The 57,490-nt window shown below is 59.3% G+C and carries 49 protein-coding genes (2 of these 49 running past the window's edge); 32 read left to right on the top strand and 17 right to left on the bottom strand.

Annotated features, from left to right (window positions below; translation table 11 throughout):
• Positions 1-598, bottom strand: partial view of a glycolate oxidase subunit GlcE gene (gene glcE, locus AABC73_RS19530; protein ID WP_341520560.1) — the 5' portion only. 473 nt of this gene lie to the left of the window's left edge; only the first 598 of its 1,071 coding nucleotides appear in the window; the start codon lies at positions 596-598; its stop codon lies off the left edge, out of view.
• Complete coding sequence (gene glcD / locus AABC73_RS19525; protein ID WP_341520559.1) at positions 598-2,097, bottom strand: glycolate oxidase subunit GlcD; 1,500 nt, start codon at positions 2,095-2,097, stop codon at positions 598-600. The genes glcE and glcD overlap by 1 nt, the downstream gene beginning before the upstream one ends.
• 259 nt (positions 2,098-2,356) lie before the next feature.
• On the opposite strand from glcD, the gene glcC reads away from it, so the two are divergent.
• The 3 genes from glcC to hppD all read left to right on the top strand — a co-directional run bounded on the left by glcC (position 2,357) and on the right by hppD (position 5,510).
• Positions 2,357-3,124, top strand: coding sequence for a transcriptional regulator GlcC (gene glcC / locus AABC73_RS19520; RefSeq protein WP_341520558.1), 768 nt, complete (start codon positions 2,357-2,359; stop codon positions 3,122-3,124).
• Positions 3,125-3,656: 532 nt separating this feature from the next.
• Positions 3,657-4,292, top strand: a complete 636-nt coding sequence (maiA, locus tag AABC73_RS19515) for a maleylacetoacetate isomerase (protein WP_341520557.1) — start codon at positions 3,657-3,659, stop codon at positions 4,290-4,292.
• 141 nt (positions 4,293-4,433) lie between these two features.
• Entirely contained in the window at positions 4,434-5,510 is a 1,077-nt protein-coding gene (gene hppD, locus AABC73_RS19510) for a 4-hydroxyphenylpyruvate dioxygenase (protein ID WP_341520556.1), read from the top strand.
• Here hppD and AABC73_RS19505 read toward each other — a convergent pair.
• Positions 5,482-6,306: an IclR family transcriptional regulator gene (locus AABC73_RS19505; protein ID WP_341520555.1), complete on the bottom strand. Its 825-nt coding sequence runs from the start codon at positions 6,304-6,306 to the stop codon at positions 5,482-5,484. The two genes, hppD and AABC73_RS19505, sit on opposite strands and share 29 nt — an antisense overlap.
• Positions 6,307-6,432: 126 nt before the next feature.
• Between AABC73_RS19505 and hmgA the strand changes: the two genes are divergently transcribed.
• Positions 6,433-7,740, top strand: a complete 1,308-nt coding sequence (hmgA, locus tag AABC73_RS19500) for a homogentisate 1,2-dioxygenase (protein ID WP_341520554.1) — start codon at positions 6,433-6,435, stop codon at positions 7,738-7,740.
• A complete protein-coding gene (gene fahA, locus AABC73_RS19495) occupies positions 7,737-9,035 on the top strand; it encodes a fumarylacetoacetase (protein WP_341520553.1) in 1,299 nt (432 codons plus the stop codon). The genes hmgA and fahA overlap by 4 nt, the downstream gene beginning before the upstream one ends.
• Before the next feature lie 92 nt (positions 9,036-9,127).
• On the opposite strand, the gene AABC73_RS19490 is transcribed toward fahA, so the two are convergent.
• Genes AABC73_RS19490 through AABC73_RS19480 form a run of 3 tightly spaced genes read right to left on the bottom strand, consistent with a single transcriptional unit; the run spans position 9,128 to position 12,808 of the window.
• A complete protein-coding gene (locus AABC73_RS19490) occupies positions 9,128-10,594 on the bottom strand; it encodes a D-aminoacylase (protein ID WP_341520552.1) in 1,467 nt (488 codons plus the stop codon).
• A 3-nt stretch (positions 10,595-10,597) separates the two neighbouring features.
• Positions 10,598-11,458, bottom strand: a complete 861-nt coding sequence (locus AABC73_RS19485) for a MurR/RpiR family transcriptional regulator (RefSeq protein ID WP_331150061.1) — start codon at positions 11,456-11,458, stop codon at positions 10,598-10,600.
• Entirely contained in the window at positions 11,459-12,808 is a 1,350-nt protein-coding gene (locus AABC73_RS19480; protein WP_341520551.1) for a gluconate:H+ symporter, read from the bottom strand.
• Positions 12,809-12,836: 28 nt separating this feature from the next.
• Between AABC73_RS19480 and AABC73_RS19475 the strand changes: the two genes are divergently transcribed.
• Positions 12,837-13,034: a hypothetical protein gene (locus AABC73_RS19475; protein WP_341520550.1), complete on the top strand. Its 198-nt coding sequence runs from the start codon at positions 12,837-12,839 to the stop codon at positions 13,032-13,034.
• Positions 13,035-13,282: 248 nt separating this feature from the next.
• Here AABC73_RS19475 and AABC73_RS19470 read toward each other — a convergent pair whose 3' ends face one another.
• A complete protein-coding gene (locus tag AABC73_RS19470; protein ID WP_341520549.1) occupies positions 13,283-14,263 on the bottom strand; it encodes a GlxA family transcriptional regulator in 981 nt (326 codons plus the stop codon).
• Positions 14,264-14,394: 131 nt separating this feature from the next.
• Between AABC73_RS19470 and AABC73_RS19465 the strand changes: the two genes are divergently transcribed.
• The gene (locus AABC73_RS19465) at positions 14,395-15,075 is read left to right on the top strand and encodes a DJ-1/PfpI family protein (RefSeq protein WP_341520548.1); all 681 of its coding nucleotides are present in this window, start codon (positions 14,395-14,397) and stop codon (positions 15,073-15,075) included.
• Here AABC73_RS19465 and AABC73_RS19460 read toward each other — a convergent pair.
• Positions 15,072-15,707, bottom strand: a complete 636-nt coding sequence (locus tag AABC73_RS19460; protein WP_341520547.1) for a TetR/AcrR family transcriptional regulator — start codon at positions 15,705-15,707, stop codon at positions 15,072-15,074. The two genes, AABC73_RS19465 and AABC73_RS19460, sit on opposite strands and share 4 nt — an antisense overlap.
• A gap of 179 nt (positions 15,708-15,886) precedes the next feature.
• Here AABC73_RS19460 and AABC73_RS19455 point away from each other — a divergent pair, with 179 nt between their 5' ends.
• On the top strand, positions 15,887-16,987 hold the full coding sequence (locus tag AABC73_RS19455) for an MBL fold metallo-hydrolase (RefSeq protein ID WP_341520546.1): 1,101 nt from the start codon (positions 15,887-15,889) through the stop codon (positions 16,985-16,987).
• A 66-nt stretch (positions 16,988-17,053) separates the two neighbouring features.
• Positions 17,054-17,992 (top strand): LysR family transcriptional regulator, encoded by a 939-nt coding sequence (locus AABC73_RS19450; protein WP_341520545.1) that lies wholly within the window; start codon positions 17,054-17,056, stop codon positions 17,990-17,992.
• A gap of 10 nt (positions 17,993-18,002) precedes the next feature.
• Here AABC73_RS19450 and AABC73_RS19445 read toward each other — a convergent pair whose 3' ends face one another.
• Entirely contained in the window at positions 18,003-18,152 is a 150-nt protein-coding gene (locus AABC73_RS19445) for a hypothetical protein (protein WP_341520544.1), read from the bottom strand.
• 204 nt (positions 18,153-18,356) lie between these two features.
• On the opposite strand from AABC73_RS19445, the gene AABC73_RS19440 reads away from it, so the two are divergent.
• From AABC73_RS19440 to AABC73_RS19420, 5 genes are read left to right on the top strand one after another with little or no spacing between them, the layout of a single operon-like run.
• Positions 18,357-20,465 carry a type VI secretion system tip protein VgrG gene (locus AABC73_RS19440; RefSeq protein ID WP_341520543.1) on the top strand — a complete coding sequence of 703 codons (2,109 nt, stop codon included), beginning with the start codon at positions 18,357-18,359 and terminating at the stop codon, positions 20,463-20,465.
• Positions 20,462-21,061, top strand: a complete 600-nt coding sequence (locus AABC73_RS19435) for a DUF4123 domain-containing protein (protein WP_341520542.1) — start codon at positions 20,462-20,464, stop codon at positions 21,059-21,061. Before AABC73_RS19440 ends, AABC73_RS19435 begins: the two co-directional genes overlap by 4 nt.
• 1 nt (position 21,062) lies before the next feature.
• Entirely contained in the window at positions 21,063-24,785 is a 3,723-nt protein-coding gene (locus AABC73_RS19430; protein ID WP_341520541.1) for a hypothetical protein, read from the top strand.
• Entirely contained in the window at positions 24,782-25,852 is a 1,071-nt protein-coding gene (locus AABC73_RS19425) for a hypothetical protein (RefSeq protein WP_341520540.1), read from the top strand. The genes AABC73_RS19430 and AABC73_RS19425 overlap by 4 nt, the downstream gene beginning before the upstream one ends.
• A 5-nt stretch (positions 25,853-25,857) precedes the next feature.
• Positions 25,858-26,520, top strand: coding sequence for a hypothetical protein (locus tag AABC73_RS19420; protein ID WP_341520539.1), 663 nt, complete (start codon positions 25,858-25,860; stop codon positions 26,518-26,520).
• Between the two features lie 51 nt (positions 26,521-26,571).
• Here the strand turns inward: AABC73_RS19420 and AABC73_RS19415 are convergent, their stop codons facing one another.
• Together AABC73_RS19415 and AABC73_RS19410 are read right to left on the bottom strand one after the other, a co-directional pair.
• On the bottom strand, positions 26,572-27,249 hold the full coding sequence (locus AABC73_RS19415; protein ID WP_020294152.1) for a response regulator: 678 nt from the start codon (positions 27,247-27,249) through the stop codon (positions 26,572-26,574).
• Complete coding sequence (locus tag AABC73_RS19410) at positions 27,224-30,625, bottom strand: ATP-binding protein (RefSeq protein WP_341520538.1); 3,402 nt, start codon at positions 30,623-30,625, stop codon at positions 27,224-27,226. The genes AABC73_RS19415 and AABC73_RS19410 overlap by 26 nt, the downstream gene beginning before the upstream one ends.
• 359 nt (positions 30,626-30,984) lie before the next feature.
• Here AABC73_RS19410 and urtA point away from each other — a divergent pair, with 359 nt between their 5' ends.
• From urtA to AABC73_RS19375, 7 genes are all read left to right on the top strand, one after another.
• Entirely contained in the window at positions 30,985-32,229 is a 1,245-nt protein-coding gene (gene urtA, locus AABC73_RS19405) for an urea ABC transporter substrate-binding protein (RefSeq protein WP_341520537.1), read from the top strand.
• Positions 32,230-32,387: 158 nt separating this feature from the next.
• Positions 32,388-33,305, top strand: coding sequence for an urea ABC transporter permease subunit UrtB (gene urtB, locus AABC73_RS19400; RefSeq protein WP_065834456.1), 918 nt, complete (start codon positions 32,388-32,390; stop codon positions 33,303-33,305).
• Between the two features lie 58 nt (positions 33,306-33,363).
• Positions 33,364-34,533, top strand: coding sequence for an urea ABC transporter permease subunit UrtC (urtC, locus tag AABC73_RS19395; RefSeq protein WP_341524285.1), 1,170 nt, complete (start codon positions 33,364-33,366; stop codon positions 34,531-34,533).
• Positions 34,530-35,291, top strand: a complete 762-nt coding sequence (gene urtD, locus AABC73_RS19390; protein WP_341520536.1) for an urea ABC transporter ATP-binding protein UrtD — start codon at positions 34,530-34,532, stop codon at positions 35,289-35,291. Before urtC ends, urtD begins: the two co-directional genes overlap by 4 nt.
• A gap of 13 nt (positions 35,292-35,304) precedes the next feature.
• The gene (urtE, locus tag AABC73_RS19385; RefSeq protein ID WP_020294146.1) at positions 35,305-35,994 is read left to right on the top strand and encodes an urea ABC transporter ATP-binding subunit UrtE; all 690 of its coding nucleotides are present in this window, start codon (positions 35,305-35,307) and stop codon (positions 35,992-35,994) included.
• 156 nt (positions 35,995-36,150) lie between these two features.
• On the top strand, positions 36,151-37,380 hold the full coding sequence (gene fmdA / locus AABC73_RS19380; protein ID WP_065834459.1) for a formamidase: 1,230 nt from the start codon (positions 36,151-36,153) through the stop codon (positions 37,378-37,380).
• Positions 37,381-37,507: 127 nt separating this feature from the next.
• Positions 37,508-37,855, top strand: a complete 348-nt coding sequence (locus AABC73_RS19375; RefSeq protein WP_341520535.1) for an FmdB family zinc ribbon protein — start codon at positions 37,508-37,510, stop codon at positions 37,853-37,855.
• A gap of 60 nt (positions 37,856-37,915) precedes the next feature.
• Here AABC73_RS19375 and AABC73_RS19370 read toward each other — a convergent pair whose 3' ends face one another.
• Positions 37,916-39,373: a mannose-1-phosphate guanylyltransferase/mannose-6-phosphate isomerase gene (locus AABC73_RS19370; RefSeq protein WP_341520534.1), complete on the bottom strand. Its 1,458-nt coding sequence runs from the start codon at positions 39,371-39,373 to the stop codon at positions 37,916-37,918.
• Positions 39,374-39,788: 415 nt separating this feature from the next.
• Between AABC73_RS19370 and yegS the strand changes: the two genes are divergently transcribed.
• On the top strand, positions 39,789-40,700 hold the full coding sequence (gene yegS / locus AABC73_RS19365) for a lipid kinase YegS (RefSeq protein WP_341520533.1): 912 nt from the start codon (positions 39,789-39,791) through the stop codon (positions 40,698-40,700).
• Here the strand turns inward: yegS and AABC73_RS19360 are convergent.
• Positions 40,688-41,212: a hypothetical protein gene (locus AABC73_RS19360; protein ID WP_341520532.1), complete on the bottom strand. Its 525-nt coding sequence runs from the start codon at positions 41,210-41,212 to the stop codon at positions 40,688-40,690. The two genes, yegS and AABC73_RS19360, sit on opposite strands and share 13 nt — an antisense overlap.
• A 290-nt stretch (positions 41,213-41,502) precedes the next feature.
• Between AABC73_RS19360 and AABC73_RS19355 the strand changes: the two genes are divergently transcribed.
• A complete protein-coding gene (locus AABC73_RS19355; protein WP_020294139.1) occupies positions 41,503-42,432 on the top strand; it encodes a chemotaxis protein CheV in 930 nt (309 codons plus the stop codon).
• A gap of 124 nt (positions 42,433-42,556) precedes the next feature.
• Positions 42,557-43,366: an MOSC domain-containing protein gene (locus tag AABC73_RS19350; RefSeq protein ID WP_341520531.1), complete on the top strand. Its 810-nt coding sequence runs from the start codon at positions 42,557-42,559 to the stop codon at positions 43,364-43,366.
• A 127-nt stretch (positions 43,367-43,493) separates the two neighbouring features.
• On the opposite strand, the gene AABC73_RS19345 is transcribed toward AABC73_RS19350, so the two are convergent.
• A complete protein-coding gene (locus AABC73_RS19345) occupies positions 43,494-45,422 on the bottom strand; it encodes a transglycosylase SLT domain-containing protein (RefSeq protein WP_341520530.1) in 1,929 nt (642 codons plus the stop codon).
• A 215-nt stretch (positions 45,423-45,637) separates the two neighbouring features.
• On the opposite strand from AABC73_RS19345, the gene AABC73_RS19340 reads away from it, so the two are divergent.
• On the top strand, positions 45,638-47,548 hold the full coding sequence (locus AABC73_RS19340) for an ATP-binding cassette domain-containing protein (RefSeq protein ID WP_065834467.1): 1,911 nt from the start codon (positions 45,638-45,640) through the stop codon (positions 47,546-47,548).
• 83 nt (positions 47,549-47,631) lie between these two features.
• On the opposite strand, the gene AABC73_RS19335 is transcribed toward AABC73_RS19340, so the two are convergent.
• Entirely contained in the window at positions 47,632-48,072 is a 441-nt protein-coding gene (locus AABC73_RS19335; protein ID WP_341520529.1) for a universal stress protein, read from the bottom strand.
• 110 nt (positions 48,073-48,182) lie between these two features.
• Between AABC73_RS19335 and AABC73_RS19330 the strand changes: the two genes are divergently transcribed.
• The 7 genes from AABC73_RS19330 (at position 48,183) to AABC73_RS19300 (ending at position 56,579) form a co-directional block, all read left to right on the top strand.
• Positions 48,183-48,620, top strand: coding sequence for a hypothetical protein (locus AABC73_RS19330; protein ID WP_341520528.1), 438 nt, complete (start codon positions 48,183-48,185; stop codon positions 48,618-48,620).
• A 586-nt stretch (positions 48,621-49,206) separates the two neighbouring features.
• Positions 49,207-51,354 carry a fatty acid oxidation complex subunit alpha FadB gene (gene fadB / locus AABC73_RS19325; RefSeq protein ID WP_341520527.1) on the top strand — a complete coding sequence of 716 codons (2,148 nt, stop codon included), beginning with the start codon at positions 49,207-49,209 and terminating at the stop codon, positions 51,352-51,354.
• Between the two features lie 21 nt (positions 51,355-51,375).
• Positions 51,376-52,551 (top strand): acetyl-CoA C-acyltransferase FadA, encoded by a 1,176-nt coding sequence (gene fadA / locus AABC73_RS19320; protein ID WP_065834471.1) that lies wholly within the window; start codon positions 51,376-51,378, stop codon positions 52,549-52,551.
• A gap of 104 nt (positions 52,552-52,655) precedes the next feature.
• The gene (locus AABC73_RS19315) at positions 52,656-52,892 is read left to right on the top strand and encodes a DUF1653 domain-containing protein (protein ID WP_341520526.1); all 237 of its coding nucleotides are present in this window, start codon (positions 52,656-52,658) and stop codon (positions 52,890-52,892) included.
• 114 nt (positions 52,893-53,006) lie between these two features.
• Positions 53,007-55,619 (top strand): type I DNA topoisomerase, encoded by a 2,613-nt coding sequence (topA, locus tag AABC73_RS19310; protein WP_331151206.1) that lies wholly within the window; start codon positions 53,007-53,009, stop codon positions 55,617-55,619.
• A 131-nt stretch (positions 55,620-55,750) separates the two neighbouring features.
• On the top strand, positions 55,751-56,272 hold the full coding sequence (locus AABC73_RS19305) for a DUF6586 family protein (protein WP_331151207.1): 522 nt from the start codon (positions 55,751-55,753) through the stop codon (positions 56,270-56,272).
• 73 nt (positions 56,273-56,345) lie between these two features.
• On the top strand, positions 56,346-56,579 hold the full coding sequence (locus AABC73_RS19300) for a hypothetical protein (protein WP_020294128.1): 234 nt from the start codon (positions 56,346-56,348) through the stop codon (positions 56,577-56,579).
• A 6-nt stretch (positions 56,580-56,585) separates the two neighbouring features.
• Here the strand turns inward: AABC73_RS19300 and sulA are convergent, their stop codons facing one another.
• Both sulA and lexA read right to left on the bottom strand, forming a co-directional pair.
• On the bottom strand, positions 56,586-57,056 hold the full coding sequence (gene sulA, locus AABC73_RS19295) for an SOS-induced cell division inhibitor SulA (protein WP_341520525.1): 471 nt from the start codon (positions 57,054-57,056) through the stop codon (positions 56,586-56,588).
• A gap of 9 nt (positions 57,057-57,065) precedes the next feature.
• Positions 57,066-57,490, bottom strand: the 3' portion of a protein-coding gene (gene lexA, locus AABC73_RS19290) for a transcriptional repressor LexA (RefSeq protein WP_020294126.1). It continues 184 nt past the right edge of the window; only the last 425 of its 609 coding nucleotides appear in the window; its start codon lies off the right edge, out of view; its stop codon occupies positions 57,066-57,068.

The following is a 57,490-nucleotide window of genomic DNA, read 5'->3' as shown; positions in this document are numbered from 1 at the left end:
ATTCGGCCAGGCGGCGTAGGGCATGCTCGCTGTCCATTTCCAGGGCAATGCTGCTGCACAGCCGGGGTTTGGGCAGGACCTTGAGGGAAACCTCGGTGAGCACGCCAAGGCAGCCAAAGCTGCCAGCCATCAAGCGTGACAGGTCATAACCGGCGACGTTTTTCATCACTTCGCCGCCAAAACGCAGATGCTTGCCGAGCCCGGTAATGACCCGCGTGCCGAGCACGAAGTCGCGTACCGAGCCAGACCATGGACGACGCGGCCCGGACAACCCGGCTGCGACCATGCCGCCCACCGTGGCGTCGCCAAAGTCCGGCGGCTCGCAGGGCAGCATTTGCCCGGCGGCGTCCAGCGCGGCGGCCAGTTCGCTCAAGGGCGTACCGGCACGCGCGGTGATCACCAGTTCGGTGGGGTCATAGCTGACGATGCCGCAATGGGCGCGAATATCGAGTATTTCGCCAGCGACGTCACGGCCGAGAAAAGCCTTGCTGCCGCCGCCCTGAATACGCAGGGGCGTAGCGTTTTGCAGCGCCTGATTGACCTGCTCCAGCAGTTGCTCGCTGGCGTCCCGGCCCTGGAAGTTATTGTCGGCAGCCATCAAAAACGCTCCAGTTCAGGGAAGGGCAGCTTGCCCATATGCACATGCATGGCACCGAATTCGGCGCAGCGATGCAGGGTCGGAATGTTCTTGCCGGGATTCAGCATGCCGCCGGGATCGAATGCGGCTTTGACCGCATGAAACAGCGTCAGCTCATCGCTGTTGAATTGCGCGCACATCTGATTGATTTTCTCGCGGCCGACGCCGTGCTCACCGGTGATGCTGCCGCCGACTTTCACGCAGAGTTCTAGGATCTTGCCGCCCAATGCTTCAGCGCGATCCAGCTCGCCGGGTTGGTTGGCATCGAACAGGATCAGCGGGTGCATATTACCGTCGCCCGCATGAAACACGTTGGCGACGCGCAGGCCGTACTCTTCCGACAACGCCGTGATACCGCGCAACACGCCCGGTAATTCCCGACGCGGAATGGTGCCGTCCATGCAGTAATAATCCGGCGAAAGTCGCCCGACTGCCGGGAAGGCATTCTTGCGACCGGCCCAGAAACGCACTCGTTCGGCTTCATCCCTGGCCTGGCGCACTTCGGTGGCGCCAGCGTTAGTCAGCACTTCCCGGACCCGGGCGCAGTCGTCGTGGACATCGGCTTCGACGCCATCCAGTTCACACAACAGGATGGCTTCGGCATCTACCGGATAGCCGGCATGAATGAAATCCTCGGCGGCGCGAATGGCGAGGTTATCCATCATTTCCAGACCGCCAGGAATGATCCCGGCAGCAATGATATCGCCCACGGCGCGACCGGCTCTTTCCACCGAATCGAACGCTGCGAGCAGGACCCGGGCGACCTGAGGTTTTGGCAGTAGCTTGACGGTGACTTCGGTGATGATGCCGAGCATGCCTTCCGAGCCGGTGAACAGCGCCAGCAGGTCGAAACCCGGCGAATCCAGCGCGTCGGAACCCAATGTCATGGGTTCGCCCTCGACCGTGAGGATGTCCACCTTGAGCAGGTTATGCACCGTGAGGCCGTACTTCAGGCAATGCACACCGCCCGCGTTCTCCGCGACGTTGCCGCCGATGGAGCAGGCAATCTGCGACGAAGGGTCTGGCGCGTAATATAGATCGAACGGCGCGGCGGCCTGGGAAATCGCCAGGTTGCGCACGCCCGGTTGTACACGGGCCAGGCGCGCTGCGGGGTCGATGTCGAGAATCTTGTTGAACCGCGCCATGACCAGCAGCACGCCTTTCTCCAGCGGCAAGGCGCCGCCGGAAAGTCCGGTGCCCGCGCCACGAGCGACCACCGGCACGCGGCGCTGGTGGCAGATCTTCAGCAGGGTCTGCACTTCTTCCAGATGACGGGGCAGGGCGACCAGCATCGGCGTAGTGCGATAGGCCGACAGCCCGTCGCACTCGTAAGGGCGCAGTTCTTCGGGACGGTGCAGGATGTCCAGGTCGGGCAATTGACGTTGCAGGTCTTGCAGCAACCCTTGCTTATCGATGACAGGCAGCACGCCGTCAACGCGTTCGTCGTAGAGAATATTCATGATGGGCTTCTGACCCTGAGTTGTTTTTATAGTGGGCTGTTCTTTTTTAAACAGGAAAGTTGAATCAGGCAGTGAACGGCTGACTTGCATCATTGGCCGCGCGGGCTTTACTGTCTATGACAGAAAACAGTGGTCGAACCAGTTTTTTAATCGAATTGATCAAATCTGTTTTATAAAATCTAATAAAAACAATTAGTTGTAGATGTGCGAGCATTTTATCGGTTCGCGTGTATTCACTGGTCATACCAGTAGGTAAAGCATGCAAGGCACTCCAAAGTACAAGGCACCACAGGTCGCGGATGTGGTGTGTGAACGCATAGAGCGGTTGATCGTCGATGGCGTACTCAAGGTCGGGCAGTTATTGCCATCCGAAAGGCGGCTCACTGAAAAGCTGGGTGTGTCGCGCACCGCCTTGCGCGAGGGTCTGAAGCTGCTGCGTGCCCGAGGCATCATCGAAACGGAGCAAGGCAAGGGTTCTTTCGTGGCGCAGATGAACAGCCACCCGCCGACTTCGCCGTTGATGCATTTGTTCGGCTCGCAACCGCGCACGCTGTACGACCTGTTCGAGGTGCGCAGCCTGCTGGAAGGGGAGTCGGCGCGGCTGGCCGCATTGCGCGGCACCGACGCTGATTTTGTCCTGATCACCCGCAGCTACGACGCGCTGGTCGCTGCTCACGGCAGTGATCTGGACGCTTCCGGCCATGCCCGCCTGGATCATGCGTTCCATCTGGCGATCTGCGAGGCGTCGCATAATCCGGTGCTGGTGCAGACCTTGCGTTCACTGACTGACCTGCTGCTCAATACGGTCTTCGCGTCGGTCAACAACCTGTACCACCGCGAACCCCAGAAACGCCAGATCGACCGCCACCACGCCCGGTTGTACAACGCCGTCACCGGTCGTCTGCCAGAGCAGGCCCGCAAGGCGGCTGTCGCGCATATTCAAAGCATCTGCGAGAACCTGCGCGAGATCGAAAACGAGGAACAACGCCTGGTGCGGGCGACGTTACGGCTGGAAGGTTGGGTTTGACGCCTGGTAGGAGGGACTTGTCCCCGAAGAGGCCGGTGCAAGCGCTGTCGAACTTCCCTGGCAGACCCGACGCCTTCCCGGACAAGTCCGGTCCTACCGAATCAACACAACCCGGTAGGAGGGGACTTGTCCCCGAAGAGGCCGGTGCAAGCGCTGAAGATCTTCCTCGGCAGACCCGACGTCTTCCCGGACAAGTCCGGTCCTACCGAGCTATACAACCCGGTAGGAGGGGACTTGTCCCCGAAGAGGCCGGTGCAAGCGCTGCCGGACTTCCCTGGCAGACCCGACGCCTTCCCGGACAAGTCCGGTCCTACCGAGCTATACAACCCGGTAGGAGGGGACTTGTCCCCGAAGAAGCCGGTGCAAGCGCTGCCGAACTTCCTTGGCAGACCCGACGCCTTCCCGGACAAGTCCGGTCCTACCGGGCGGCGGAGTCGACCCTGTCGGCCTCCGCTTGACAGCACCCCGTCAATCGCGCAATTTACGCATTACGTAAACCGATTACGAAATAACAACAATGGTGTATCGCGCCGTGGACCTCTTCACTTATTACCGTTCCACTTCCAGTTACCGGGTACGTATCGCGCTGGCCTTGAAGGGGCTGGACGTCACGGCGATCCCCGTCAACCTGATTCGCGACGGCGGCGAGCATCTCAAGCCGGACTTCAAGGCCATCAATCCACATTGTCGGGTGCCTGTGTTGCGGCTGGAGAACGGCCGGGTGCTGACGCAGTCTTCGGCGATCATCGAATACCTCGAAGACCGCTATCCCGAGCGCCCGCTGTTGGCGGCGGACCTTGAGGTTCGCGCTACCCAGCGTGCGGTTGCGGCGCTGATCGCCTGTGATATCCACCCCCTGCACAATGTTTCGGTGCTCAATCGTTTGCGCGGTCTTGGTCATGACGAGAACGACGTGAATGCCTGGATCGGTCACTGGATCAATCAGGGATTCGCCGCCGTCGAGGCAATGATCGGTGAGCAAAGTTACTGTTTTGGCGAGTCGCCGAGCCTGGCTGATGTGTACGTATTGCCTCAGGTGTATGCCGCCCGACGTTTCAAGGTCGACCTCAGCCCATACCCGCGCATTGTCCGGGTTGAGCAACTGGCCCTGGAACATCGGGCATTCCAACAAGCGCATCCCGATGCGCAATCCGACAAGCCGGAGTAGTCTTGGCCTTATGAAAATTCTCGGCCTGCAACTGATCTTCGGTGATTTCCTCGCTCGCAGTGTGCGCGGAATCCCCTGCGCGCCACCCGCAGGAAAGTGATCTGACAACCAGAATTCCACTTTCCTGCAAGGAGCCAGACCATGGCTGATCTATACGAAAACCCGATGGGCCTGATGGGCTTTGAATTCATTGAATTCGCCTCGCCAACGCCTAATGCCCTTGAACCTGTGTTCCAGATCATGGGTTTCACCAAAGTTGCCACGCACCGTTCCAAGGATGTCACGCTGTTTCGCCAGGGTGGCATCAACATCATCCTCAACAATGAGCCGAACAGCGTCGCGTCGTACTTCGCGGCCGAGCATGGTCCGTCGGTGTGTGGCATGGCGTTCCGGGTCAAGGATTCGCACAAGGCCTACAAACGCGCATTGGAACTGGGCGCGCAACCGGTGGAAATCGCCACCGGCCCGATGGAGCTGAACTTGCCGGCGATCAAGGGCATTGGCGGCGCGCCGTTGTATCTGATCGACCGCTTTGGCGAAGGCACCTCGATCTATGACATCGACTTCAATTTCATCGAAGGCGTGGACCGTAATCCGGTCGGCGCGGGCCTGAAATTCATCGATCACCTGACTCACAACGTGTATCGCGGGCGCATGGCGTACTGGGCGAGCTTCTACGAGAAGCTGTTCAACTTCCGCGAGCTGCGCTACTTCGATATCAAGGGCGAATACACCGGCCTGACCTCCAAGGCCATGACCGCACCGGATGGCATGATCCGCATTCCGCTGAATGAAGAGTCCTCCAAGGGCGCGGGGCAGATCGAAGAGTTCCTGATGCAGTTCAACGGCGAGGGCATTCAGCATGTGGCGTTCTTCACCGACGACCTGATCAAGACCTGGGACGCGCTGAAAGCCCTGGGCATGCGCTTCATGACCGCGCCGCCGGAAACCTACTACGAAATGCTCCAGGGTCGTCTGCCTGATCACGGCGAGCCGGAAGCCGAGCTCAAATCCCGTGGGATTTTGCTGGATGGAACGTCAGACGGCGGCGAGCGGCGTCTGCTGCTGCAGATTTTCTCGGAAACCCTGATGGGGCCAGTGTTCTTTGAATTCATCCAGCGCAAGGGCGACGACGGCTTTGGCGAAGGTAACTTCAAGGCGCTGTTCGAATCCATCGAGCGTGATCAGATCAAACGTGGGGTTTTGACGGCGGATTGATCCCGGATCCCGCTGGAGCGTCCCCACCCATCCTGGCGCTGATCAGCTGCGCAGCCGCCCGCAAGCGCTGCGCGGCATCAGCCTGCACGGCGCCGGTGAACACCGACGCCGAACCGACCATGGTGATCACCCCGGCCAGTTTGTTGCCAAGGGTGAACACCGGGGAGGACACGGCGTTGACGCCGGCCATCAGCAAGCCATGAATCTGATGCACGCCCGTGCTGCGAATGTCCTGCACATGCTGCTCGATCATCTGCCGTTGCCCGGTATTCAAGGCGGCCCATTCCTGTTCGTGCAACCCGGCGGTTTCGCTGGCGTTGAGGAAGGTGTTGAACACCAGCCCGGTGGACGAGCCGAGCAGTGGCAGCACCGAGCCGATCTGGGTCACCAGCGTCACCGCGCCGCTGGAAGGTTCGACATAGACAACCGTCGGCCCCTTGTTGCCCCACACCGCCAGGAAACAGGTTTCGTTGAGTTCGTCCCGCAGGGTCGCCAGATGCGGCGCGGTAATTTTCAAGACATCCAGATGCCCGACCGCCGCCAGCCCGACATACAACGCCTCGCGCCCCAAGCCATAGTGGTTGGTGACAGCGTCCTGTTCGGCAAAACCGCTGGCGATCAATGCCTGCAAATAGCGATGCACCTTGCTGGCGGGCATACCGACGTGCTCGGCAAGCCGCGACAATGAGGTCGACGGTGCCAGTTCAGCCAGTGCCTTGAGGATACCCACGCCGACTTCGGCGGCTTGCACCTTTTGCTGGCGTCCGCCTGCGGGGCTTTCGATTTCAACGGTCATTACACAGGTGCGCCGGTCTGAGAAGGCTGCTTTATAGCTTGACCCGGTTTCAAACTCAAATTACGTTATGCGTAATCGCGTTACGTTTATCCAGTCGCATAACCTGAAAAACAATAAGAGGTCGAGATGTTCACTCATCCACACGCCGATTCTCTGAAGTACCTGACAGGTTTCGGTAACCAGTTCAGCAGTGAAGCGCTGCCCGGCGCCTTGCCGGTCGGCCAGAACTCCCCGCAGAAACATGCTCTGGGCCTGTACGCTGAATTGCTCTCCGGCACTGCGTTCACCGTGCCCCGTGCAGAGGCGCGGCGTACCTGGCTGTATCGCATCAAGCCGTCCGCCAGTCATCCTCGCTATCAGCGGCTGGACCGGCAAATCGCTGCCGGCGAAATGGGGCCGATCACGCCCAACCGCCTGCGCTGGAACGCCTTTGACCTGCCCACGCAGCCGACGGATTTCATCGATGGCCTGCACGTCATGGCCAGCACCGCGTCGGCAGAGCAGGCTGAAGGTGTCAGCATTTACAACTACGTGGCCAATGCTTCGATGCAGCGGGTGTTCTTCAACGCTGACGGCGAATGGTTGATCGTGCCGCAGCTGGGACGCCTGCGCATCGTCACCGAACTGGGTCTGCTGGACGTCGAGCCTCAGGAAATCGTCGTGGTGCCGCGCGGGATGAAATTCAGCGTCCAGCTACTGGATGACAGCGCTCGGGGTTATGTCTGTGAGAACCACGGCAGCGCGCTGCGTTTGCCGGATCTCGGACCCATCGGCAGCAACGGACTGGCTAACACCCGGGATTTCCAGGCGCCGGTTGCCTGGTTCGAAGAGCGCGATGAGCCGACGCTGCTGGTGCAGAAATTCCTTGGCGAACTGTGGGCGACGCAACTGGATCACTCGCCGTTCGACGTGGTGGGCTGGCATGGCAATAACGTGCCATACAAGTATGACCTGCGTCGTTTCAACACCATTGGCACAGTGAGTTTTGACCATCCCGATCCGTCGATTTTTACCGTGCTGACGGCGCCGGGTGCTGTGCATGGCCAAGCCAATATCGATTTCGTGATCTTCCCGCCGCGCTGGATGGTGGCGGAAAACACCTTCCGCCCGCCGTGGTTCCATCGCAATCTGATGAACGAATTCATGGGCCTGATCGACGGTGCCTACGACGCCAAGGCCGAAGGGTTCATGCCGGGCGGTGCTTCGCTGCACAACTGCATGAGCGCCCACGGGCCGGATAACGCCACGGCGGAAAAAGCTGTCGCCGCGCCACTGCAACCGCACAAGATCGAAAACACCATGGCCTTCATGTTCGAGACCGGCAAGGTGTTGCGCCCCAGCCGCTTCGCGCTGGAATGCCCGCAACTGCAACCCGACTACGACGCCTGCTGGACCGGCATGGCCAAGACTTTCAACAGGGAAATGCCGCAATGAATGCTTCTTCAAACACTCGCAGCTGGATCGAGTCCGCCAACGGCCACGCTGATTTCCCGTTGCAGAATCTGCCCTTGGGTGTGTTCAGTCGCCCAGGCTTGGCCCCACGCGGCGGCGTGGCCATTGGTGATTCGATTTTTGATCTGCAGGCCGCCCTCGAAGCGGGTTTTTTCAACGGTGCCGCACGAGCCGCCGCCGAAGCCGCCAGCCGCGATCAGTTGAATGATTTCTTCGCTCTGGGCGCGGGCGCACGTCAGGCGTTGCGTCGTGAGTTGCTACATCTGCTGGATGAAAACAGCCCGCAGCGCGCGCGCCTGCAAGCAGCAATCGATGCGTTGCTGCACCCGATGAGCGAGTGCCAGATGCACCTGCCGGCGCGGGTCGGCGATTACACCGATTTCTACGTTGGCATTCATCACGCCATGAATGTCGGCAAGCTGTTCCGCCCCGACAATCCGCTGCTGCCCAACTATAAATATGTGCCGATTGCCTATCACGGCCGCGCCTCGACGCTGTGTGTCTCGGGCGCGCCCGTCAAGCGGCCCAACGGCCAGACGCTGCCGCCGGGTCAGGACGTGCCGCAGTTTGGTCCCTGCAAACGGCTGGATTATGAGCTGGAAATGGGCGTGTGGATTGGGCCGGGTAATGCCAGCAGCGAGGCAATCGATATCGCCGAGGCGCCGCAACACATTGCCGGTCTATGTCTGCTCAACGACTGGTCGGCGCGGGATATCCAGGCCTGGGAATACCAGCCGCTGGGTCCGTTTCTGTCGAAAAGCTTCGCCACCACAGTGTCGCCCTGGGTGGTGACGGCGGAAGCCCTCGCGCCATTCCGCAGCCCGCAACCCGCACGGCCTGAAGGCGATCCGCAGCCGCTGCCGTACCTGCTTGATACAGCGGATCAGCGGAACGGCGCGCTGGATATCGAACTGGAAGTCCTGCTGCTGACACGCCAGATGAAGGAGCAAGGCTTGCCCGCCGAGCGCCTGGCCCTGAGCAACACGCTGAATATGTACTGGACCCTGGCGCAGATGGTCACCCACCACAGCGTCAACGGCTGCAAGTTGCAGCCCGGTGATCTGTTCGGCACCGGCACGTTGTCCGGTCCGCAGGCCGGTCAGTTCGGCAGCCTGCTGGAAATGACCGAAGGCGGGAAAACTACCGTCACCTTGCCGAGCGGCGAAGTGCGGCGCTTCCTTGAAGACGGCGATGAAGTGATCCTGCGCGCCCGCTGCAAGCGCGAAGGCCAGGTGTCCATCGGGTTCGGTGAATGCCGAGGTGTTGTGGTGGGCTGATGATTCGTTGGAGCGAGGCTTGCCCGCGAATCAGGCGCCTCGCTGTTCCAGTTCCACCGCGTCATCGTTGTTCGCGGGCGAGCCTCCAACAATTATTCGGCCTTCGTGAATCCCGCCACCAACGACCCTTCACGCGGCAGGAATTTGCCCTGCCGTTCGCCCTGAGCCTTGCCATCGGCATAGCCCAGTTGCCCGTTGACCCACACGCCATCGATACCTTCAGCCGCTCGTTGCGGGTCTTTGAAATCCGCGATGTCGCGCACAGTTTCAGGGTCGAACAACACCAGATCAGCCCAATAACCTTCGCGAATCAGCCCGCGCTCATGCAGCCCGAATCGCGCTGCAGAAAGCCCGGTCATCTTGTGTACGGCGGTGTGCAGCGGGAACAGGCCAAGGTCGCGGCTGAAATGCCCGAGCACTCGGGGGAACGCGCCCCATAACCGTGGGTGCGGAAACGGGTCTTCCGGCAAGCCGTCGGAGCCGATCATCGACAGCGGATGACGCAGGATATTTTGTACGTCCTGCTCATCCATGCCGTAGTACACCGCACCTGCGGGTTGTAGTTTGCGGGCCGTGTCCTGCAGCGAAAGATTCCAGTCGGCGGCGATGTCCTGCAAGTCGCGGCCGCCCTGATCCGGATACGGCGTCGACCAGGTAATCGTGATGCGGAAGGCATCGGTGACCTGCTTCAGATCCAGCGTTGAAGAACTGGCGGCATACGGATAACAGTCACAACCCACGGGATGATCCAGCGCGGCTTTTTCCAGGGCCGCCAATAGTTGCGGACTGCGCCCCCAGTTTCCCGCGCCGGCACATTTCAAATGCGAGATCACCACCGGCGCCTTGGCGTGACGGCCAATGGCGAACGCCTCATCCATGGCTTCCAGCACCGGTTCGAATTCACTGCGCAAGTGCGTGGTGTACACCGCGCCGAACGCCGTCAACTCTTCGGCCAACTGCTTGACCTCATCGGTTTCGGCGCAAAAGGCCGAGGCATACGCCAAGCCGGTGGACAGCCCCAGCGCACCGGCTTCCAGGCTATCGCGCAGTTGCTCGCGCATGGCGCTGATTTCTTCGGCGGTGGCGGTGCGCAGCAGATCCGCCATGTGATTGCTGCGCAGCGCCGTGTGGCCGATCAACGCGGCGACGTTCACTGCCGGGCGGGCCTTGTCCACGGCGTTGCGGTAATCAATAAAGCGTGGGTAGACGAATGCGTCGGCCGTGCCCAGCAGGTTCATCGGATCAGGCGGATCGCCCGCCAGTTTCACCGGCGCCGCACTGATCCCGCAATTGCCGACAATCACGGTGGTCACGCCCTGGGTAATCTTGGGCAACATGTCGGGCTTGCGAATCACCACGGTGTCGTCATGGGTATGCACGTCGATGAAGCCTGGTGCCAGTACGCGGCCTGCCGCATTGATTTCTTCGCTGGCGGACACGCCGTCGAGGCTGCCGATGCGCTGGATGCGTCCTTCACGAATAGCCACATCGGCGCGAAAGCCCGGGGTATCGCTGCCATCAATGACCAGCGCATCGCGGATGATCAGGTCGTAAAGCATGATTCAGTCTCCAAGCGGCAAGCCATCTTCGCCGCCGCGGTAGTCATCGAGGGCGAGCTTGATCCGCCGCAGGCGTTCCTGATTTTCTTCAGGGGCGACCAGGGCCAGTTCAGTGGCCAGCACGTCGATGGTCAGCAGCATGCCGTAGCGCGCTGCCGTGGGTTTGTAGATGAAATTGGTTTCGGCGATTTGCAGGGGCAGCAGCACGTCGGCGAGCTGCGCCAAAGGCGAATCGGGCAAGGTAATCGCCAGAATTTTCGTGCCATAGCTGCGCGCCAGCTTCACGGCTTCCAGCAGTTCCGGAGTGCGACCGCTCAGCGAGCAGGCAATCAGACTCTGTTCGGCGCCCAGCGTGGCGGCGATCAAACGCATCATCACCGGATCACGACAGGCGGCGATGGGATAGCCGAGGCGTACCAGTCGGGTTTGCAGTTCTTCGCTGCACAGGCTGGAGCAGCCGCCCATGCCAAACGCGTGGATCATTCGCGCGCCGCTCAACAGGCCAACGGCCGCTGCGAAGCGCGCTTCGTCGAAACCCGCCAGGTGTTGGCGCAACGTCGATTCAATGTCGCTGACGATCTGGCTGAAAAAGGCCGATTGCTCGGGTGCGCGTTCCGGGTTCAGAAACCGGCTGCCAACCCCGGTGGCCTGAGCCAGTTGCAGGCGCAGGTCGCGCAAATCACGGCAACCCACGCTGCGGGCGAACCGCGACAACGTAGCGCTGCTGACTTCGGCCTGCGCCGCCAGTTCTTCCAGGCTGGCACTGGCGGCGAAGGCCACATCGCTGAGAATCAGTTTGGCGATGCGTCCTTCACCGGCGCTGAATGAATCCTGGCGCGCGCGGATCTGGTAAAGAATGTCCACTCAGAGTACCTGCGCCAGAACCAGGGTGAAGGCGAACGCGATCACGGAAATCAGCGTCTCCAGCACCGTCCAGGTCTTGAAGGTTTGCGCCACGGTCATGTTGAAATACTCCTTGATAAGCCAGAAACCACCGTCGTTGACGTGGGAAAAAATCACCGAGCCTGCGCCGGTGGCCAACACCAGCAGTTCCGGGTGCGGATAACCAAGCCCCAGCGCAACGGGGGCGACAATACCTGATGCGGTGGTCATTGCCACCGTTGCCGAGCCGGTGGCGATGCGCATCAAGGCCGCAAACAGCCAGCCCATGAGCAGCGGCGACAGATGGAAATCCTGAGCCAGGCCAACGATTTCGTTGGTCACACCACTGTCGACCAGAATCCGGTTCAAACCGCCACCCGCGCCGACCAACAGCGTAATGCTCGCGGTGGGGGCCAGGCATTCATTAGTGAATTTCAGGATCGAGTCGCGGCTGAAACCCTGAGCGATACCCAGCGTCCAGAAGCTCAGCAATGTCGCCAGCAGCAGGGCGATCACCGAGTTGCCGACGAACAGCAGGAAGCTGTTGAAGGCGCTGCCCGGCGTGCTGATCAGGTTGGCCCAACCGCCCAGCAACATCAACACCACCGGCAGCAGAATCGTGGTCATGGTCAGGCCGAAGCTGGGCAGTTTCGCGCGCGGTTCGCGGTCCAGAAACTGCTTGGCCAGCGGATTATCGTCGGCCAGCTGGATACGCGGCACGATGAATTTGGCGTAGAGCGGCCCGGCGATAATCGCCGTCGGAATGCCGACCAGAATCGCGTAGAACAGCGTTTGCCCCACTGACGCCTGATACGCCAGCACCGCCAGCATCGCGGCGGGATGCGGCGGCACCAAGGCGTGCACCACCGACAAACCGGCCACCATCGGCAAGCCGACCATCAGAATCGACACCCCGACGCGACGCGCCACGGTGAAGGCAATCGGCACCAACAGCACGAAGCCGACTTCGAAGAATAGCGGCAGGCCGACCAGGAATGCGATGCAAACCATCGCCCAGTGGGCATTGCGCTCGCCGAAGCGGTCGATCAGCGTGCGCGCCACCTGCTCGGCACCGCCTGATTCGGCCATCATCTTGCCAAGCATGGTGCCCAACGCCACCACCAGCGCGATGTGCCCAAGGGTTTTGCCGACGCCGCCTTCATAGGCCGAGACCACGCCGGTGGCCGGCATACCGGCGACCAGCGCCAGGCCAATGGATATAAGCGTGATGACAATGAATGGATTAAGACGATAACGCGCGATCAGGACAATCAGGGCGATGATCGCGACAGCAGCGTAAATCAGCAGCGACAGGCCAGAAGAGGGCGGCATACAGCGGTTCCTTGCTCAAGAGGGAGGTTTGAAAAACGCAACTCAGTGGGCGTTAACCCATCAAGGCAGCGGCGTTCCAGAAGATCTCGGCAGAGGTATCGCTAAAGGCTCGCAGGACGGAGCAAAGGTGCAGCAGATGGTGCGATCACAGGTAATCATTATTGTTATCTCTGTTTTCGTTATGAAATTAATTTACACGAAAACTGAAATAAATATCAATAAATGAAAATTAATTTCCTTGAGGCGATGTCAAATCTGCGGGAGCGAACTTGTGTGGGAGATTCTACGTTTGAGGGCCACCCACAGGTGCTGCAGATGTGGCGTCTGCACCGACGCCTTCCCGGATAAAACCGGTCCCACGGGATGACCGCATTCCACCTGTGGGAGCGAGCTTGCTCGCGAAGCTTCTGAAACGAGGCCTCGCCAACAAGTTGGCTCCTACAGCGAGGCGTTGATGCCTACGTACATCCAGCTTCAAACCCTGCTGAACCGCTCGCGATAAGCCTGCGGCGTCACCGCCAGCGCTCGTAGCAGGCTGCGGCGCAGGGTTTCTTCTGTGCCAAAGCCGCAGCGCACGGCGATACGCTTGACGGGCATTGTGCTGTCCGCCAGCAGGCGACGCGCCGCTTCGACACGCAGCTGTTCGACGGCCTTGGCGGGAGTGCTGCCGGTCTGGGCGCGATAGTGGCGGACGAAACTGCGCTCACTCATTCCCGCCTGCGCCGCCAGCGTCGACACTGAAAGGTCGCCGGCCAGATGCTCGTTGACCCAGGCGTGCAGGCTGGCGAACCGTGTATCGCCGCCGCTGGTCTGCAAGGAAAGTGCGTTGCTGAACTGCGATTGGCCGCCCGGACGCTTGAGAAACACCACCAGGTCCCGAGCGACCGCCAGCGCCATGGCATGACCGAGATCTGCTTCCACCAGCGCCAAGGCCAGGTCAATCCCGGCGGTCACCCCGGCAGATGTCCAGAAGTGCTGGTCATTGAGGAAAATCGGATCAGGATCGACCCGCAGGGCCGGAAAACGCCGCGCCAGTTCTTCGCAACTATTCCAGTGAGTGACCACCGCACGACCGTCCAGCAGCCCGGTTGCCGCCAGCAGGAAAGCACCGGTACACACCGATGCCACGCGCCGCGCGCTTTGCGCACGAATTCGCAGCCATTGCACCAGCTGCGGATCGGTTGCGGCCACATGCACGCCGCGACCACCGGCGACGATCAGGGTATGGGTGGGCTCGTCGGCATCCGGCAACGGCCAGGTTTGCAGGCCCAGACCAGCGGAAGACTCTACGCCGTGTTGTGCGACGGCAATCACCTTCAGCCCATAGGCGGGCGGCATGCCTTGCTGAGCCGCCTGGAGATTGGCCGAGGCGAAGACTTGCAAGGGGCCGCAAACGTCCAGCAATTGCACGTTCGGGAACGCGAGGATGTGCACGGTCTTTGGCGAGTCGGTCATGCTGGCACTCATCGAAGAAAATCGGGAGAAAAATTGGCGTGATTGGTGGGTTGTATGGCGTACCCGCCAAATCCAGACGGGCTACTTTAGATGCGTCCACTTCTGATATCAATCTTGAAACGGAGCTACCCATGACCCTTCATATAGGTTTGCTGGTTTTCCCAAGCGTGCAGCAGCTGGACCTGACCGGCCCTTACGAAGTATTCGCGACGCTGCCCGATGTGCGCGTGCATTTGGTGTGGAAAAATCTCGACCCGCTGCTGTCCAGCACCGGCCTGGCGTTGCAACCGACGCAGACCTTTACCGACTGCCCCGCGCTGGATGTGCTGTGTATTCCCGGTGGCAAGGGCATCGATGTGTTGCTGGAAGACGCCGAGACCCTGGCGTTTATCAAGCGGCAGGGCGCGACCGTGAAATACCTGACCTCGGTATGTACCGGCGCGCTGGTGCTGGGGGCTGCGGGATTGTTGCAAGGCAAGCGCGCGACGACGCATTGGGCGTCACATGACTTGCTGGAGAAGTTTGGCGCCATTGCCGTGCATGAGCGAGTGGTGCGCGACGGCAACCTGATGACCGGAGGCGGCGTGACAGCCGGCATCGATTTCGCCCTGACCCTGGCCAGCGAGCTGTTCGATGAGCTGCATGCCCAGACGGTCCAGCTGCAACTTGAATATGCTCCCGCGCCGCCGTTCAACGCCGGTCATCCCGATACCGCGCCAGCTGAAGTGCTCGCCCTTGCGCGGGAGCGCGGCCAGCAAGCGATGGCCCAACGTCGCGCCATCGTCGAGCGGGTCGCAGAAGGTCAGGCTTAAGTCGGCGTAGCGGTGGCGTCGGCCGGGATTTCATACCAGCCGAGAAACAGATCCAAGGCTGATTCGATCACATCCCGTTGCTTGTCGGCGCTCAGTACGGGTTCGTTAAACGTGACCTGAGGCCAGAACGCAAAGGCCTTGAGCAGGGCATGCATCTGGTTGGCGGCAAAGGTCGGGTCGGCAGTTTTCACTCGGCCATCGGCCTGCGCGGCACGAATCCAGGCGCTGAAGGTTTCCTCACGCTCATCCAGACGCGCCAGCCAGGCCTGGGCGCGTTCCGGTGAATGAATGGTCGCGCCCAAGGCTACCCGGGCCAGATCCAGACAATTGCTGTCACTGAGGGTGCGCATTTTGCTCTGCAACATGGCGCGCAGCTGTTGGCGCAGGTCGACGCCGGACCGATACGCCGAGTCAGGCAGCTCGCCGATCCGGTGCCAGAGCCGCTGAAGGATTTCCGCGAATAACTCTTCCTTGCTGGGGAAGTGGTTGTATACCGTGCGTTTTGACACTTCTGCCCGCGCCGCAATGCGATCCATGCTGGTCACTTCGAAACCGTGCTCGCGAAACTCGGCAATGGCTGCCAGGACAATAGCTTCGCGTTTTCGGTCGGTGAGGCGCAGGGGAGCTGTCATAGGTCTCGCTTCAAACAGGCGTTTAGAGAAAATTACACTCAGCAGTTTACTTGTCATCTTGATTCATGCAAGCTTAAAACTACACCGTGTAGTGTAAAGCACTGTTACACATCGTTGTCACCGTCGCCAGTGTTTAATGGCTCGACAGGATTGACGAACTATCCAGGAGTCAGCAAATCATGGCCAAAACCAATCCGACCTCGCCAGCCCAAGCCTTGCCGACCTTGCAGAAGCATGAAGGCCGCTACCGCAACAAGGCGTCCATGACCCGCCTGGGGTTTTTTCGGACGCTGGGAGTGTTCTGGGATGCGGTGTTCAACAAGCCCAAATTCACACGCCCGGCCGGCGAAATTCCGGTCCAGCCGGTGTCGCGCCAGCAATTGCTTGCCGCGCCGGACAACAGTGTGTTTCGGCTGGGTCACTCCACGGTGCTGCTCAAATTGCACGGGGTGTTCTGGCTGACCGATCCGGTGTTCGCCGAACGCGCTTCGCCAGTGCAATGGGCCGGGCCGAAACGTTTTCATCGGCCACCGATCAGCCTTGAAGAATTACCGCCGCTCAAGGCGGTGATCCTTTCCCACAATCATTACGACCACCTGGACCACATGACCATCAAGGCATTGATGGCCAAGACCGAGCATTTCCTCACGCCGCTCGGCGTGGGCGATACCTTGATCGAGTGGGGCGTGCCTGCCGAGAAGGTGCGGCAACTGGATTGGTGGCAGTCGACAGAAGTGCACGGCATGCACTTCGTCGCGACCCCGGCGCAGCATTTTTCCGGACGTTCGTTGCGTGACGGCAATCGCACGATGTGGGCCTCATGGGTCATGCATGACGAGCGCCAGCGGATCTTTTTCAGCGGCGATACCGGCTACTTCGATGGCTTCAAGACCATTGGCGAGCAGTACGGACCATTCGATCTGACCCTGATGGAAACCGGCGCCTACAACGTCGATTGGCCCAACGTGCACATGCAGCCGGAAGAAACCCTCCAGGCGCATATCGACCTGCGGGGCAAATGGCTGTTGCCGATCCACAACGGCACGTTCGACCTGGCGATGCATGCCTGGCATGAACCGTTCGACCGAATTCTTGCCCTGGCGTGGGAGAAAAATGTCTCCATCACCACGCCGCAAATGGGGCAGCCGTTCTACATGGATTACCCGAACCGAGGGCACGCGTGGTGGCTGGGTGTAGAAGGGGTCAAAGAGGTAGCGGCCGCCCGGACCGGCGGCTTTCGGTGTGGGCGTCGACACGCCGAAGGTCTAGATGGAGCGTGATTGCACTTTGATGTTATTGTCTTCGGGCTGACCTGATTTCCCGGTCGCGGCGTCTGGAAGTAGTCCATGCACAACAACAATAATGTGCCGAAAAAGGTGGATATGCAGGATCTGACGGTTTTCGTTGCGATGTACGAGCAGCGCAACCTCACCCTGGTGGCGGACGTGCTGGATGTCAGCCAGGCTGCCGTCAGCAACAGCTTGAAAAAGCTGCGCACGCACTTTGACGACGAACTGTTCATCTGCACCCGCAATGGCATGCGCCCGACCCGCAAGGCCAGCGCCATGCATGGTCATGTGCTGCTGATCCTGCAGCGTTTCGAACTGTGCCAATCCGGCCTGGAACTGTTCGATCCGGCGAACCGTCAAACCATGTTCACCGTCTGTGCGCCAGAATTTTTCCAGTTGCTGGTGCTGCCCCATCTGATGCGCAGTTTCATTGCCTCTGGCTACGCGGTCACCGTCGAAGTCCGCACCCTTGAAAAAGAACTGCCGGTCGACGGTCTGCGGGACAACATTATTGATCTGGCGCTGTGTTTCAGTCCGGATTTCGAGCGTATTCCTACAGGGCTGATGTCCCAAGTCCTGCTGGAGGATGATCTGGTCTGCGTCATGGACCGCGAGTTCGCGCCAGCGACGGCCGCCATCGACGCCAAAACTTTTGCGGCGCGCCCCCACGTCTACCCCGTCACCTGGACTTCCGACACCAATCTGGTGGACGCCTGGCTGCAACGTCAGGATCTGCAGCGCCAGATCATGGCTCGCGCCAACAGCTACACCGCCGCCCTGCAAATGGTGGTCGACACCGATTTTGTGTTGACCATGCCCCGGCGTATCCAGACCCTGCTGGGTAATGAACCCTGGGTTGCAGTGTGCGAACTGCCCGCCGACTTGCCCGGTTTTACCCTGAACATGGTCTGGAGTGAACAGGCCACGCAGGATGAAGCCAACGCATGGTTCCGCGAACAGATCGTCAAGGTCTGCGCCGAGCAAGGCCTGCTTTGAACCCAAGGATTCAAGCGTCTTTCGGACGCTGCTTCGGATCCGGTGGCGTACCGGGACGCGGCTGCTCGCCCTGCTGATTAAGTTGCTTGTTGTCCTCGCCAACCTTGCCGGCATTTTCCGGTTTGTGGTCCAGGTCTTTGCGTTTCGATTCCTGAGTCATCTGGGCAGTCTCCGTTGCGATGGGGGTCAATACGTTGGGCAACGCGGCGGGGGTTTCGTTTGGGGAATGTTTGATCTCGGATTGGATAGGGCCAGATCGCATCCTCTTTAGGAAACATCCCACAACTAACGTCCCACGATTCCGACTTACACATTGGTTGTCGACGCGCAAAGTTCTGCCTTTCCCCAGGCCAAGGACTTGCCCATGCTCACCCCCGCCAACCAAGCCACGTTCACGCTGGATATCGCGGGGGTTGAGCATCAGCTTCGCGTCCTGAGTTTCACCGCTAAAGAGGCCGTCAGCCGGCCCTTCAGTGTGCGTATCGAGCTGGTCAGCGAACGGGCCAACCTCGCGCTTGAAGACCTGCTGCATCGGCAGGCGTTTCTGGCCTTTGACGCTGTGGGCAACGGGCTGCACGGGCAGATCGGCGAGATTGCCCAAGGCGATTCCGGCAAGCGTTTCACCCACTATTTCATCCGGCTGGTGCCGAATCTGCTGCGCCTGGAGCATCGGCACAATCACCGGATTTTCCAGAATAAGAGCGTGCCGGAAATCATCGCCCTGGTGCTCAAGGACCACGGCATTCTCGCCGATGAGTTTGCGTTCCGCCTGAGCAGCAAAAGCTGCCCGCCGCGCGACTACTGCACCCAGTACCACGAAACCGACCTGCATTTCCTACGTCGCCTGTGCGAAGAAGAGGGTTTGTCCTTCCACTTTGAGCACAGCCGCGATCGGCACCTGCTGATCTTCGCCGACGATCCTGTCGCACTGCCCAACCTGAAACATCCTACGGCCTACCTGCAAGGCAACGGGCTGGTGGCCCAAGCGCCGGTGATCAACGCCTTCAGCGTGCGCCTCGCCACCCGCACCGGCAAAGTCAGTCGCCAGACCTACGATTTCGAACAACCCGGGATCGACATGCTGGCCAGTGCGAAGCTGGCGGACGGGCGCGTGGACCTTGAGGATTATCGGTATCCGGCGCCGTTCAATGACCGGCAGATCGGCGCGCGTCAGGCGCAAACCGTGCTGGAACGGCATCGCAGCGACTATCAACTGGCCAGCGGCAAAAGCGATCAGCCGGCCCTGCTCAGCGGCCATCTGCTGACCCTCGCCGAGCATCCCCGTGAGGACTGGAATGCCCAGTGGCTGCTGGTTTCCGTGGTTCATGAAGGCAAACAGCCGCAGGTGCTGGAAGAATACAGCGACCGCGCCGCGCAGCCCGGCGAGTTCAGTCAGGGCTACCAAAACCGCTTCGAAGCGATCCCCGGCCTGACGCCGTTTCGCCCGCCACTGAAACATCCCAAACCGCGCATTCTTGGCAGCCAACACGCCATCGTCAGCGGCCCGCCGGGCGAAGAGATTCATTGCGATGCGTACGGTCGGGTCAAGGTCAAGTTCTACTGGGACCGCGAAGGTGTGCAAGACGAACACGCCAGTTGCTGGCTGCGGGTCGCCACCGGCTGGGCCCACGACCAATACGGCACGGCGATGATTCCTCGGGTCGGCATGGAAGTGGTGATCGGTTATTTCGAGGCCGATCCCGACCAGCCTTACGTGCAGGCCTGCCTGCCCAACGCCAGCACGCGCATCCCGCTGGACCTGCCCGCGCAGAAAACCCAGACTTTGCTCAAGACCCACAGTAGCCCCGGCGGCGGTGGTTATAACGAACTGAAAATCGAGGACCGCCAGGGCCAGGAAGAAATCGCCATCCGCGCGCAACGCGACTGGAAAGAACATGTGCTCAACGACCAGTCGATCCAGGTCGACAACCAGCGCAGCGTCCTGGTCACGGGGCTGTCCAGCCATGAACTGCAAGGCGAAGAACATCACCTGACCCTCGGACCGCGCAAGACACAGGTCTTGGCAGACGATTCCCTGACGGTGGTGGGCAATCAGCACATCAGCGCATCAAGTTATCTGGTCAGTGCAGCCGGGCAGGTGCATCTCAACTCGAAGCTGGACGTGGTTATTGATGCAGGCATGACTGCGACCATCAAAGCCGGCGGACAGTGGATCAATATCACACCCGTAGGGATTTTCAGTAGCGTGCCGATCTTCCTGGGTGGTGCGCCGATGCCGGGGCTGCCCGCAGTGCCTGGAATGCCGATGGCCGTTGCAAAACAGACTGCGCTCGCTGCGTCTGCTTCTTTGCCACCGGACAGCCAGGGTATCAGCGCGGCATTGCCTGCGGTGTTGGCGGGTGATGCGCCGATTGTCGAGCTATGCCAGAAGCCGCAAGGCAAGACGCCTATGGAATGTCCGTTGCCGGACTGCCCATGCGCGCAAGCACTGGGCGCGGGAGGCAAGCAATGAACGCGTGGTTGTTGCTGGAGCGCACCGAGCATCTGCTACCCAACCTTTATCGGCAGGTTGCGCTGCCTGACTTGACCCGGCTCTTCGACTCAACGCCATTGGCGGCCTATGACGAGCAGAGCCCTTTGCTGGTCAAGGACGACGGTTCGAAACTGTTCGCCGCGATCCAGCAAGCCCCCGAGCAATGGCCCGGCCTGATTCTGCGCAGCGAACATTCGACAACCGCAGTGCTGGCTCATTTACGGCAGATCCTGTTCCTCAATATCGACCAAAACCGCAAGGGCGTGCTGCGCTATTCGAACCCCACCACTGCGAGCTATTTCTTCCCCGCATGTACCGCCAGCGAACTGAAATTCTGGCTGGGACCGCTGACGCACCTGAGCTGGTATGGCGGTAGCTGGGCGGATAAAGCGACAGGGCAGATGAAGTGGCACGCGCTGGAAAACCTGGCGGCCAACGGGTGGCAGGCACTGGCTGTTGGTCATCAATCAGCGTTGAGCAGCGGCCAGCAGCAAGCGCTGGAACGCCAGCAGCAAGAGCGCTCCGTCTACCTGCAATCCCATCTCCAACAACCTTCGACCGGACAGGAGTCCTGACATGCCTAATCCCGTTGGCACCCTGAGCCGTGGCCCGTGCTGCGAAATCAACAAACTCATCGTTCAGGTGGTTGGCACGCATCATCCTTCGACCCAACGCCTGGCTTTCTACGAGAAAGACGCCAGCAAACGGCTGGATGCAGTTACCGCGCAAGACCGTCCCGAAATCGTCACCGCTTACATGTGCGCGCCCAGCGCCTTGCATGTCTGGGACTGGTCCGGCGAGCCCAAGCATCGCCTGATGCTGGAAATCGAGACCACACAGGGCAAGCCGATCCTGTTGCCGCTTCCGGAAACCCGCATTACGAAGAGGCAACTCGATCAACAGTGGAACCAGATCGTCCCGGTGCTGCCCTTTGTGGCCCTGCCCGGCGTCAACAGCGCTCACGATCATGGCACTCCCGTGTTGTGCCGCGCCGGGTTTATTTATGTCTTCGTCGACGGCAGGCTGTGGCGTGAACTGGAAGTCCGGATCAGCGACGAGCGCACCACCTATCACGATATCGAACTGGAGAAATTTCGCGAGGGTGAGGGATTCGGCGACGAAGCGCGCCTCGCTACCGGCAAGGCTTTGGACGACATCTGGTTACCATCCAACTGGAATGATCGACCGGTAGACGCGCAACTGTGTTTCAGCGAAGTGCAGCTGAGCGGGGCTCGATTGCAGCGTCTGGAAAGCGACTCGGCGTTGCGTCGTCAGCGCTGTCAAAGCCCGGACCTGCGGGTCTCGAAAGAACGCTCCAAAACGGTCTTTGCCAACCGACCGGATGGCGTGGCCATGCTGGACGCTTTCAGCAATTTTGATGTGCGTGACAAGGAGAATCAGGCTGCGGCCAGTAGAGCCCATATCACCTGGTTGAACCTCAATCGCGGCGCTTTTCCGCTGTCAGTCCCGGCCCCGCAACGCGCGCGCCAGACCGGTTTTGAGTGGATGATCGACCAGCCAGCGCGCTACCTGTGCGACCTGAGCGGAGAGTTTCTGGCAAATGCATTCAGCGCTGCCCGCAAACATGTGCGGCTATGTGAAGCGGGGACCGCGCCTTACGTGCCATTGCCGCTGGAAATCGGCGCCTGGGCACAATGCCTTGAGCACATCGTCGACCCGAATACCCAAGGCGATGCGGGCCTGTGGACGGCTCAACCGCCTGCGGCAGACGTGTTGCAAACGGCGCGATCCCGCGCGCTCTACGGCGTGATGCTGCTCGACACCCAGTACCGCCTGCGGCATCTGAGCACCCGGATTTATGACCAGCGTCACCTGCTGGAACTGTGCGGCGAGCGGGCGCAGCGCTATCCGCATCACGCCAGCGCCTTGCTGGTGCAACAACTGATTGTTCCGCAATCCATCGGCGGCAAGAAGAACCCGCTGCATCAGCAACTCGACATGCTCAAGGAAAAGAGCCGGCTGGATATCAACCGCTTCACCGCCAGCAGCGAACGCGCCCAGCTGTGGCGTCAGCAGGAAATGAGCCAATCGCTGCTCAGCGAGTGCCTGCAACAACGGCAGACTGAACAATGCCTCGCCGACCACCTGAGCCTCGATGGCTTCAAATACGCGGCGGCTTTTCATTTTGTCAGCCAACTGTTCGTCACCCTGGCGCTGGGCCCGTCGGGCTACGACCCGTTGGCCGCCAGCGGCGACATCACCGACGCCATGACCGGCCTCAGCCTCTACAGCCCCGACGCCAGCGTCGGCCAACAGTGGATCGCCCACGTCAGCAATGACCCGCAACATCCAATGCACCGCATGCTCTGGCCGGATGCCGGGCAACAGGATCTCGACGCGCCATATCAGGCACCCGCCAACCCGGAGGTCAATCAAGGCGACGGCACTTTTCGGGCGACGGAACTGGCCAGTACCGAACAGGACAGTGTTGCTCCCGCTGGTGCGTACTCGACGATCGATGCAATGTTTTTGGCGAGTTTGCTGAAAAGCGGGGGCCTCAATACTACCCTGACCCTTGAAGCGAAGGCCGGCGCGGCTGCGCTGGTCGCGATCAATGAAAACCTGCAAGGCGCCCTCGAAGCCGCCGAACGAGCGGTCCATGGCGCGCAACACATTGCACTGCAAGACCCTGCTGCCAAACGCTTTCGACTGAACGAAGCGGCGCATCGACGCAGCCTCGCCCAACTGCGCGGCATGTTGCCGCAAACCTTTGGCGACCTGCACTTCCTGTCTCACGCTGACGCCCGGAGAAAGGCCTATTACGTTTTCGGCCTGGACGACATGCCCGAGAACATCGGCCGCTCTGCACAGGCATACGGGGTTTATCGCAACCAGAATGGCGTCATGAAATCCCCCGCCGAGGATCACGGTTTTGCTCGGCCGCAGCCGGATCTGCCCCCAGAACGAATCGTGCTCGGCATCCCGCGCAACCACCGTACGGCCATGACAGTTAGCCGACTCAATCAACGGTTTAACGACGCTTGGCAACAAGACGTGGCCAAGCGCGCGGCGGACAAGGCAGACAAGCTGAGTGGGCTGGAGAGTGCGATCAAGCTGCGGGATTCGATGCGGGACAGTACGGCTTTTCGCGTGTTGGATTCGGTGATCGTGGCGGGTCTGATTGTGGGGTTGGAGATTTACAATCTGAGTAATGAGTTTGACGGATGGGAACAGACGGTTAGGGAGAAGGAGGGGCTTCGTGGCTTTGTCGGGGTTGCGGGCGCGGGACTTGATTTGGCTATCGCATTCGAGGCGCTGACTGTGAAGCTGGCTGGTAGTAATTCTGTCTTGGCAGCTGGACGCAAAACTGTGCTTACCATTCCGGAAGCATTCGCGGAGCGGCTTCTGGGTCCCTTAAGCGAGTATCTAGTTAAGGAGTACAGCGCTCGCTTGTTCAGCCAGATTGGAGCAGGTTTGCTTTTTACCGGGATCAGTATTTACGACGCGTGGCATTCCTACAGGTGGGGTGATGATGCCTATATAGGCCAACTAGTCATGGCTTCCGGCGGGTTGACGGCGGCTTTGGGTAGTGTTGTCGCTGGGGGCAGCACCTTCCTTGGTTTGAGTCCTATGGGTTGGGCTGCGCTGTTATTGATTGCCACTGGCGCAGGATTGTCGTACTGGCTGAGCAGCAAGCCCATCGACGACTGGCTAAAAAAAGGGCCCTTTGGCGACGATCAGCATAATGTCGCGCCACACCTGCAAGACCCTCAGAATGCCTTCTACTATCTGGTCAGTCTGTTCGCCGATATCCGAATCAGTATCGACCGCAACCCTGAATACGTTGCTGACGGCCTGCTGGATTTTCGCGCCACGGTACCTTTTCCGGTGCGCAGCGCCAATACGCGAATTCGTATTGAAAGTAATTTGAGCGGGTTATTGAATGGACCGGGCGAGTTCGGGACTCAGGCTTTCCTCAATCTGAAAAGCTTTGAAGTCTTTTTCGATCAATACAGCGACCGCAGCAAGACCAGCAGCTCGCAGATAGCTGTAACGCCAGTTGCCTATCGGCTATTGCCGGGCGCCCTGGAGCTGTTCGTCAAAACACCTTTCTCCTATAAGGCGGAACCTGCGCAAAACTTGCCCGAGGTCTATCACGTATGGCGCGTGCGCGCTCAATTGTCGCTCAATGACGGGCAGCGTACCTGGGTCTTTCCGGCGCCACCGCCCAAAGATCCAACCCCCTTCGGGTCGACTTACGCCAGACCCGATTTTGAAGTTACCAAACGGCTGTTCTGGGCCGACGAAACCGAGAATCGGGCGAAGACCGCGAAATGAGTACCCAGAAGACGCCTTACTATGCAGATACCGCTTATCGTTCAGACGGCATTCCTAAGCAACAAGCTTCAACGGAGCGGTCATGGCTCAGGCGTTTTAGCAAAAAGCGCTTACCGTGGGGGCGGGCGCTGAGCCTTGCACCGGACGCATTTATGCGACGGCGCTCGCCGAACAACCTACGTTTTCGTGAAGATATGCGTAAAGAACGCCAAGAGAAAATTGCGGCCGGTACTTACGTTCCTGCGCCTTACGAACATGTAGATTTTCATGATCGGCACGACCATGAGCGGTTCAGGTTTTCGCTCTGGTCTTCACGCTCCCAATTTTGGTCGTACTTGTATATTTTTGGGAAAGGGTGGTCTCTGATATTTACTCCCATATACATTCTTACTGCGCTTGCATTAGCAGCAAAGTCTCGCGAGCCTTATTTCGAGGCATTATGGGGTTTGTTCGATGAAACGTTTTACGTGACGATGCTTCCGTTATATGTAGCATGGGCCGCAGCCTCATTAATCTTGAGGAAATTCCCCAAGCTCTGGGTAAAACCCTCCCGAGGCCCCATCTGGGAGCTAAACCGCCGCACCGGTCTGGTCACGCTATTCGATTACAACAATAACGGCGAATACAAAAAGAACGGCACTATTGGCGAAATTACTGCGCCGTTTTACGAGTTCGATGCTTATCTGGAGTCGGGGCCGGATCGGCAGGGTTCGATGAATCATGTGTTGTGCATCGCCCACCGTTATAGGGACATCGTGATCAATTTCTCGTCGTTGGTGAACCTGGATAACCGCTGGCAAATGCCCTGCGCTTTGTGGGATTTCCTGCAGAACTACATGGACACCAGCCGCCCGCTGCCGGATTTGCCGCGCTATGAAGAGTTTCGCCACCTGGACCCGACCACCGCCGCCCACGACCTGAAAACCGGCCGCAACCCGCGCTTCTGGATCGACATGGACGATGAAACCTACAAGCAGCAGCTAATCCAGCTGCTAGAAAATATCGACAACATCGACACCTTCAAACGCCCGAACCTGATGGCGCGGCATGTTCGGTATGTGGACTAAGTCTTATGAGTTTAAAAAATCTTCGCCTTGGTGAACGTTGGGAACGCCTTGAAAATGTAGAGAGGACGCTATGGATATTTTTGCTATTCACAACTTTTTGCGTTGCCACCTTCTGGGTTGTATCAGAGCCTATACGTGATCCTGATGTTTGCACTTATAGAGTCGCACGGCGGCGCGGTGCTTGCGCACCTGTCGGGATGCTTCTTGCGTCACTGGCCGCTTTCGCGTTCGGTTTTGCTGCGTTAAAACCCGTGATTGATCTTTTCTATGTATTTTGCCAGCCACTCCAATCGCGCGCTTTCAGCCCAACCTTACGCGTATTTTTATCGCTTAAGCGGATGCGTCTGGAAAGGGTTTTCAAAAGCGATGCATTCGAGCTGAGCTTAACAACGCTGGACGATAATCATAATCCATATCAACCCTTCACCTTTAAAATAAACGGTATACAAAAATTCAACTTCTACAACCGTGACAACGAACCCGTTTCAGCAGACTGTATTTTCCGGGGCGGTGCGCTTCTGGAATTTAGTCGGGTGAAGGATTCTGCCGAGCTTGATTGCGCCAGAGTCATGGTAAGCAGCCAATATCAAGGCGCTTTCTATTATGGTCAGCTAGAACTGGAAGCGGAGAGTTACGAAATTCGGGCGTTACCTAAAACGCGAGTTTAAATGTATGGCCTACAAACAATAAAAGCCGGGCTACCGAACAGTAGCCTACTTTCAAACCCTATCCGTCATCGCCGCCAACGCCACCGATGTCGCCGCCGTTCTCGTCTCGACCCCAAGCTTTATATAAATATGCTCCAGGTGTTTGTTCACGGTGCGGGGGCTGAGTTGGAGGATGTCGCCGATGTCTTTGTTGGTTTTGCCGCAGGCGACCCAGCGCAGTACTTCGATTTCGCGTTCGGTGAGTTGGAAGCGGCTGGAGAGTTTGCCGTAGGCGGGTTTGTCGTTGAAGCCCAGGCTGGCGGATTGTGAGGCGTTGCGTGCCGATTGCAGGATGCGGGCGGTGCGCAGGTGGGAGGCGACGCGGGCCAGGACTTCGTTGCAGATGATGGGTTTGGTCACGTAGTCGATGGCACCGGCTTCGAAGCCTTTGACCACGTGTTCGCTGTCGGTCAGGGCGGTCATGAACAGCACCGGGATGTTGGCGGTGTCGGGCTGGGCTTTGATGCGTCGGCAGGTTTCGAAGCCGTCGAGGCCGGGCATCATGGCGTCGAGCAGGATCAGGTCCGGGCGGCGACGCTGGATGCGGTTCAGGGCGCTGGTGCCGTCCAGTGCGACGAGGACCATGTAGCCAGCTTCATCAAGCGCGTCGGAGAGCAAAGCCAGATTGTCCGGCGTGTCGTCGACAATCAGGATCACACCGTTTTCAGCGGGTTGAGTCAGGGCGTTCATTGAGGGCCTCCTTGAGTTGCAGGCTGAGTTCATCGAGTCGGAAGCCTTTGGCGAGCATCCGCAGGTCGGCGACAAAGCTGGCGCTGTGCTGGCTGTCACGTTCGATGGCGTCGAGTTTGGCTTGAATGCCGCGCACATAACCCAAGCCACAGAGTTCGTACAGATCTTCCAGATCCTGACGCGGCGGCAGCGTCCAGGGCAGTTTGATCAGTGGCGCGGGGCGCAGCCGGCGCAGCCAGTGCAGTTGCAGGTGATGCTGCATGCGGTCGAGCAGTTGCTGGATATGCACCGGTTTGGCCAGGTAATCGTTGCAGACCTCGGGAAGACTGCGCTCCTTGTCGTCGGCGAAGGGGTTGGCGTTGGCGGAAATAATGATGATCGGCGCCAGCGACAGCGCGTTGCGGCGGATCAGGCGGCTGGTTTCCCAGCCGTCCATGTCCGGCATCGACAGGTCCATGAGGATCAGATCCGGATGCAGCAATGACACCTGACGAATCGCTTCCTGGCCATTGGCCGCTTGGGCGACCTCAAAACCCAACGGTGTGAGCATGCCGCTGATGACCTTGCGATGTTCAATGTGGTCGTCCACCACCAGCACCAGTCGGCGTGGACCTTCGTAGCCCATCACATCGTGATCGACATGGATCACCGCCTTGGGCACACGCACTTCGGAGAGAAACAGCCGTACCTGAAAATGCGTGCCTTCGTCAGGCTGGCTGGTCACCGACAGCGCGCCGCCCATCAACGAGGTGAGCATGCGGGTGATGGTCAAACCCAGGCCGACGCCGTTGTCCTGGCGAACCAGTCCGCCGCGCTCGAACGGCTGGAAAATCCGTTCGATCTGTTGTGGGGCGATGCCGATGCCGGTGTCCACGATGTCGAAAATCGCGGTTTCCCGCCGATAGCTGACCCGTAGGCAGACTTCACCGCTGTCGGTGAAATTCACCGCGTTGCCCAGCAGGTTGATCAGGATTTGCCGTACGCGTTTCTCATCGCCGCGCACCACGGCGGGCATGCGGCCGACCACGTCCAGGCGAAAGCCCAGGCCTTTTTCCCGGGCGGTGGGGGCGAACATATGTTCGAGGTCGTGGAGGAATTCCTGAAAGAGGATTTCCGAAGGTTCCAGACGCAACTTGCCCGCTTCGATCTTGGCCACATCCAGCAGGCCGTCGATCAACGACAGCAGATGCGAGCTGCTGCGCAGAATGGTCGCCAACGGGTCTTGCTGGTGGGCGGGAGTTGCGGCGTCGCGTTGTAAAATCTGGGTGAAACCGAGAATACTGTTCAGCGGCGTACGCAACTCGTGGGACAGCCCGGTGACGTAGCGGCTCTTCGCCGCATTGGCAGCCTCGGAGGCTTCCTTGGCTTTTTGCAGGGCTTGGTCGGTCTTGTCGTGGGCGGCGATTTCCTGCATCAGCAATGAGGTCTGGCGATCCGACTCTTCCAGGGCGACGCGGCGGCTTTCCCGGGTCAGCACCACCCACCAGGCGAGGATTCCAGCGAACACGCACAGGGTGAAAAACGCCTTGAGGAACGCCAGGAAAAGCGTGTGATGCACCGTCGGAGACTGGTCGATCAGGCTGTGGGAAACCTGACCGTAAATCACCGCCAGCGCGCCGGATATCGTTAGCAACAACACCGTCAGCAAACCCAGATACTGGGCGAGTCGGGTGTGCAGGTAGTGCAGTGGTAATTTCGGCAACAGTCGGCTGATGGCGTCTTCAAACTGCATCGACAGGCGCGCGCGGCTTTTGCATTGGTCGGCGCAACGCGCGTCGAGGGAGCAGCACAGCGAACAGATCGGCGAGCTGTAGGCCGGGCAATACGCCATGTCCGGGGTTTCGAATTCATTACTGCACAGGCCGCAGCGCAGGCTGGTCTGCTGGCCGAGGGGAAACAGCTGCAACGGGTCGCTGGTGCGGGCGATGTAGTACTTGCCCTTGGTCCACCAGGCGATCAGCGGTGCGACGATCAGCGCGGTGGTCAGGGAAATCAGCGGCGGGGCGGTCTGCGCCAGGGCGCCGAATGCCCCGAAATGGGCACTGATCGACAGCAGCGAGGCAATCGACATAGCGCCGACGCCCACCGGATTGATGTCGTACAAGTGCGCGCGCTTGAATTCGATGTATTTGGGCGACAGGCCCAGCGGTTTGTTGATCACCAGATCGGCAACCAGCGTGCCGATCCAGGCGATGGCCACGTTGGCGTACAGACCGAGCACTTGTTCAATGGCGTCGAAGACCCCCAATTCCATGAGGATCAGGGCAATCGCCACGTTGAACACCAGCCACACGACACGTCCGGGATGGCTGTGTGTGACCCTGGCGAAGAAGTTCGACCAGGCCAGGGAACCGGCGTAAGCATTGGTCAGGTTGATCTTGATCTGGGAAATGATCACGAACAGCACCATGGCCGCCAGCGCCCATTCCGGCGAGCTGAACACATAGCGAAACGCGACCAGATACATCTGCGTCGGCTCGGCGGCGCGTTCGATGGGCACTTCGTGTTGCAGGGCGAGAAACGCCAGGAACGCGCCCGCCATGATCTTGATCGCGCCGGGAATGATCCAGCCCGGCCCGGCCATGAGCAGCGCGGCCCACCAGCGCTTGCGGTTTTTGCGGGTTTTCTCCGGCAGGAAGCGCAGGTAGTCCACCTGTTCGCCAATCTGTGTCACTAACGACAGCGCCACGCTGAACGCTGCACCAAAAAACAGCAGATTGAAGGTGCCGCCTTCGCCTTCACGCCCGGCAAAACTGGTCAGGTCGGAGAGCGCTTCGGGGTTTTTCCAGATCACGAAGATGTAGGGCACCAGCAACAAGGTCAGCCACAACGGTTGCGACCACATCTGGAGACGGCTGATCAGGGTGATGCCGTAGGCCACCAGCGGGATGACGATGATCGAGCAAATCACATAGGCCATGGCTAGTGGAATGTGGAAATACAGCTCGATGGCCAAGGCCATGATTGCCGCTTCGAGGGCGAAAAACAGGAAGGTGAAACTGGCGTAGATCAGCGAAGTAATGGTCGAACCGATGTAGCCAAAGCCCGCGCCACGGGTCAGCAAGTCCATGTCCACGCCGTAGCGGGCCGCGTAGTAGCTGATCGGCAGGCCGGTGAGGAAAATCACCAGCGCCGTGGCGAGGATCGCCCACAAGGTGTTGGTGAAGCCGTAACTCATGACCAGCGCGCCGCCGATGGCTTCCAGCGCCAGAAACGAAACTGCACCGACAGCGGTGTTGGCGATGCGGAATTCCGACCACTTGCGAAAGGATTTCGGCGTGAAGCGTAAGGCGTAGTCCTCCATGGTCTCGTCGGCGACCAGACTGTTGTAATCGCGGCGCACCTTGACGATGCGTTGAGAGCCGGAGGGTCGCACGGCGGATTCCTGAGAAGGATGTTTAGGGTTATGGAGTTGGCGACAGCAACTTCCGTGCCTGGGGGATGCCTTTTGATCACCGCGACCGTGGGAGCGAGCTTGCTCGCGAAGAGGTCAGTACATCAGGCGCATCTTCCCGGTTTGAGACACTGTCTTCGCGAGCAAGCTCGCTCCCACGGGTTGGGTGTCTAGGCGCGCAATCATCCTCGCTTTGCCCCTATCCGGCCCTACGTCAAATGACGTAGCCCGGTACGTCATGGTGCGTATACCGGCTTTTGTCCCGCGACTTCATGCTTGCTCCAACCTCGCCACGACGCCTTTACCGGATCTCGGCGAACCACCAGCACAGGAGCGGGAACATGGATTCACGACTGACAGGCGCCAAACGTTTTTTGCCGCGTCGATTGGCGTTGGGCGCAGCTGCGCTCTCGCTGATTGCGGCAGGTGTATTTGGCCAGGTGGCTTGGGCCGATGACGCCAACACCACCGGACTTGCCGTTACCGCGACTGAAGTAACCGTGGGCCAACTGCATTCGGCGACCGGCACCATGGCGATTTCCGAGACCGGTTCGATCCAGGCCGAGCGTCTGGCCATCGATCAGATCAACGCTTCGGGTGGCATCCTCGGTCGGCAGATCAAAGTCGTACAGGAAGACGGCGCGTCGGACTGGCCAACCTTTGCCGAGAAAGCCAAGAAGCTGCTGGTCGGCGACAAGGTAGCGGCGGTGTTCGGTTGCTGGACGTCGGCATCGCGCAAAGCGGTGTTGCCAGTGTTCGAGAAAGAAAACGGCCTGCTGTATTACCCGACGTTTTATGAAGGCCTGGAACAGTCGAAAAACGTGATCTACACCGGCCAGGAAGCTACGCAGCAAATTCTCGCCAGCCTGGACTGGATCGCCAAGACCAAAGGCGCCAAGACCTTTTACCTGATCGGCTCGGATTACATCTGGCCGCGCACCTCGATGAAAATTGCCCGCAAGCACATTGAAAACGTGCTGCACGGCACCGTGGTTGGCGAGGATTACTACCCGCTGGGCAACACCCAGTTCGGCTCGCTGATCAACAAGGTCAAGCTGAAAAAACCTGATGTGGTGTTCGCTGCGGTCGTCGGCGGTTCCAACGTTGCCTTCTACAAACAGCTCAAGGCGGCAGGCGTTGACTCCACCAAGCAGACCTTGCTGACGCTGTCGGTCACCGAAGACGAACTGCTGGGTATCGGCGGCGAAAACATGAAGGGCTTCTTCGCGTCGATGAAGTACTTCCAGAGCCTGGACAACCCCAACAACAAAGCCTTCGTCGACAGCTTCAAGGCCAAGTACGGCAAGGATTCGGTGATGGGCGACGTGACTCAGGCCGCTTACCTGGGCCCGTGGTTGTGGAAAGCCGCCGTTGAGAAAGCCGGCAGCTTCGACGTCGACAAGGTGGTCGCTGCATCCCCTGGCATCGAGCTGAAAACCGCACCTGAAGGCTACGTGAAAATCCACGAAAACCATCACCTGTGGAGCAAGACGCGCATTGGCGAAGTTCAGGCCGACGGCCAGTTCAAAGTCATCTACGAGTCGGAGCTGATCGAGCCGAATCCGTTTCCTAAAGGCTATCAGTAACAGCGCAGCCTCGCGGGACGTTGTAGGACCGGCTTTAGCCGGGAGGGCGTCAGTTCACTCACCGCAAATCATGTGCTGTTTCGCAAATAGCCCTCCCGGCTAAAGCCGGTCCTACGACGCTGCCACAACCGCACTTTTCCACCTCGGAGACCATCATCATGGAATGGCTATCGGAATTTGGTGCCATCGCGGCGATGCAGGGGTTCAACGGGCTTTCCGTGTTCTGCGTCCTGCTGCTGATGGCCCTGGGGCTGGCGATCATTTTTGGCCAGATGGGCGTTATCAACATGGCCCATGGCGAATTTCTCACCATCGGCGCTTACACCACTTACGTCATGTCCAGCCTGACGCTGCAGTACATGCCGTCCATGCAGCCTTATTACTTCTTCTTCGCCATCGCGTTGTCATTCGTGGTGGCCGGTGCGGTGGGTTGGGTCGTCGAGTCGGTGATGATCAGCCGCTTGTACCATCGTCCGCTGGATACGTTGCTCGCCACCTGGGGTTTGTCGCTGGTGATGCAGCAGGGCTTTCGGTCGATCTTCGGCGCTCGGGAAGTCAGCGCCACGCCGCCGGAATGGTTGATGGGTTCGGTGAGTCTGAGCGATGCCATCGAGATTCCGCGTAATGGCCTGTTCGTCATGGGCCTGACGGTTCTGCTGACGGCGACGATTTTCCTGATGCTGTATCGCACCCGTTGGGGCCTGCATGTTCGGGCCACGGTACAGAACCGCATCATGAGCCGCGCCGTGGGGATCAATACCCGCAAGGTCGACCGCATGACCTTCGCCCTGGGTTGCGGCGTGGCCGGGGTGGCCGGTGCCGCGTTCACCACCATCGGCTCCACCGGGCCCACCGCTGGTTCGCTGTACATCGTCGACACCTTTCTGGTGGTGGTGTTCGGCGGCGCGCAAAGCCTGTTCGGCACCATTGCCTCAGCATTTGCCATCGCTCAGACGCAGTCGATTTCCGAATTCTTCATGAGCGGTTCCATGGCCAAGGTGCTGACCCTGTCGGCGGTGATTCTGATTCTGTTGATGCGCCCGCAAGGGTTGTTTTCCAGCAAAGTACGTAAATAGAGGCGGCCCCATGAATGCTCTGAACCGTAGGACCGGCTTTAGCCGGGAGGGGGCCGGTATGCTCGGCGGCCGGCAGGGTGTGATCGGCCTGTTGATCCTCGCCGTGCTGATTCTGGTGGTGTTCCCACTGACCCTCGATGCGTTTCGCCTGAACATGGTCGGCAAATACCTGACCTACGCGTTTGTCGCGGTCGGCCTGGTGTTGTGCTGGGGCTACGGCGGGATTCTCAGCCTGGGGCAGGGCGTGTTTTTCGGCCTTGGCGGTTACTGCATGGCGATGTTTCTCAAGCTGGAAGCCTCTGACCCGCAAAGCACCAAAATCCAGTCCACGCCCGGTATTCCGGACTTCATGGACTGGAACCAGATCACCGAACTGCCCTGGTTATGGGTGCCGTTTCACAGCTTCACCTTCACGGTGATTGCGGTGATCGCCGTGCCGGTATTGCTGGCGTTGGTGATCGGCCTGGCAATGTTCAAGCGTCGGGTCGGCGACGTGTATTTCTCCATCGTCACCCAGGCCATCGCGCTGATCCTGACGGTGCTGATCATCGGCCAGCAAGGCCTGACTGGTGGCGTCAACGGCATCACCGATCTGAAGACGCTGCTGGGCTGGGACATCCGCGACGACAGCGCCAAGCTGGCCTTGTATTTCATCAACGCCGCCTTACTGTTCGGCTGCATTCTGATCGGCAAATTCATCCTGGCGTCCAAGCTCGGCCGCTTGCTGATGGCCATGCGCGACAAGGAAGAACGCGTGCGTTTCTCCGGCTACGACGTGGCCAGTTTCAAGATCTTCGTCTATTGCGTCGCGGCAGCGTTTTCGGCGATTGGCGGGGCGATGTTCGCCTTGCAAGTGGGCTTCATGTCGCCGTCGTTCGTGGGCATCGTGCCCTCCATCGAGATGGTGATTTTCGCCGCAGTGGGCGGGCGTATGTCGCTGCTCGGTGCTGTGTATGGCTCGCTGCTGGTCAACTACGGCAAGACCTATTTCTCCGAATCCTTCCCTGAGTTGTGGCTGTACCTGATGGGCGGCTTGTTCATCGCCGTGGTCATGTATTTCCCCAACGGCCTGGCCGGGTTGTGGGAAAGCCACGGTCGCAAATGGTTTGACCGCGTGCTGCACAAACCCGAGCCGGTGATTGCCAGAGCGGTCGTCATTACGCCGCCGCCGGGGCCTGTCGCGACGCCCTCCAAGACCGCCGCCACTTCCATGGAGACTCAGCCATGAGCGGCCCAACCGCTTTTCAGATGCACAAACCGGTGCTGGCCATCGAAGGGCTGACGGTTTCCTTCGACGGTTTCAAGGCGGTGGACGACCTGAATCTGTACATCGACCGCAATGAAGTGCGCGTGGTGATCGGCCCCAACGGAGCTGGCAAGACCACGGTGCTCGACCTGATCTGCGGCAAGACCCGCGCCACCAGTGGCAGCATCCAGTTCGACGGGCGCGAGCTGACCAAAATGCATGAGTACGACATCGTTCGCGCCGGGGTCGGCCGCAAGTTCCAGACCCCATCGATCTACGACAATTTGAGCGTGTTCGAAAACCTGGAAATGTCTTTTCCAGCAGGCCGCTCGGTGTTCGGTGCGCTGTTCTTCAAGCGTACGGCCGAAGTGGTGGCGCGGGTCAACGAAGTGGCGGCGGATATCTTCCTCGGCGAATTGCTCCAGCAGCAGGCCGGTTTGCTGTCCCACGGCCAGAAACAGTGGCTGGAAATCGGCATGTTGCTGATGCAGGACCCGGAGCTGTTGATGCTCGACGAGCCGGTCGCGGGCATGAGCGTCAGTGAGCGTTCGCAGACCGCCGAGTTGCTCAATCGCATCAGCCAGGGCCGCTCGGTGCTGGTCATCGAGCACGACATGGAATTCGTCAAAAGTATCGCGCACAAGGTCACGGTGCTGCACCAAGGCAAGGTCCTGGCCGAAGGCAGCATGGAGTCGGTGCAGAAAAACCCGAAAGTTATCGAAGTGTATCTGGGCCATTAATAAGGAGCGCGGCATGTTCAAGATCAATCAGCTGGCGTGCGGTTATGGCCAGAGCCAGATTCTTCATGACCTGGACCTTAACGTCGAGAAGCAGGAAATCGTCGCGGTCATGGGCCGCAACGGCATGGGCAAGACCACGCTGTTCAAGAGTTTGATGGGCATCCTCCCACAATGGGGCGGGCAAATTCAGGTGGCGGGCGTGGAAGTTTCCGGCATGGAAACCCACTCGCGGGTCGAGCACGGCATGGCTTACGTCCCGCAAGGCCGAATGATTTTTCCGGCCATGAGCGTGCTGGAAAACATTCAGACCGGCTTGCCCGCGTCGGCTCGCGGCATCGTTCCGGAAGACCTCTACGCGCTGTTCCCGGTGCTCTACGACATGCGCGGTCGGCGCGGCGGCAACCTGTCCGGCGGGCAACAGCAGCAACTGGCGATTGCCCGGGCGCTGGCGACCAACCCCAAGGTTTTGTTGCTGGACGAACCCACCGAAGGCATCCAGCCGTCGATCATCAAGGACATCGCCCGCACCCTCAAAGAAATCCGCACCTTGCGCAACCTGACCATCGTGGTCTCCGAGCAAGTGCTGTCGTTCACCCTGGAAATCGCTGATCGCTTCCTGGTCATCGAGAAGGGCCGCTTCGTCATCGAAGAGACCCGGGCCAATGTCGATGAAGCGACGATCAGCCGGTATTTGTCGGTGTGATTTATGCCGGCAGCTTTGTTGTTTGAGCCGACCTCTTCGCGAGCAAGCTCGCTCCCACTGGCCGCACTTCACATGTGGGAGCGAGCTTGCTCGCGAAAGCGTCGATCCGATCACTCTTGATTGACCGAATTCACTCTCTAACCCAGGAGATACGCCATGACCGAAACTCTGATCAAAGTCGACCTCAACCAGCCTGTCACCGAAAACGAAAACATCCACAACCGCTGGCATCCGGACATTCCCATGGCCGCGTGGGTCAAGCCGGGCGATGACTTCATCCTCGAAACCTACGACTGGACCGCGGGCGCGATCAAGAACAACGACGACGCCAGCGATGTGCGCGATGTGGACCTGTCCACCGTGCATTACCTGTCCGGGCCGATTGGCGTGCATGGCGCCGAGCCGGGTGACTTGCTGGTGGTGGACCTGCTCGACATCGGCGCACGTGCCGATTCCCAATGGGGCTTCAACGGGTTTTTCTCGCGCAATAACGGCGGCGGCTTCCTGACCGATCACTTCCCGTCGGCGCAAAAAGCCATCTGGGATTTCAAGGGCATGATGACCAGCTCCCGGCACATTCCGGGTGTGGAGTTCGCCGGTCTTATCCATCCCGGTCTGATCGGTTGCCTGCCGGATCACAAGATGCTCGCCGAATGGAACAAGCGCGAGCAGGAGCTGATCGACACCAACCCGACCCGCGTGCCGCCGCTGGCCAATCCGCCCTCTGCTGCAACCGCGCATCTGGGCAAGCTCAAAGGTCCGGCCCGTGATCTGGCGGCCGCAACCGGCGCGCGGACCGTGCCGCCCCGTGAGCATGGCGGCAACTGCGACATCAAGGATTTGTCGCGCGGCTCGAAGGTGTTCTTCCCGGTTTACGTGGACGGCGCGGGCCTGTCGGTGGGCGATTTGCACTTCAGCCAGGGCGACGGTGAAATCACCTTTTGCGGCGCCATCGAAATGGCCGGTTGGGTGCACATGCGCGTCGAGCTGATCAAGGGCGGCATGGAGAAATACGGCATCAAGAACCCGGTGTTCAAGCCCAGCCCCATCGTGCCCAACTACAACAAATACCTGATCTTCGAAGGCATCTCGGTGGACGAGGCCGGCAAGCAGCATTACCTGGACGTCAACATCGCCTACCGCCAGGCATGCCTGAACGCGATCAACTACCTGACCAAGTTTGGCTACTCCCCGGCCCAGGGTTATGCGTTGCTTGGCTCTGCGCCGGTGCAAGGGCATATCAGCGGTATCGTCGATATCCCCAACGCCTGCGCGACCTTGTGGCTGCCGACGGAAATCTTCCAGTTCGACATCAACCCCAACGCCAACGGCCCGACCCGATTTATTGATGGGTTGGTGGATTTGCCGATTGCCTACGATTTGTAGGTTCTACTTGTTGGAGCGAGGCTTGCCCGCGAAGAGCGATAACGCGGGATGCCTGATACACCGAGGCGACTGGTTCGCGGGCAAGCCTCGCCCCAACAAGATTTCAACAACTTTCAGGGATTTGCCCATGCCCATGTACGAATTCGATTGCCCCAGCTGTGGCGATTTCACGGCGCTCAAACCCATGGCCGAAAGCGGCATGCCTTGCGCCTGCCCGCAATGCGGCGAGTCGAGCATGCGGGTGATTTTGTCGGCGCCGGGTTTGAGTACGGTGTCAGGCAACAAGCGCCGCGCCATCGAAACCAACGAACGCAGCGCCAACGCCCCCAAAACCGTGGCCGAGTATCAGGAAAGCAAGCGCCACCCCAGCGGTTGCAGCTGCTGTGCGCCGAGCAAAACCGTGCTGCCGACCAAGGCCAATCCTCATGCGCTGAAAGGCAAGACGGCAGGAAGGCCATGGATGATCAGTCATTGACACGCGGATCACAGGATCAGGCCTGCCACCAGCACGCGCGGCAGGACTGCGTTAGGTTCCCTAGACCTTGGCCGCTTCGGTGGGCACACGGCCATAGATATCGGTGAAACGCACGATGTCGTCTTCACCGAGGTATTCGCCGCTCTGCACCTCGATCATCACCAGATCGATGACCCCCGGATTGACCAGGCGATGGGTGTGTCCGGGTTTGATGAATGTGGACTCATTGGTGTCGAGCATGAATTCGGCGTCGTTATTGGTGACCCTGGCCATGCCGCTGACGACAATCCAGTGCTCGCTGCGATGGTGATGCATTTGCAATGAAAGCGATGCCTGGGGCCGGACCACGATGCGTTTGATCTTGAAGCGCTTGCCTTCCTCCAGCACGGTATAAGTGCCCCATGGCCGGGTGACCGTGCGATGCAGGCGATAGGCATCATGGCCCTGGCGCTTGAGTTCCTGTGCGATGACTTTCACATCCTGAGTGCGCTTGCCATCGGCGATCAGCAAGGCATCCGGCGTGTCGATGATGATCAGGTCATCCAGGCCGATGCCACCGACCAGGCGATTCGGCGAGTCGATGTAACAGTTGGTTACGTCGTGCAGCACGGTCTGACCGTTGCACTGGTTGCCCAGCTCATCGACCGGGGTCAGTTCGCGCAAGGCCTGCCAGGAGCCGATATCGCTCCAGCCTAACTGGCAAGGGATCACCGCGACCTTTTGCGAGCGTTCCATCAGCGCGTAGTCAATGGAAATGTCCGGCGCCAGGGCAAAGGAATGGCTGTCCAGTTCCAGTTGCAGTTCGTGATTGCCTTGCTTGCTGGTGCTTTGCTCAAGGCATTGCTGGACCGCCGCGAGGATCTGCGGCGCATGCTCCTGAAACTCGCTCAACAGGGTATCGGCGCGCATGCAAAACATGCCGGCATTCCATAAATGCAGGCCTCCGTCCAGATAGCTTTGCGCGGTGGCGGCGTCCGGTTTTTCAACAAAACGCGCGACCTGATAGCCGTGCTCGTTCAACGACTGACCTTTTTCGATGTAGCCGAAACCGGTTTCCGCCTTGTCCGGCAAAATCCCGAAGGTCACCAGCCAGCCCTGGTCAGCCAGAACTCGTGCCTGCTGGACCGCTGCAGAGAAGGCCGCAACGTCGGCAATTAAATGGTCCGCCGGCAGAATCAGCAACTGGGCGTCTTCGCCATACAGGCGGGCCACGTGCAATGCGGCGGCAGCCACTGCCGGTGCGGTATTGCGGCCAAAGGGCTCAAGGACGAAATCCAGCGCGACCCGGGTTTTGTTCAGCTGCCGATAGTCGTCAACCGTGCGGAAGTACACTTCTCGATTGGTTACGGTGAGCAAGCGATCAACGTCGGGCAGCCCTACGGCACGCATGAAGGTTTTCTGCAGCAGGCTTTCGCCGTCGGGAAGGCGTATGAAGGGTTTTGGCATGGCTTCGCGGGACACCGGCCATAACCGGGTGCCGGCGCCGCCGGCGATGATGCAAGGGATGAGGGTGCTCATCAATTAGCCTCACGAGTGAAAAAGCACTGCGGGGACAGTGCGTAAGGGTTGTCAGTGTCGAACCACACAGCCCTTTTTCGACGACATACCTGAATAAGCGTTGGGTGGTCAATAAAACGTCACTTGCTGTAAAGGATAAAAATATAGTCAGTATTTTGGCTTGTGCGCGTTTTTTACGACTCCACCTGTCGTTTTGCTGATATTTCCCGTCCGGCATGCACTCAAAACGCAGTGCGCTTCTATTTGACTGAGTGAATCACCCTCGAACAGATATTTGGGAGGGAGTAAAGCTCATGAAACGGGACATGTATGAAGAAATCAGCCGCGCGGGAGAAATTATTCTGCGATTGAAGGGCTTTTTTTCTTTCGCTGGGGTCAACATCTTGCGCATTGAATCAGAGGGGAGGGCGCGTTGATGACAGGTCGAAAAGCGATGCTAATTCTGCACGGCAAGCAGGCACTCAATGAAGAAGTGCGCGCCGCCGTGACGGACAAGCGCAATGAAGGTTGGGAGCTGGACGTACGTGTCACCTGGGAGGGCGGCGATGCGCAACGCCTGGTAAAGGAAGCGCTGGCGGCGGGGCACACGCAAATCATCGCGGGTGGCGGCGACGGTACGTTGCGCGACATCGCCGAAGCCCTGGCAGATAGCGACGCCGAGCTAACCATCATGCCGTTGGGCACCGCCAATGATTTCGCGCGAGCGGCGGGCATACCGCTGGAACCGAAGGCGGCGCTGGACTTGCTGGCTGTGCCTGCGCGCCCGGTGGATCTCGGCGAAGTCGACGGCAAGATATTTCTCAACATGGCAACCGGCGGTTTCGGTAGCCAGGTCACCGCCAACACCTCGGAAGACCTGAAAAAGGTCCTGGGCGGTGCCGCTTATCTGTTCACCGGGCTGACACGCTTCAGTGAACTGAGTACGGCCTATGGCGAATTGAATGGTCCGGATTTCCGCTGGCGCGGCGACCTGCTGGCACTGGGCATCGGCAATGGTCGACAAGCCGGTGGTGGACACGTGCTGTGCCCGACTGCGCTGGCCGATGATGGCTTGCTCGATATCAGCATTTTGCCCGCACCTCAGGAACTGGTCGGGACGCTGAGAGGATTGCTGGAAGGCGGGTTGGGCATCGACAACATGTTCATTCGCGCGCGCCTGCCCTGGGTCGAACTGAAGTCGGCGCAAGGGCTGGATATAAATCTGGACGGCGAGCCGTTGTCAGGCGAAAACCTCCGATTTTCGGCCCGTCCGGCAGCGCTGTATGTGCATCTGCCGGCCGATTCTGCGCTGTTCACGACGCGCCGGCACATTGCTCACGCGGACTGACCCTCTGGATCTTCCGGTGGGAGAGGACATGTCGTCCAGACGCCGCGTTGTCGCGCAGCAAACACCGGCACCCGTTGGAACGAGCATTTTCCTGCGTCCGTCACGCTTGGTACAGGCCGGGTGGCGGACGTGAGATTCGCCAGCAGCTCGCGCTGTTCGCTGTCGTCGAGCATTAACAGCCCGTCGCGGGGATCGATCAGTTCGAGCTGCCAGGCGAGCAGGGCGAAACAGTCTTTCAACACCAGCAACGCATTGTCCTGGAAATGCCTGTCGAGCATTGCGGCACTCAACACACTCAGCAATTGTCGGGAGAAGTCCGCAACGCCGGCAACCGCAGCGTTTTCTGCCGCGTTGCTGAGTTTGTGCAAGGTGGCGATCAGACCGTCAATGGCGTCTTGATCGTCGTTGATCAGCTCCAGGTGCAGCAGGCATTCCTGCAAGCGGCTCAGCAGCGCCTGGGTTTCGCTGAGAAATTCGGGATACCTGTCTTGCCATTGAAGGCCGTTCAGCATGCTTGATCTCCACATTTCATGGCCGGCGACTGGGGCTCGCGTTCAGCGAGTGGCTGCCAGTAAATGTGGATTTCCAATGGAAGTCTGTAGGCCGATTCTGAAGTTCACCAAAACTTGACCGGTCTCCCATTTGCCGTGCTCAGACACGCTGAAAGAAAATTCCCACAAGCGATGGTGTTAATGTGACATCAAGCCTGGGACGTGGCATTTTATTGTGATTAAGGTCTCGCTCACATCAGCCGATAACAGGTCTAGCGGACTCACTGTGACCCACGCTTCTGGAGCTATACATGGCTGGCATTCTCGACTCGGTAGATCAACGCACACAGCTGGTGGGCGAGAACCGCCTGGAAATTCTCATGTTTCGCCTGGCGGGTCGGCAGTTATTCGCCATCAACGTGTTCAAGGTCCAGGAAGTGCTCCAGCTGCCGAAGCTGACCCTGATGCCCCAGCGGCATGCGTTCGTCTGCGGTGTGGTCAACCTGCGCGGCCAGACATTGCCGGTGATCGACCTTTCCCAGGCAATCGGCATGCGCCCGCTGGTGCCGGGGCCAACCAGCACGATCATCGTGACTGAATACAACCGTTCGGTTCAGGCATTTCTGGTCGGTGGCGTGGACCGCATCGTCAACATGAACTGGGAGTCGATCCTGCCGCCACCAGCCAGCGCCGGGCGCCAGCATTACCTGACTGCCATCAGCAAGGTCGATGACCAGCTGGTGGAAATCATCGACGTGGAAAAAGTCCTCGCCGAAATCGTGCCGTACAACGCCAAGGTCTCCCGCGAGAAGCTCGAAGATCCGATTCTCGAGCGTGCCCGTGGCCGTGAAATCCTGCTGGTCGACGATTCCAAAGTGGCGCTCAGCCAGTTGCGTGACACCTTGTCTCAGCTCGGCGTGAAGCTGCATGTGGCCAGCGACGGCCTCAAGGCACTGAACATGCTCAAGGGCTGGGCGGACAGTGGCGAAGTCATGACCGACAAACTGCTGATGATCTTTACCGATGCCGAAATGCCGGAAATGGACGGTTATCGTCTGACCACTGAAATCCGTAACGATCCGCGCCTGCGCGAATTATATGTCGTGCTGCACACCTCGCTTTCCGGCAGTTTCAACGAATCCATGGTGAAAAAGGTCGGCTGCGACAACTTCCTCTCCAAATTCCAGCCCGACAAGTTGGTGGATGTGGTGCGCGAGCGCCTGACGATGATCCACGGCTGATGTTTGTGCCTGGCTGAATCCCCGCTCGGGCAGGCCGTTTTTGTCTGTCTGATCCCTGGCAGGTTCGTATAAGCTTGTGGCTCTCCGAGCCTTCGCTTATCACCTGCCACACAAGGATCAGGCCATGTTGCATCTCAGTGCGCTCTATCAATTCCCCCTCAAATCCTGCAAGGCCCATGTGTTGCAGCGGGCGGCGTTTGACGAACTGGGGATGGTCGGCGATCGACGCTGGATGCTGGTGGAAGAAAACAGCGGTCGCTTCCTGACCCAGCGCGCCTTGCCGCACATGTCGCAACTTTCCGTGCTGTGGAACGCCAGTGGCGGCGTCACGCTGTCGGCGCCTGGTTATTCGTCCCTTGATGTGCCACTTCCCGAGAACAGCGAGCCCACCTTGCGTGGCGTCACGCTGTGGCGCGATACCCTGCGCGTACCGGATGCCGGTGACGAAGCGGCGCGCTGGGTCAGCGACTTCATCGGCAAGCCGACGCGCATGGTTTATGTGCCCGCGGATCGTGCGCGCTGGTTGCCCAGTGGTTACGGCACCATCGATGACAAGGTCGGCTTCGCTGATGGGTTTCCCTTGCTGTTGATTGGTCAGGCATCGCTGGATGACTTGTCTGCCAGGATCGGCCGCCCGCAAGAGATGCTGCGTTTTCGTCCGAACCTGGTGGTCGAAGGCGCTGAAGCCTTTGCTGAGGACGGCTGGAAGCGCATCCGCATCGGCGACATCGAATTCCGCCTGCTCAAAGGTTGCACGCGCTGCATCCTGACCACCATCGACCCGGCCACCGGCGAGCGCAACGCCGACCGCGAACCCCTGACCACCCTCAAGACCTATCGCGAGCGTGAAGGGGATGTGTGGTTTGGGCAGAACATGGTCAGTGATGGGCGCGGTGTGATTGAAGTAGGGATGCCGGTTGAAATTCTGGAGTGATTGTCTGTGGGAGCGTTCGGAGGTTACGACGGCCGCGAAGCAGGCGCCACGGTAGGTTAGACCCACCGCGTAATCCTCTTCGCGGGCAAGTCGGGACGCCGCCCGCTCGCTCCAACAAATTCAGCACTCACAAATCATCGAAAAACCGCTCATGCCAATCCACCAGCGGCTGCGGTGAGTTGAGCTTTTGTCCGTAGATCACCGAATAAGACAACACGTTCTGCACGTACTGGCGGGTTTCGTCGAAAGGGATGCTTTCCACCCAGACATCAAAGGCCAGGTGATTGGCGCCCTTGAGCCATTGGCGAACGCGGCCTGGGCCTGCGTTGTAAGCCGCCGATGCCAGCACGCGGTTACCGTTGAACTGGCTATGCACCTGGCTCAGATACGCCGCGCCCAGCTGGATGTTGGTGTCCGGGTCCAGCACTTGCTGAGGCGATGCCAGCGGAATGCTGAACTTGCGCGCAGTTTCCTTGGCCGTGGCCGGCATCAATTGCATCAGGCCGCTGGCGCCGACGCCGGAGCGGGCATCGTCCATGAAGGCGCTTTCCTGGCGGGTAATCGCGAACACCCAGCTTGAATGCAGACCACGCAGCTGCGCTTCACGGACCAGCGTTTCGCGGTGGGCCATCGGGAAGCGGATATCCAGATCGTCCCAATATTGCGCCTGGCTGATGGTGCGGATGGCCGGGAAGTACCATTTCAGGTCGTAGGCCAGTTTGGCCTGAGCGACCATTTCATCACGGCTGAACGAACGACTGACGTGGTACCACTCACGGCGACCGTCGACGATCTGCCCGCGCGCATGAAATTCCAGAGCGCGACGCACGCCGGGTGTATTGCGCACTTTGGTGATCAGCGCCTGACTGAGCAGCAGCGGCTTGTTGTTGAGCTGATAGGAACTTTGCGTGCGGTCGGCGGCGAGGAATCCGTAGAAATCCCGCTCTTTCGCCACGCCTTTATAGAGGTTGGCAATCAACGGGCTGCCGGGTTGGGCAAGTTCCAGCGAGCGCGCTTCCCAATAACGCCAGCGATTGGTGTCGGCCAGATCCTTGGGCAGGCGGCGGGTCAGCTCGTAAGCGTCTTCCCAGCGGCCAAGCCGCAACAGCAGGCGCAGACGCCATTCGGTCACGGTGTTATCCCGCAGCTCCGGGTCGTACTTGGTCATCACTTCCAGCGCGCGGCCATCGTAGCGGCGGGCCAGGGTCAAGCCGATTTCCTTGGCGATCTGCACCTGTTCTTCCCGGGAGAAGTGCATGGTGGTCGCGTAGCCGTCGAGCATTTCCAGGGCTTTCTGCGGGTCCTGTTTCGCCAGACGTCGCAGGCCAAGGCCGACGACATCGGACATGGCTTCATCCACCGGGGCGAACTGGCCCGGGTTGTTGAGCATTTCCGGCTTCTTCGCCACCGCCAGCAGCAATCTGCCTTGCGGGGCCAGGCTGTTGAGGCTGTTGACCAGTGTTGTTGCCAGGCTGTAATTGCCAGCGGTGGCCGCCAGCTTGGCGCGCTGCCAGCGTTTCTGCTCGGGCAACTGGCCGTCGGCCGCCCACTGCGCAAAGAAGCCGTCACAGGCATCCGGCAGCGTCTTGCCAGTCATCCACAGTTTTTCAGCGCTCGCATAGCCCTCGGCTTTCTTGCCGTGGCCCAGCAGGTATTGGCCGTACAGGCAGTCGAGTTCGACGAAATTCATCTTCGGGTCGTAATACTTGACGAAGGGTTGCCAGTCGCCGCGTTCGGCCAGCGAGCGCAACCAGCGCAATTTCATCCAGTTGGCCTGAGGCAGGTCGCCATGCTCGGCCAGGAACTTCTCGATTTCCGGGTTGCTGGCGCTTTTCAGTCGGGCGGTCAGCTCGTCGTAGGCCAGATAGGGCTCCAGCGGATAGTCGGCGAGTTCAGCGGCGTACATCCGATAAGGACCGGTGTCGCCTTTGGCCAGCGCGCGCTTGGCCTCATCGTAATATTGGCGTTGCTGGCCAAGATCCGCGGCGTAGGTGCTCTGGGCCACGGTTGCCGAGAGGATGAGGCAGGAGAAAAGACCGAACAAGCGACTGCGCATGAGACTTCCGAGCAGATGAATCGTGAAAAGTGCCGCTAGCTTAGCCTTTTGCCAGCTCCGGGTGAAAGCATTGCCGACGGGGGTTTCGCACTTGGAAATAAATCACGGCTATATAAGGAGGCAATCGCTCCCATGGTGCCCGGTCAATCATCACTGAAAGCCCACATAGGCCCGCTATCTCAGGTAGAATGCGCCCCCAGTTTTTGGAGAAGCTCATGACCCTGCTCAAATTCACCGATGTGTCCCTTGCTTTCGGCGCCATGCCGTTGTTGGACAAGGTGTCCTGGCAAATTGCCCGTGGTGAGCGGGTGTGCATCATCGGCCGAAACGGTACTGGCAAGTCCAGCATGTTGAAGCTGGTCAAAGGTGTGCAAAAGCCTGATGACGGGGCTGTCTGGCGTGCGCCGGGGCTCAAGATCGGTGAACTGCCCCAGGAATTGCCGGTGGCCGACGAGCGGACTGTATTCGACGTCGTAGCCGAAGGCCTGGATGGCGTTGGCGCCTTGCTCGCGCAATACCATCATCTGGCGCAGAACTGCGTGACCGAGGAAGACCTCGACAAGCTGATGCATGTGCAGCAGGACCTCGAAGCCCGTGACGGCTGGCGTCTGCAGCAACTGGTCGACAGCACCCTGAGTCGCCTGCAATTGCCGGCCGACAAGACCCTGGCCGAGTTGTCCGGCGGCTGGCGTCGTCGCGTGCTGCTTGCTCAGGCGCTGGTGTCCGAGCCGGATCTGCTGCTGCTCGATGAGCCAACCAACCACCTGGACATCGGCGCCATCGCCTGGCTCGAAGAAGCCTTGATGGGTTTCCAGGGCGCCGTGTTGTTCATCACGCACGACCGTTCCTTCCTGCAGAACCTGGCAACCCGGATTCTGGAACTGGATCGTGGCGGCCTGATCGACTGGAATGGCGACTACGCCAGCTTCCTGGTCCACAAGGAAGCCATGCTCTCGGCGGAAGAGACCGCCAACGCGCTGTTCGACAAGCGTCTGGCCCAGGAAGAAGTCTGGATTCGCCAGGGCATCAAGGCCCGTCGTACCCGTAACGAAGGCCGCGTGCGTGCCCTTAAAGAGTTGCGTGTAGAGCGCAGCGAACGTCGCGAGCGTACCGGCAAGGCCAATATCCAGCTCGATACCGCCGATAAATCCGGCAAGCAGGTCATGGTCCTCGACAACGTCAGCTTCGCTCACCCGGGCGGCCCGATGTTGATCAAGGATTTCTCCATGGTTCTGCAGCGCGAAGACCGTATCGGTCTGCTCGGCGCCAACGGTACTGGCAAGACCACCTTGCTCAAGCTGATGCTTGATAACCTGCAGCCGACCAACGGCTCGGTTGAGGTCGGCACACGTCTGGACGTGGCTTACTTCGACCAGTTGCGCCATCAGCTGGATCTGGAAAAAACCGTTATCGATAACGTCGCCGAAGGGCGTGACTTCATCGATATCGACGGCCAGAGCCGACACGTGCTGAGCTATCTGGGCGACTTCCTGTTCAGCCCGCAACGTGCGCGGACACCGGTCAAGGCGCTGTCCGGCGGTGAGCGTGCGCGCTTGTTGCTGGCCAAACTGTTCAGCAAGCCAGCGAACCTGCTGGTGCTCGACGAACCCACCAACGACCTGGACGTTGAAACCCTGGAGTTGCTGGAAGAAGTGCTGCTGACCTTCAAGGGCACCGTGTTGATGGTCAGTCACGACAGGGCATTCCTCGACAACGTCGTCACCAGCACGCTGGTGTTCGAAGGTGAAGGCAAGGTTCGTGAATACGTCGGTGGCTATCAGGACTGGCTGCGTCAGGGTGGTTCGCCACGTCTGCTGGGCGTGACCGATACCAAGTCAGGCAAAGCCGAGCTGGCCACCGCAGTGGTCGAAGCGACGCCTGTTGCTGCCAAGGACATGCCGGTTGCCAAGAAAAAGCTCAGCTACAAGCTGCAGCGCGAGCTGGAAGCGTTGCCTGAGCAAATCGACGAAGTCGAAGCGCAGATGGCGGCCCTGAATGCTGAAATGGCCGAAGCGGGTTTCTACCAGCGTCCTGCCGAACAGACCGCCGCCGTGCTGGCCCAGCTGGAAAACCGCCAGGCTCAGCTTGACGGTTTGCTGGAGCGTTGGGCTGAACTGGACGCCTGAATGCGTTTGGCGTTGCCGTAAAAAAGCCCGGATCATTCAATGATCCGGGCTTTTTTGCTGCCGGGCTGCGATGGGGCTGGCAGTTATTCAGCTTTTTTCAGGCGTACGGCCAGCACGTCACAGGGCGCGCCGTGCAGCACGTCATTGGCGGTCGAGCCGAGGAGCAGGGCAAGGCCGTGACGACCGTGACTGCCGACCACGATCAGGTCGCAGTTTTGCTGTTTAGCCAGGTCTTGAATCCCCTGGCGTGGTTGCCCGTAGAGAAGGTGGGAGTCGCCCAGTTTGACTTCAGGATAATCGACCCCCAAAGCTGCCAGTTTGTCCTTGGCCTGATCGAACTGCTGTTGTTGTAGCTGCGAAAGGTCCATGGGCACGTCGCCGCCGAAGGCCATGGCCATGGGTTCAACGATATGCACCAGAGAAAGCTTGGCGCCGTTGCGCACTGCTACCTCGCGACCGCGGGCAAGTACAGGGCTGCACTCATCAGTGAGGTCAATGGCGACCAGAACGTGTTCATACTTCATGAGGAAGTCCTCCGGAGGTTTGCGATGCATTCAGTATGGCTCTTTAACGCCCGTCTGGGCAGGCCATTATCTTCATCCATGGGTAAGCGGATAAAAAGGCAGCAAGCAATATGACGTTCTGGATAATCCTGTCAATCGTTGGTGTGATGCTTAGCCCATTGGTGTGGCTGCGGCCGTCGCGGCAACAGAGCGGCAGAATGGCATTACGCATGGAGGCGCGGCGCATGGGGCTGGCCATGCAACTGGCGCCGCAGGAGTGGCCGCACTGGTTGCCCAAGGAGCCGCCAAGCCCTTGTGCGCAATATCATCGGCCGCGCCGTGTGGAAAAAGCCGCATCCTGGGTTTACTGGCAGACTGAGGCCGGCGTCTGGCTCAATCGCTGGCGCGAGCCCTGCGAGGACGAGCGCTTGTTGACTCAATTCAACACGCTGCCTGCGGATGTGTTCAAGGTCGAGGCTGACGAGCAAATGATCGCCCTGTATTGGGCCGAGCGGGGTGAGGCTGAAGTATTACAGCGTATTGCTGCGGTGCTGAAAGCCCTGGCTTGAGGCCCATGGGCTGAATTTCAGGCATTAAAAAGCCCGACAACAACATCGGGCTGGGGTTGGCCAGGCAGGCCGATAATCTGTAGCGCATCTCGGTGCAATGCCGAAAAAAACGCGGGCTAGAGCAGCGGGGTCCGATGACCGGTTCCGTTGTCTTGTGCAGTGCGCTGAATGTAGACCTTCTGCGCCGTTTTGTCGCGATTCCTTCACTTTTTTTCTTGCGTGACCCGCATCGGTGCAAAAACCTGTCCGGGTTTATCACCGTTTGTTCACGATAAACGCGCTGAATGACTGCCAATCATGGTCGCTGACCGGGACGGTTCCTTGCGAAGATGGCGATCATTTCCCGGTTTTATTGGCGTTTAGCCGAATTGACAATTATCCGGATTTGGCAGAAGGTAGGCACTTCCAAATCAAACGGCCGTATGAATTGAGCGTTTGGTCCGTCAGACCGCTCTTACAAAATCCCGGCTACTACACCGGCGGGTGTGCCTGGTGATTTGGCGCTTCATCGACGGTGACGTCGTAGTCACGCCAGAACCAGCGTCCGGTGTGTATTGTTCAGCTTCCATATCGTGGAGATCAGTTGATGATTTACGAAGGTAAAGCCATCACGGTTAAGGCTCTTGAAAGTGGCATCGTCGAATTGAATTTCGATCTCAAGGGTGAGTCCGTCAACAAGTTCAACCGTCTCACCCTCAACGACCTGCGTCAGGCCGTGGACACCATCAAGGCTGATGGTTTGATCAAGGGTGTGATCGTCACCAGCGGCAAAGACGTGTTTATCGTCGGGGCTGACATCACCGAATTCGTCGAAAACTTCAAATTGCCGGACGCCGAGCTATTGGCGGGCAATCTGGAAGCCAACCGGATTTTCAGCGACTTTGAAGACCTTGGTGTACCGACCGTAGTTGCCATCAATGGCGTCGCGTTGGGCGGTGGCCTGGAAATGTGCCTGGCCGCTGACTACCGCGTCATGTCCAGCAGCGCCAGGATCGGCCTGCCGGAAGTCAAACTCGGTCTCTACCCCGGCTTCGGCGGCACGGTTCGCCTGCCACGGATCATCGGTGCCGATAACGCCATCGAGTGGATTGCTTCTGGTAAAGAGAACCGTGCTGAAGACGCGCTGAAAGTCGGCGCAGTCGACGCCGTAGTCGCACCAGAAAAACTGCAAGAGGCAGCCCTGGACCTGATCAAACGCGCCATTTCCGGCGAGTTCGATCACAAGGCCAAGCGCCAGCCGAAGCTGGACAAGCTCAAGCTGAACGCCATCGAGCAGATGATGGCTTTTGAAACCGCCAAGGGTTTCGTTGCCGGTCAAGCCGGTCCGAACTATCCGGCGCCGGTGGAAGCGATCAAGACCATCCAGAAAGCCGCGAACTTCGGTCGTGACAAGGCGCTGGAAATCGAAGCCGCCGGCTTCGTGAAAATGGCCAAGACTTCTGCGGCGCAGAGTCTTATCGGTCTGTTCCTGAACGATCAGGAACTGAAAAAGAAAGCCAAGATCTACGACGAAGTCGCCAAGGACGTGAAACAGGCGGCCGTATTGGGCGCTGGCATCATGGGCGGCGGTATTGCCTATCAATCGGCGGTCAAAGGCACGCCGATCCTGATGAAGGACATCCGCGAAGACGCCATTCAGCTGGGTCTGAACGAAGCAGCCAAATTACTCGGCAGTCGCGTTGAAAAAGGCCGTCTGACCGTGCCGAAAATGGCTGAAGCGCTTAACGCGATTCGTCCGACGCTGTCTTACGGCGATTTTGGTAATGTCGATCTGGTGGTTGAAGCCGTCGTCGAGAACCCCAAAGTCAAGCAAGCGGTATTGGCCGAAGTCGAGTCCCAGGTGGGCGAAGACACCATTCTGGCGTCCAACACCTCGACGATTTCCATCAGCCTGTTGGCCAAAGCCCTCAAGCGCCCGGAAAACTTCGTCGGCATGCACTTCTTCAACCCGGTGCACATGATGCCGCTGGTTGAAGTGATCCGTGGCGAGAAGTCCAGTGAAGTCGCCATCGCGACCACCGTGGCCTACGCCAAGAAAATGGGCAAGAACCCGATTGTGGTCAATGACTGCCCGGGCTTTTTGGTCAACCGCGTGCTGTTCCCGTACTTCGGCGGTTTCGCCAGACTGGTCAGCGCGGGCGTGGATTTCGTGCGCATCGACAAGGTCATGGAAAAATTCGGCTGGCCAATGGGTCCGGCGTATTTGATGGACGTGGTCGGCATCGACACCGGCCACCATGGTCGTGACGTGATGGCCGAAGGCTTCCCGGATCGCATGAAGGATGACCGTCGCTCTGCCATCGACGCGCTCTACGAAGCCAAGCGCCTGGGCCAGAAGAATGGCAAAGGTTTCTACGCCTACGAGACCGACAAGAAGGGCAAGCCGAAGAAAGTCACCGATGCCGCTGTGCTTGAAGTGCTCAAGCCGGTCATCTACGAACAGCGCGAAGTATCCGACGAGGACATCATCAACTGGATGATGATCCCGCTGTGCCTGGAAACCGTGCGTTGCCTGGAAGACGGCATCGTCGATACCGCCGCAGAAGCCGATATGGGCTTGATCTACGGCATCGGTTTCCCTCCGTTCCGTGGCGGTGCGTTGCGTTACATCGACTCGATCGGCGTCGCTGAGTTCGTCGCCCTGGCTGACCAATATGCTGACTTGGGCGCCTTGTACCACCCGACTGCGAAGCTGCGTGAGATGGCCAAAAACGGCCAGAGCTTCTTCGGTTAAGCGCCTTTCAGGAGTGAATTTATGAGTTTGAATCCAAGAGACGTCGTGATTGTCGACTTCGGTCGCACCCCGATGGGCCGCTCCAAGGGTGGCATGCACCGCAATACCCGCGCCGAAGACATGTCGGCGCACCTGATCAGCAAATTGCTGGAACGCAACAGCAAAGTCGACCCGGCTGAAGTTGAGGACGTGATCTGGGGCTGCGTCAACCAGACCCTGGAGCAGGGCTGGAACATCGCCCGCATGGCGTCGTTGCTGACGCAGATCCCGCACACCTCGGCGGCACAAACCGTGAGCCGCCTGTGCGGTTCGTCCATGAGCGCACTGCACACCGCAGCGCAAGCGATCATGACCGGCAACGGCGATGTCTTCGTCATTGGCGGCGTTGAGCACATGGGCCACGTCAGCATGATGCACGGCGTCGATCCAAACCCGCACATGTCGCTGTACGCGGCGAAGGCGTCGGGCATGATGGGTCTGACGGCGGAAATGCTCGGCAAGATGCACGGCATTACCCGTGAGCAACAAGATGCTTTCGGCGTGCGCTCGCACCAGCTGGCCCACAAGGCAACGCTGGAAGGCAAGTTCAAGGACGAGATCATCCCGATGCAAGGGTATGACGAGAACGGCCTGCTCAAGGTTTTCGACTACGACGAGACCATTCGTCCGGAGACAACCCTGGAAAGCCTGGCGGCCTTGAAGCCGGCTTTCAACCCGAAAGGCGGAACTGTGACCGCGGGCACATCCTCGCAGATCACGGATGGCGCATCATGCATGATCGTCATGTCTGCCCAGCGCGCCCAGGACCTTGGTATCCAGCCGATGGCCGTCATCCGCTCCATGGCTGTGGCCGGTGTCGACCCGGCAATCATGGGTTACGGGCCAGTGCCTGCTACCCAGAAAGCCCTGAAGCGCGCGGGTCTGAGCATCTCGGATATCGACTTCTTCGAGCTCAACGAAGCTTTCGCCGCACAGGCCCTGCCAGTGCTGAAAGATTTGAAAGTACTCGACAAGATGAACGAGAAGGTTAACCTGCACGGCGGTGCTATCGCTCTGGGCCATCCATTTGGATGTTCCGGTGCGCGTATCTCCGGCACTTTGCTCAACGTCATGAAGCAGAATGGCGGCAACCTCGGCGTTGCTACCATGTGCATCGGACTGGGTCAGGGCATTGCTACCGTCTTCGAACGCGTCTGATTTGTCAGGGTGACGCAAGCCGGGGCCAAGTGCCCCGGCTTTTGTATTTTGGCAAAAGCTGTTTTATAGAATTGTTTTCCAATGTGTCTTGCGAGGACAGCAGCATGAAATTACAGCCAGGGCTCTACCGCCATTACAAAGGCCCCGAGTACCGCGTATTCAGTGTTGCCAGGCACTCCGAGACCGAAGAAGACGTGGTGTTTTACCAAGCCTTGTATGGCGATTACGGTCTGTGGGTGCGCCCATTGGAAATGTTTCTGGAGTCGGTGGAGGTTGACGGCGAGCAAGTGCCGCGCTTTGCTTTGGTCCAGGCCGAACCGAGTCTCTTTTCCAGGCCGTGAATCGTGATCGAAGACAACCCCGTGCTTGACCTCGGGTTGTAGCCACTATATATAGCGGGGCCTCGACAGGCTCCAACCGTCTTTCATTTTCAGTATTCAGGAATTTTCTGATCCATGGGCAAATCGCTGGTCATCGTGGAATCCCCGGCTAAGGCCAAGACCATCAACAAGTATTTGGGCAACCAGTACGTGGTGAAGTCGAGTATCGGCCATATCCGAGACCTGCCCACCAGCGGTTCGGCTAGCGCCAGCAAAGACCCTGCCGCCAAGCGAGGCAAAGCTGCCGCGGGCGACGGGCCAGTGCTTACTCCCAAGGAGAAGGCCAAGCGTCAGCTGGTCTCGCGCATGGGTGTCGATCCGGACCATGGCTGGAAAGCCAAGTACGAAATCCTTCCCGGCAAGGAGAAGGTGATTGAAGAGCTGCGCCGGCTCGCCAAGGATGCTGACATCATCTATCTCGCAACCGACTTGGATCGCGAGGGGGAAGCCATTGCCTGGCACCTGCGCGAAGCCATTGGTGGTGATGACAGCCGCTACAAGCGCGTGGTGTTCAACGAAATCACCAAGAAAGCCATCCAGGAAGCATTCTCCAAGCCGGGCGAACTCGATATTGATCGAGTGAATGCTCAGCAGGCGCGGCGCTTCCTCGACCGGGTTGTGGGTTACATGGTGTCGCCGCTGCTCTGGCAGAAAGTCGCCCGTGGCCTGTCTGCCGGTCGCGTGCAATCGGTTGCCGTGAAGCTGGTGGTCGAGCGGGAACGTGAAATTCGTGCGTTCAACCCTGAAGAGTATTGGGAAATTCACGCCGACCTGGGCACCGCCAAGGGCGCCAATGTGCGCTTCGAAGTGGCTCGAGAAAACGGCGAGGCCTTCAAGCCGCTGAACGAAGCCTCGGCCATGGCCGCGCTGGAGAAGCTCAAGGCGTCCGCCTACAGCATCGCCAAACGTGAAGACAAGCCGACCAGCAGCAAGCCTTCGGCACCCTTCATTACGTCGACGTTGCAACAGGCAGCCAGCAATCGCCTGGGCTTCGGCGTGAAGAAAACCATGATGATGGCGCAGCGTTTGTACGAAGCGGGCCACATCACTTACATGCGTACCGACTCCACCAACCTGTCGGCTGACGCGGTCAGCATGGCGCGGGATTACATCGAAACCGAGTTCGGCAAGAAGTACCTGCCGGAATCGCCGAACGTCTACAGCAGCAAAGAGGGTGCACAGGAGGCTCACGAAGCGATTCGTCCTTCTGACGTCAATACCCACCCGAGCAAGCTGACGGGCATGGAGCGCGACGCTGAGCGCCTGTACGAGTTGATCTGGCGCCAATTCGTGGCGTGCCAGATGCCGCCAGCGCAATACCTGTCGACCACGGTCAGCGTTGCTGCCGGTACCTTCGAGCTGCGCGCCAAGGGCCGCATCCTGAAGTTCGACGGTTACACCCGCGTTCTGCCGCAAATGACCAAGCCCGGCGATGACGACGTCCTGCCGGACATGGCTCAGGGCGACACCCTGAAACTGATCAAGCTCGACCCAAGCCAGCATTTCACCAAGCCGCCTGCGCGTTATTCGGAAGCGAGCCTGGTAAAAGAGATGGAAAAACGCGGCATCGGTCGTCCTTCGACCTACGCAGCGATCATCTCGACCATTCAGGACCGTGGCTACGTAGCGCTGCATAACCGCCGCTTCTACTCGGAAAAAATGGGCGATATCGTCACCGAGCGTCTGTCCGAGAGCTTCTCCAACCTGATGGACTACGGCTTCACCGCCGGCATGGAAGAAAACCTCGATGACGTCGCCCAGGGCGAGCGTGACTGGAAGAACGTGCTCGACGAGTTCTACGGTGACTTTAAGAAGAAGCTGGAAGTAGCCGAAGCGCCTGACAGCGGCATGCGTTCCAACGAACCGGTGATGACTGACATTCCTTGCAAGGTTTGCGGGCGTCCGATGCAGATTCGTACGGCATCCACCGGCGTATTCCTCGGCTGTTCAGGCTACAGCCTGCCGCCGAAAGAACGCTGCAAGGCCACGGTCAATCTGACGCCCGGCGATGAAATTGCCGAGGACGACGAGGGTGAATCCGAGTCCCGCGTACTGCGCGGCAAGCATCGCTGCCATATCTGTAATACGGCAATGGACGCTTATCTGCTGGACGAGAAGCGCAAGCTGCACATCTGCGGTAACAACCCGGATTGCACAGGCTTCGAAGTCGAAGAGGGCACTTATCGTATCAAGGGCTACGAAGGTCCGAGCCTGGAATGCGACAAGTGCGGCAGCGAAATGCAGCTCAAGACCGGCCGTTTCGGCAAGTTCTTCGGTTGCACCAATGCCGAATGCAAAAACACGCGCAAGCTGCTCAAGAGCGGTGACGCGGCGCCGCCGAAGATGGACCCGGTGAAGATGCCGGAACTCAAATGCGACAAGGTCGACGACACCTATATCCTGCGTGACGGCGCTTCGGGCTTGTTCCTGGCCGCCAGCCAGTTCCCGAAAAACCGCGAAACCCGTGCGCCGTTGGTCATGGAAATTGCGCCGCACAAAGACGAGATCGATCCGAAGTACCACTTCCTCTGTGAAGCACCGAAGAAAGATCCGGATGGGCGTCCAGCGGTGATTCGTTACAGCCGCAAGACCAAAGAGCAATATGTACAGACCGAAGTGGAAGGCAAGCCGACCGGCTGGCGCGCGTTCTACGATGGCAAGGCCTGGAAAGTCGAAGACAAGCGTTGATGCACTAACTTGAGCTGCTCTGCGGAGCAGCTGGCATCAATCAACGCAAACCCTCGTTGCGCTGGTCGCATCGGGGGTTTTTCGCCATTCTGGTAGTGCTCGTCTTATTTCACGTTATGGAGGATGCCGTCATGGCCCACGAACTCTATACCCGCACCAATCAGAAGATTTATTTCGCAGGTCTGGCACTTGAAGCCCTGGGCAAGGCTCAGGAAGGCCGTGCGATGAATTCCCAGGCGCTGGTCCAGGCCGAGCGCGAATCTGCACTGTTCCATCTGTATGGCGCGCTGCTGGGTTTGTGTCATGAGATTGCAGGCTTCTACCGGCTGCCGCAGGCCAATGCGCCGCGCGCCGAGCTGCTGCTGACCCAGGAAGTGCTGGATGCGATAGCAATCCCGGAAATGGCCGAGCTGATCGAACTGGCCCAGCATCGCGAAACCTGGCTCGCCCAGTTGCTGGCAGCCTACAACGCGCTGTTCCAGCCGCCTCGCGCCCCGAAAAAGCCCAAGGGCGACGTTACCCAGCCGCTGATCGTGGCGGTCAATCTCGATGAAGAACCGGTGCCGGAACTGGGTCGTGAAGAGCTGGAAAGCTGGCGTCAGCAGCTCAAAGGTTTGGCCATTCGCTTTCGCGAAGGTCTGAGCGAGTGCTGAAACGCAATGATGGATGGGCTAGGGCCTGAGTCGACTGGCTGCTACAATGCCGGCCTTTCGTGGAGTATTGCTGATGCCTACATCATTTTTGGAAATTGTCGAACTGCCTGATGGCCGTATCGAGCTTCGTCGTGCCGAAGACGAGGGCTCATTGGTGACCTTGAATTTTTCCGAGGACGCCAAGGCCTTTCTGCAGGGTCAACACGTTGAAGTCGCCAAAGCGATGTTGAGCGTTGGGGTTCAGATGGCCGGTCGCATGGCTGAAGGCGAACTTGAGAAAGACGCCGGTCCCCGCGTACTCCATTGATCCGCTTCAGCCAAGGCGGATGTTCAAGCTTTGCGCATCTCCAGTCCTTGCCGCGCCAATCAACTGTTGACGCGCTGCTGCATTGATCGGATTGATCCAGCTTACAACCGTGTGACTGCGCCCCAGGCGCAGAGCTTCACGTGTCAATTCCAGTGCACTCTGTGTGCCCCGTGGTTGCAGCAACAGAATCCGCTCGCGATTGAGCCCGGCATCTCGTAGCCAGGTTTGCGTCAGGCTTGAGGGCGGTGCGATCAACGTGAGCCAGCGGGCATCCTTGTCCTCGCTGAGTTCCCGCAGAATCGGTGCCAGAAGACTCAGGCAGTTCCCGGTAGCGCCGCGCAATGACAATTCGCTGAACACTTCTGGCTCATTGTTCCAGCTTGTTTCGACCGGAACCTGGAGCATCGGGGCGATGGGCTGCGCCATGAATGCCTCGAACAGCGGCAATTGCGCATGCGGTGTTTGGGTGAACTGCATAATGTCTCCTTAACGGCGAATCACGCCGACGCTCAAGCCTTCGATAACCAGATCCTGATCTTTGAGGTTCACTTCGATCGGGGCGAAATCCGGGTTTTCAGCGATCAGCCAGACTTTGCTGCCTTCACGCTTGAAGCGCTTCACTGTTACTTCATCACCGATGCGTGCCACAACGATCTGGCCATTGCGGGCCTCGCGCGTCGTGTGCACGGCAATCAGATCGCCATCGAGAATGCCGACATCTTTCATGCTCATGCCATGCACCCTTAACAGGTAGTCGGCACTGGGATGGAAAAACGCAGGGTTGATGTTGCAGGATTCTTCAATATGTTGCTGGGCAAGGATCGGCGCGCCGGCTGCAACCCGCCCGATGATCGGCAGGCTGCTCTCGTCGGCCTTGGCCTCGAAGCCCGGAATACGGATGCCCCGGGAAG

The sequence above is a fragment of the Pseudomonas sp. G.S.17 genome (assembly GCF_038096165.1).
In the GTDB taxonomy this organism is placed as follows: domain Bacteria; phylum Pseudomonadota; class Gammaproteobacteria; order Pseudomonadales; family Pseudomonadaceae; genus Aquipseudomonas.
The sequence above is the reverse complement of the archived record's forward strand: the minus strand, read 5'-3'. Positions and strand labels throughout refer to the sequence as shown.

What these genes read in the sequence shown, in the direction of transcription:
- glcD (WP_341520559.1), bottom strand. Translation starts at nt 2,097, where the DNA reads ATGAATATTCTCTACGACGAACGCGTTGACGGCGTGCTGCCTGTCATC.
- glcC (WP_341520558.1), top strand. Translation starts at nt 2,357, where the DNA reads ATGCAAGGCACTCCAAAGTACAAGGCACCACAGGTCGCGGATGTGGTG.
- hppD (WP_341520556.1), top strand. Translation starts at nt 4,434, where the DNA reads ATGGCTGATCTATACGAAAACCCGATGGGCCTGATGGGCTTTGAATTC.
- AABC73_RS19505 (WP_341520555.1), bottom strand. Translation starts at nt 6,306, where the DNA reads ATGACCGTTGAAATCGAAAGCCCCGCAGGCGGACGCCAGCAAAAGGTG.
- hmgA (WP_341520554.1), top strand. Translation starts at nt 6,433, where the DNA reads ATGTTCACTCATCCACACGCCGATTCTCTGAAGTACCTGACAGGTTTC.
- fahA (WP_341520553.1), top strand. Translation starts at nt 7,737, where the DNA reads ATGAATGCTTCTTCAAACACTCGCAGCTGGATCGAGTCCGCCAACGGC.
- AABC73_RS19490 (WP_341520552.1), bottom strand. Translation starts at nt 10,594, where the DNA reads ATGCTTTACGACCTGATCATCCGCGATGCGCTGGTCATTGATGGCAGC.
- AABC73_RS19480 (WP_341520551.1), bottom strand. Translation starts at nt 12,808, where the DNA reads ATGCCGCCCTCTTCTGGCCTGTCGCTGCTGATTTACGCTGCTGTCGCG.
- AABC73_RS19470 (WP_341520549.1), bottom strand. Translation starts at nt 14,263, where the DNA reads ATGACCGACTCGCCAAAGACCGTGCACATCCTCGCGTTCCCGAACGTG.
- AABC73_RS19465 (WP_341520548.1), top strand. Translation starts at nt 14,395, where the DNA reads ATGACCCTTCATATAGGTTTGCTGGTTTTCCCAAGCGTGCAGCAGCTG.
- AABC73_RS19460 (WP_341520547.1), bottom strand. Translation starts at nt 15,707, where the DNA reads ATGACAGCTCCCCTGCGCCTCACCGACCGAAAACGCGAAGCTATTGTC.
- AABC73_RS19455 (WP_341520546.1), top strand. Translation starts at nt 15,887, where the DNA reads ATGGCCAAAACCAATCCGACCTCGCCAGCCCAAGCCTTGCCGACCTTG.
- AABC73_RS19450 (WP_341520545.1), top strand. Translation starts at nt 17,054, where the DNA reads ATGCACAACAACAATAATGTGCCGAAAAAGGTGGATATGCAGGATCTG.
- AABC73_RS19445 (WP_341520544.1), bottom strand. Translation starts at nt 18,152, where the DNA reads ATGACTCAGGAATCGAAACGCAAAGACCTGGACCACAAACCGGAAAAT.
- AABC73_RS19440 (WP_341520543.1), top strand. Translation starts at nt 18,357, where the DNA reads ATGCTCACCCCCGCCAACCAAGCCACGTTCACGCTGGATATCGCGGGG.
- AABC73_RS19435 (WP_341520542.1), top strand. Translation starts at nt 20,462, where the DNA reads ATGAACGCGTGGTTGTTGCTGGAGCGCACCGAGCATCTGCTACCCAAC.
- AABC73_RS19430 (WP_341520541.1), top strand. Translation starts at nt 21,063, where the DNA reads ATGCCTAATCCCGTTGGCACCCTGAGCCGTGGCCCGTGCTGCGAAATC.
- AABC73_RS19425 (WP_341520540.1), top strand. Translation starts at nt 24,782, where the DNA reads ATGAGTACCCAGAAGACGCCTTACTATGCAGATACCGCTTATCGTTCA.
- AABC73_RS19420 (WP_341520539.1), top strand. Translation starts at nt 25,858, where the DNA reads ATGAGTTTAAAAAATCTTCGCCTTGGTGAACGTTGGGAACGCCTTGAA.
- AABC73_RS19415 (WP_020294152.1), bottom strand. Translation starts at nt 27,249, where the DNA reads ATGAACGCCCTGACTCAACCCGCTGAAAACGGTGTGATCCTGATTGTC.
- urtA (WP_341520537.1), top strand. Translation starts at nt 30,985, where the DNA reads ATGGATTCACGACTGACAGGCGCCAAACGTTTTTTGCCGCGTCGATTG.
- urtB (WP_065834456.1), top strand. Translation starts at nt 32,388, where the DNA reads ATGGAATGGCTATCGGAATTTGGTGCCATCGCGGCGATGCAGGGGTTC.
- urtC (WP_341524285.1), top strand. Translation starts at nt 33,364, where the DNA reads ATGCTCGGCGGCCGGCAGGGTGTGATCGGCCTGTTGATCCTCGCCGTG.
- urtD (WP_341520536.1), top strand. Translation starts at nt 34,530, where the DNA reads ATGAGCGGCCCAACCGCTTTTCAGATGCACAAACCGGTGCTGGCCATC.
- urtE (WP_020294146.1), top strand. Translation starts at nt 35,305, where the DNA reads ATGTTCAAGATCAATCAGCTGGCGTGCGGTTATGGCCAGAGCCAGATT.
- fmdA (WP_065834459.1), top strand. Translation starts at nt 36,151, where the DNA reads ATGACCGAAACTCTGATCAAAGTCGACCTCAACCAGCCTGTCACCGAA.
- AABC73_RS19375 (WP_341520535.1), top strand. Translation starts at nt 37,508, where the DNA reads ATGCCCATGTACGAATTCGATTGCCCCAGCTGTGGCGATTTCACGGCG.
- AABC73_RS19370 (WP_341520534.1), bottom strand. Translation starts at nt 39,373, where the DNA reads ATGAGCACCCTCATCCCTTGCATCATCGCCGGCGGCGCCGGCACCCGG.
- yegS (WP_341520533.1), top strand. Translation starts at nt 39,789, where the DNA reads ATGACAGGTCGAAAAGCGATGCTAATTCTGCACGGCAAGCAGGCACTC.
- AABC73_RS19360 (WP_341520532.1), bottom strand. Translation starts at nt 41,212, where the DNA reads ATGCTGAACGGCCTTCAATGGCAAGACAGGTATCCCGAATTTCTCAGC.
- AABC73_RS19355 (WP_020294139.1), top strand. Translation starts at nt 41,503, where the DNA reads ATGGCTGGCATTCTCGACTCGGTAGATCAACGCACACAGCTGGTGGGC.
- AABC73_RS19350 (WP_341520531.1), top strand. Translation starts at nt 42,557, where the DNA reads ATGTTGCATCTCAGTGCGCTCTATCAATTCCCCCTCAAATCCTGCAAG.
- AABC73_RS19345 (WP_341520530.1), bottom strand. Translation starts at nt 45,422, where the DNA reads ATGCGCAGTCGCTTGTTCGGTCTTTTCTCCTGCCTCATCCTCTCGGCA.
- AABC73_RS19340 (WP_065834467.1), top strand. Translation starts at nt 45,638, where the DNA reads ATGACCCTGCTCAAATTCACCGATGTGTCCCTTGCTTTCGGCGCCATG.
- AABC73_RS19335 (WP_341520529.1), bottom strand. Translation starts at nt 48,072, where the DNA reads ATGAAGTATGAACACGTTCTGGTCGCCATTGACCTCACTGATGAGTGC.
- AABC73_RS19330 (WP_341520528.1), top strand. Translation starts at nt 48,183, where the DNA reads ATGACGTTCTGGATAATCCTGTCAATCGTTGGTGTGATGCTTAGCCCA.
- fadB (WP_341520527.1), top strand. Translation starts at nt 49,207, where the DNA reads ATGATTTACGAAGGTAAAGCCATCACGGTTAAGGCTCTTGAAAGTGGC.
- fadA (WP_065834471.1), top strand. Translation starts at nt 51,376, where the DNA reads ATGAGTTTGAATCCAAGAGACGTCGTGATTGTCGACTTCGGTCGCACC.
- AABC73_RS19315 (WP_341520526.1), top strand. Translation starts at nt 52,656, where the DNA reads ATGAAATTACAGCCAGGGCTCTACCGCCATTACAAAGGCCCCGAGTAC.
- topA (WP_331151206.1), top strand. Translation starts at nt 53,007, where the DNA reads ATGGGCAAATCGCTGGTCATCGTGGAATCCCCGGCTAAGGCCAAGACC.
- AABC73_RS19305 (WP_331151207.1), top strand. Translation starts at nt 55,751, where the DNA reads ATGGCCCACGAACTCTATACCCGCACCAATCAGAAGATTTATTTCGCA.
- AABC73_RS19300 (WP_020294128.1), top strand. Translation starts at nt 56,346, where the DNA reads ATGCCTACATCATTTTTGGAAATTGTCGAACTGCCTGATGGCCGTATC.
- sulA (WP_341520525.1), bottom strand. Translation starts at nt 57,056, where the DNA reads ATGCAGTTCACCCAAACACCGCATGCGCAATTGCCGCTGTTCGAGGCA.